54 protein-coding genes and 1 tRNA gene (2 of these 55 only partly in view) are annotated in these 55,807 nt (G+C 61.8%); 23 read left to right on the top strand and 32 right to left on the bottom strand.

From position 1 onward, the window contains the following. Positions 1–355 carry the 5' portion of a leucyl/phenylalanyl-tRNA--protein transferase gene (aat, locus tag ABFA30_RS12285; RefSeq protein ID WP_253080564.1) on the bottom strand. 326 nt of this gene lie to the left of the window's left edge, so only the first 355 of its 681 coding nucleotides appear in the window; its start codon is at positions 353–355; its stop codon lies beyond the left edge, outside the window. 392 nt (positions 356–747) lie between these two features. On the opposite strand from aat, the gene ftsK reads away from it, so the two are divergent. The 6 genes from ftsK to cysG all read left to right on the top strand — a co-directional run bounded on the left by ftsK (position 748) and on the right by cysG (position 8,259). Continuing rightward, positions 748–3,162, top strand: a complete 2,415-nt coding sequence (gene ftsK / locus ABFA30_RS12290; protein ID WP_253080565.1) for a DNA translocase FtsK — start codon at positions 748–750, stop codon at positions 3,160–3,162. A gap of 62 nt (positions 3,163–3,224) precedes the next feature. Continuing rightward, on the top strand, positions 3,225–3,848 hold the full coding sequence (gene lolA, locus ABFA30_RS12295) for an outer membrane lipoprotein chaperone LolA (protein WP_225789191.1): 624 nt from the start codon (positions 3,225–3,227) through the stop codon (positions 3,846–3,848). Between the two features lie 12 nt (positions 3,849–3,860). Further along, on the top strand, positions 3,861–5,186 hold the full coding sequence (locus ABFA30_RS12300) for a replication-associated recombination protein A (protein ID WP_225789192.1): 1,326 nt from the start codon (positions 3,861–3,863) through the stop codon (positions 5,184–5,186). Continuing rightward, complete coding sequence (gene crcB / locus ABFA30_RS12305; protein WP_225789193.1) at positions 5,183–5,557, top strand: fluoride efflux transporter CrcB; 375 nt, start codon at positions 5,183–5,185, stop codon at positions 5,555–5,557. Before ABFA30_RS12300 ends, crcB begins: the two co-directional genes overlap by 4 nt. A gap of 26 nt (positions 5,558–5,583) precedes the next feature. Then, positions 5,584–6,864: a serine--tRNA ligase gene (gene serS / locus ABFA30_RS12310; RefSeq protein ID WP_253101530.1), complete on the top strand. Its 1,281-nt coding sequence runs from the start codon at positions 5,584–5,586 to the stop codon at positions 6,862–6,864. Next, positions 6,865–8,259, top strand: coding sequence for a siroheme synthase CysG (gene cysG, locus ABFA30_RS12315; protein ID WP_225789195.1), 1,395 nt, complete (start codon positions 6,865–6,867; stop codon positions 8,257–8,259). 52 nt (positions 8,260–8,311) lie between these two features. Here the strand turns inward: cysG and ABFA30_RS12320 are convergent, their stop codons facing one another. The 5 genes from ABFA30_RS12320 to ABFA30_RS12340 form a co-directional block, all read right to left on the bottom strand. Continuing rightward, complete coding sequence (locus tag ABFA30_RS12320) at positions 8,312–9,622, bottom strand: OprD family porin (RefSeq protein WP_225789196.1); 1,311 nt, start codon at positions 9,620–9,622, stop codon at positions 8,312–8,314. Between the two features lie 107 nt (positions 9,623–9,729). Next, the gene (locus ABFA30_RS12325) at positions 9,730–10,128 is read right to left on the bottom strand and encodes a PPC domain-containing DNA-binding protein (protein ID WP_225789197.1); all 399 of its coding nucleotides are present in this window, start codon (positions 10,126–10,128) and stop codon (positions 9,730–9,732) included. After that, entirely contained in the window at positions 10,125–10,676 is a 552-nt protein-coding gene (locus ABFA30_RS12330) for a hypothetical protein (RefSeq protein ID WP_225789198.1), read from the bottom strand. The genes ABFA30_RS12325 and ABFA30_RS12330 overlap by 4 nt, the downstream gene beginning before the upstream one ends. Beyond that, positions 10,673–12,253: an acyl-CoA synthetase gene (locus tag ABFA30_RS12335; RefSeq protein ID WP_225789199.1), complete on the bottom strand. Its 1,581-nt coding sequence runs from the start codon at positions 12,251–12,253 to the stop codon at positions 10,673–10,675. The genes ABFA30_RS12330 and ABFA30_RS12335 overlap by 4 nt, the downstream gene beginning before the upstream one ends. Next, entirely contained in the window at positions 12,253–13,419 is a 1,167-nt protein-coding gene (locus ABFA30_RS12340; RefSeq protein ID WP_225789200.1) for an acetyl-CoA acetyltransferase, read from the bottom strand. Before ABFA30_RS12340 ends, ABFA30_RS12335 begins: the two co-directional genes overlap by 1 nt. 397 nt (positions 13,420–13,816) lie before the next feature. On the opposite strand from ABFA30_RS12340, the gene ABFA30_RS12345 reads away from it, so the two are divergent. Genes ABFA30_RS12345 through ABFA30_RS12355 form a run of 3 tightly spaced genes read left to right on the top strand, consistent with a single transcriptional unit; the run spans position 13,817 to position 17,532 of the window. Next, on the top strand, positions 13,817–14,848 hold the full coding sequence (locus ABFA30_RS12345; RefSeq protein ID WP_225789201.1) for a TRAP transporter substrate-binding protein: 1,032 nt from the start codon (positions 13,817–13,819) through the stop codon (positions 14,846–14,848). Further along, on the top strand, positions 14,845–16,728 hold the full coding sequence (locus ABFA30_RS12350) for a TRAP transporter large permease subunit (protein WP_410045494.1): 1,884 nt from the start codon (positions 14,845–14,847) through the stop codon (positions 16,726–16,728). The genes ABFA30_RS12345 and ABFA30_RS12350 overlap by 4 nt, the downstream gene beginning before the upstream one ends. 12 nt (positions 16,729–16,740) lie before the next feature. Next, complete coding sequence (locus ABFA30_RS12355; protein ID WP_410045495.1) at positions 16,741–17,532, top strand: SDR family NAD(P)-dependent oxidoreductase; 792 nt, start codon at positions 16,741–16,743, stop codon at positions 17,530–17,532. 140 nt (positions 17,533–17,672) lie between these two features. On the opposite strand, the gene ABFA30_RS12360 is transcribed toward ABFA30_RS12355, so the two are convergent. Beyond that, entirely contained in the window at positions 17,673–18,596 is a 924-nt protein-coding gene (locus ABFA30_RS12360) for a LysR family transcriptional regulator (RefSeq protein ID WP_225789204.1), read from the bottom strand. 158 nt (positions 18,597–18,754) lie between these two features. On the opposite strand from ABFA30_RS12360, the gene ABFA30_RS12365 reads away from it, so the two are divergent. Together ABFA30_RS12365 and ABFA30_RS12370 are read left to right on the top strand one after the other, a co-directional pair. Next, positions 18,755–19,801, top strand: a complete 1,047-nt coding sequence (locus ABFA30_RS12365; protein ID WP_410045496.1) for a sigma-54-dependent Fis family transcriptional regulator — start codon at positions 18,755–18,757, stop codon at positions 19,799–19,801. 84 nt (positions 19,802–19,885) lie between these two features. Beyond that, positions 19,886–20,668 (top strand): SDR family NAD(P)-dependent oxidoreductase, encoded by a 783-nt coding sequence (locus tag ABFA30_RS12370; protein ID WP_410045497.1) that lies wholly within the window; start codon positions 19,886–19,888, stop codon positions 20,666–20,668. A gap of 33 nt (positions 20,669–20,701) precedes the next feature. Here ABFA30_RS12370 and ABFA30_RS12375 read toward each other — a convergent pair whose 3' ends face one another. From ABFA30_RS12375 to ABFA30_RS12410, 8 genes are all read right to left on the bottom strand, one after another. After that, entirely contained in the window at positions 20,702–21,664 is a 963-nt protein-coding gene (locus tag ABFA30_RS12375) for a glutathione S-transferase family protein (protein ID WP_253080568.1), read from the bottom strand. Between the two features lie 96 nt (positions 21,665–21,760). Beyond that, positions 21,761–22,744 carry a glycosyl transferase family protein gene (locus ABFA30_RS12380; RefSeq protein WP_225789244.1) on the bottom strand — a complete coding sequence of 328 codons (984 nt, stop codon included), beginning with the start codon at positions 22,742–22,744 and terminating at the stop codon, positions 21,761–21,763. Positions 22,745–22,758: 14 nt separating this feature from the next. After that, positions 22,759–23,094, bottom strand: coding sequence for a TusE/DsrC/DsvC family sulfur relay protein (locus ABFA30_RS12385; RefSeq protein ID WP_225789208.1), 336 nt, complete (start codon positions 23,092–23,094; stop codon positions 22,759–22,761). Further along, positions 23,091–23,387 carry a sulfurtransferase complex subunit TusB gene (tusB, locus tag ABFA30_RS12390; protein ID WP_225789209.1) on the bottom strand — a complete coding sequence of 99 codons (297 nt, stop codon included), beginning with the start codon at positions 23,385–23,387 and terminating at the stop codon, positions 23,091–23,093. The genes ABFA30_RS12385 and tusB overlap by 4 nt, the downstream gene beginning before the upstream one ends. Further along, positions 23,387–23,746: a sulfurtransferase complex subunit TusC gene (tusC, locus tag ABFA30_RS12395; RefSeq protein WP_225789210.1), complete on the bottom strand. Its 360-nt coding sequence runs from the start codon at positions 23,744–23,746 to the stop codon at positions 23,387–23,389. Before tusC ends, tusB begins: the two co-directional genes overlap by 1 nt. A gap of 1 nt (position 23,747) precedes the next feature. Continuing rightward, a complete protein-coding gene (tusD, locus tag ABFA30_RS12400) occupies positions 23,748–24,140 on the bottom strand; it encodes a sulfurtransferase complex subunit TusD (protein ID WP_225789211.1) in 393 nt (130 codons plus the stop codon). Positions 24,141–24,231: 91 nt separating this feature from the next. Next, positions 24,232–25,611 carry a nucleobase:cation symporter-2 family protein gene (locus tag ABFA30_RS12405; protein WP_225789212.1) on the bottom strand — a complete coding sequence of 460 codons (1,380 nt, stop codon included), beginning with the start codon at positions 25,609–25,611 and terminating at the stop codon, positions 24,232–24,234. Positions 25,612–25,888: 277 nt separating this feature from the next. Continuing rightward, positions 25,889–26,560, bottom strand: coding sequence for a Bax inhibitor-1/YccA family protein (locus ABFA30_RS12410; protein ID WP_410045498.1), 672 nt, complete (start codon positions 26,558–26,560; stop codon positions 25,889–25,891). Between the two features lie 124 nt (positions 26,561–26,684). On the opposite strand from ABFA30_RS12410, the gene ABFA30_RS12415 reads away from it, so the two are divergent. Next, a tRNA-Ser gene (locus ABFA30_RS12415) sits at positions 26,685–26,772 on the top strand. A 123-nt stretch (positions 26,773–26,895) separates the two neighbouring features. Here ABFA30_RS12415 and ABFA30_RS12420 read toward each other — a convergent pair. The 3 genes from ABFA30_RS12420 to ABFA30_RS12430 all read right to left on the bottom strand — a co-directional run bounded on the left by ABFA30_RS12420 (position 26,896) and on the right by ABFA30_RS12430 (position 28,844). After that, positions 26,896–27,963, bottom strand: coding sequence for a tyrosine-type recombinase/integrase (locus tag ABFA30_RS12420; RefSeq protein WP_410045499.1), 1,068 nt, complete (start codon positions 27,961–27,963; stop codon positions 26,896–26,898). Between the two features lie 4 nt (positions 27,964–27,967). Further along, on the bottom strand, positions 27,968–28,204 hold the full coding sequence (locus ABFA30_RS12425; protein WP_410045500.1) for a DUF4224 domain-containing protein: 237 nt from the start codon (positions 28,202–28,204) through the stop codon (positions 27,968–27,970). A gap of 253 nt (positions 28,205–28,457) precedes the next feature. Beyond that, positions 28,458–28,844: a hypothetical protein gene (locus tag ABFA30_RS12430; protein WP_410045501.1), complete on the bottom strand. Its 387-nt coding sequence runs from the start codon at positions 28,842–28,844 to the stop codon at positions 28,458–28,460. Between the two features lie 283 nt (positions 28,845–29,127). Between ABFA30_RS12430 and ABFA30_RS12435 the strand changes: the two genes are divergently transcribed. Together ABFA30_RS12435 and ABFA30_RS12440 are read left to right on the top strand one after the other, a co-directional pair. Next, the gene (locus ABFA30_RS12435; RefSeq protein ID WP_410045502.1) at positions 29,128–29,820 is read left to right on the top strand and encodes a hypothetical protein; all 693 of its coding nucleotides are present in this window, start codon (positions 29,128–29,130) and stop codon (positions 29,818–29,820) included. Between the two features lie 166 nt (positions 29,821–29,986). Further along, positions 29,987–30,601, top strand: coding sequence for a recombinase family protein (locus ABFA30_RS12440; protein WP_410045503.1), 615 nt, complete (start codon positions 29,987–29,989; stop codon positions 30,599–30,601). Positions 30,602–30,604: 3 nt separating this feature from the next. Here the strand turns inward: ABFA30_RS12440 and ABFA30_RS12445 are convergent, their stop codons facing one another. Then, positions 30,605–31,582: a hypothetical protein gene (locus ABFA30_RS12445; protein WP_410045504.1), complete on the bottom strand. Its 978-nt coding sequence runs from the start codon at positions 31,580–31,582 to the stop codon at positions 30,605–30,607. Positions 31,583–31,753: 171 nt separating this feature from the next. Then, a complete protein-coding gene (locus ABFA30_RS12450) occupies positions 31,754–32,098 on the bottom strand; it encodes a hypothetical protein (protein WP_031761371.1) in 345 nt (114 codons plus the stop codon). 1,629 nt (positions 32,099–33,727) lie between these two features. Between ABFA30_RS12450 and ABFA30_RS12455 the strand changes: the two genes are divergently transcribed. Further along, positions 33,728–35,503, top strand: a complete 1,776-nt coding sequence (locus ABFA30_RS12455; protein ID WP_410045505.1) for a hypothetical protein — start codon at positions 33,728–33,730, stop codon at positions 35,501–35,503. A gap of 210 nt (positions 35,504–35,713) precedes the next feature. Here ABFA30_RS12455 and ABFA30_RS12460 read toward each other — a convergent pair whose 3' ends face one another. Continuing rightward, entirely contained in the window at positions 35,714–37,219 is a 1,506-nt protein-coding gene (locus tag ABFA30_RS12460; RefSeq protein WP_410045506.1) for a YfjI family protein, read from the bottom strand. Then, positions 37,216–37,464: a helix-turn-helix transcriptional regulator gene (locus tag ABFA30_RS12465; RefSeq protein ID WP_410045507.1), complete on the bottom strand. Its 249-nt coding sequence runs from the start codon at positions 37,462–37,464 to the stop codon at positions 37,216–37,218. Before ABFA30_RS12465 ends, ABFA30_RS12460 begins: the two co-directional genes overlap by 4 nt. A gap of 726 nt (positions 37,465–38,190) precedes the next feature. Between ABFA30_RS12465 and ABFA30_RS12470 the strand changes: the two genes are divergently transcribed. After that, entirely contained in the window at positions 38,191–39,129 is a 939-nt protein-coding gene (locus ABFA30_RS12470) for a hypothetical protein (protein ID WP_410045508.1), read from the top strand. A 682-nt stretch (positions 39,130–39,811) separates the two neighbouring features. On the opposite strand, the gene ABFA30_RS12475 is transcribed toward ABFA30_RS12470, so the two are convergent. Then, a complete protein-coding gene (locus ABFA30_RS12475; RefSeq protein WP_253091110.1) occupies positions 39,812–40,255 on the bottom strand; it encodes a GFA family protein in 444 nt (147 codons plus the stop codon). Positions 40,256–41,182: 927 nt separating this feature from the next. On the opposite strand from ABFA30_RS12475, the gene ABFA30_RS12480 reads away from it, so the two are divergent. After that, complete coding sequence (locus ABFA30_RS12480) at positions 41,183–41,701, top strand: DUF1993 family protein (RefSeq protein ID WP_253091558.1); 519 nt, start codon at positions 41,183–41,185, stop codon at positions 41,699–41,701. A 124-nt stretch (positions 41,702–41,825) separates the two neighbouring features. Here ABFA30_RS12480 and ABFA30_RS12485 read toward each other — a convergent pair whose 3' ends face one another. Continuing rightward, positions 41,826–42,128 carry a hypothetical protein gene (locus tag ABFA30_RS12485; RefSeq protein WP_225789216.1) on the bottom strand — a complete coding sequence of 101 codons (303 nt, stop codon included), beginning with the start codon at positions 42,126–42,128 and terminating at the stop codon, positions 41,826–41,828. 186 nt (positions 42,129–42,314) lie between these two features. Here ABFA30_RS12485 and ABFA30_RS12490 point away from each other — a divergent pair, with 186 nt between their 5' ends. After that, entirely contained in the window at positions 42,315–43,100 is a 786-nt protein-coding gene (locus tag ABFA30_RS12490; protein WP_253091557.1) for an SDR family oxidoreductase, read from the top strand. 28 nt (positions 43,101–43,128) lie between these two features. On the opposite strand, the gene ABFA30_RS12495 is transcribed toward ABFA30_RS12490, so the two are convergent. From ABFA30_RS12495 to ABFA30_RS12515, 5 genes are all read right to left on the bottom strand, one after another. Continuing rightward, the gene (locus tag ABFA30_RS12495) at positions 43,129–44,115 is read right to left on the bottom strand and encodes a zinc-binding dehydrogenase (protein WP_253091556.1); all 987 of its coding nucleotides are present in this window, start codon (positions 44,113–44,115) and stop codon (positions 43,129–43,131) included. Positions 44,116–44,251: 136 nt separating this feature from the next. Continuing rightward, positions 44,252–44,659 carry an SRPBCC family protein gene (locus tag ABFA30_RS12500; RefSeq protein ID WP_225789219.1) on the bottom strand — a complete coding sequence of 136 codons (408 nt, stop codon included), beginning with the start codon at positions 44,657–44,659 and terminating at the stop codon, positions 44,252–44,254. A gap of 20 nt (positions 44,660–44,679) precedes the next feature. Beyond that, positions 44,680–45,477: an SDR family NAD(P)-dependent oxidoreductase gene (locus tag ABFA30_RS12505; RefSeq protein WP_253091555.1), complete on the bottom strand. Its 798-nt coding sequence runs from the start codon at positions 45,475–45,477 to the stop codon at positions 44,680–44,682. 101 nt (positions 45,478–45,578) lie between these two features. Next, positions 45,579–46,475, bottom strand: coding sequence for a LysR family transcriptional regulator (locus ABFA30_RS12510; RefSeq protein ID WP_253091554.1), 897 nt, complete (start codon positions 46,473–46,475; stop codon positions 45,579–45,581). A gap of 302 nt (positions 46,476–46,777) precedes the next feature. Then, positions 46,778–47,713, bottom strand: coding sequence for a cyclase family protein (locus ABFA30_RS12515; RefSeq protein WP_225789220.1), 936 nt, complete (start codon positions 47,711–47,713; stop codon positions 46,778–46,780). Positions 47,714–47,862: 149 nt separating this feature from the next. Here ABFA30_RS12515 and ABFA30_RS12520 point away from each other — a divergent pair, with 149 nt between their 5' ends. Beyond that, complete coding sequence (locus ABFA30_RS12520; protein WP_410046072.1) at positions 47,863–48,042, top strand: hypothetical protein; 180 nt, start codon at positions 47,863–47,865, stop codon at positions 48,040–48,042. Between the two features lie 58 nt (positions 48,043–48,100). Here the strand turns inward: ABFA30_RS12520 and ABFA30_RS12525 are convergent, their stop codons facing one another. After that, positions 48,101–49,126 carry a substrate-binding domain-containing protein gene (locus tag ABFA30_RS12525; protein ID WP_225789221.1) on the bottom strand — a complete coding sequence of 342 codons (1,026 nt, stop codon included), beginning with the start codon at positions 49,124–49,126 and terminating at the stop codon, positions 48,101–48,103. A gap of 98 nt (positions 49,127–49,224) precedes the next feature. On the opposite strand from ABFA30_RS12525, the gene ABFA30_RS12530 reads away from it, so the two are divergent. Genes ABFA30_RS12530 through ABFA30_RS12545 form a run of 4 tightly spaced genes read left to right on the top strand, consistent with a single transcriptional unit; the run spans position 49,225 to position 54,185 of the window. Next, positions 49,225–50,730, top strand: coding sequence for a uracil-xanthine permease family protein (locus tag ABFA30_RS12530; RefSeq protein WP_410045509.1), 1,506 nt, complete (start codon positions 49,225–49,227; stop codon positions 50,728–50,730). Between the two features lie 21 nt (positions 50,731–50,751). Next, the gene (locus tag ABFA30_RS12535) at positions 50,752–52,149 is read left to right on the top strand and encodes an amidohydrolase family protein (RefSeq protein WP_253091551.1); all 1,398 of its coding nucleotides are present in this window, start codon (positions 50,752–50,754) and stop codon (positions 52,147–52,149) included. 20 nt (positions 52,150–52,169) lie between these two features. Further along, complete coding sequence (locus ABFA30_RS12540) at positions 52,170–52,883, top strand: sulfite exporter TauE/SafE family protein (protein WP_253080609.1); 714 nt, start codon at positions 52,170–52,172, stop codon at positions 52,881–52,883. 45 nt (positions 52,884–52,928) lie between these two features. Next, complete coding sequence (locus ABFA30_RS12545; protein WP_410045510.1) at positions 52,929–54,185, top strand: OprD family porin; 1,257 nt, start codon at positions 52,929–52,931, stop codon at positions 54,183–54,185. Between the two features lie 45 nt (positions 54,186–54,230). On the opposite strand, the gene ABFA30_RS12550 is transcribed toward ABFA30_RS12545, so the two are convergent. Both ABFA30_RS12550 and ABFA30_RS12555 read right to left on the bottom strand, forming a co-directional pair. Continuing rightward, positions 54,231–55,040 (bottom strand): LuxR C-terminal-related transcriptional regulator, encoded by an 810-nt coding sequence (locus ABFA30_RS12550; protein WP_410045511.1) that lies wholly within the window; start codon positions 55,038–55,040, stop codon positions 54,231–54,233. Between the two features lie 49 nt (positions 55,041–55,089). Further along, positions 55,090–55,807 carry the 3' portion of an MFS transporter gene (locus ABFA30_RS12555; RefSeq protein WP_368815849.1) on the bottom strand. The gene runs 608 nt beyond the window's last position, so the window shows 718 of its 1,326 coding nt (coding positions 609–1,326); its start codon lies beyond the right edge, outside the window; the stop codon is at positions 55,090–55,092.

The raw sequence follows: 55,807 nt of genomic DNA on the forward strand, positions 1-55,807 counted from the left end.
CGCGCATGTTGTCGGTGATCCAGGTGCCGTCGGCATAGTCGCGGGGGGCGGCGCAGGCGGCGATCACCGCCGGGAAGTCGGTGTCGAAGGTGACCTGGTAGCGGCCTTGGCGCATCAGTTTGGCCAGTGAGCGAGACACGTGCAGCTCGTCCGGGAACAGCACGGTGCGTGGGTCGGGTGACCACCAGAGGATCGGTTGGCCGTCTTGGTACCAGGGGAAGCAACCATGGCGATAGGCCTGCACCAATCGCTCCGGGCTCAGGTCGCCGCCGGCGGCGAGCAGGCCGTTGGGCTCGTGCAGGGCTTTTTCCAGGGGCGGGAAGGTGAGCGAGTCACGGGTCAACCAGGTGAGCATTGTCTTTCGGCGGTGGGGGAGGGGAGGGTGAAGAGCATGGCGCGGCGGTGGTTGCAGGTCAATGCATGGTCTTGTAAGAGCGTGTGGCAGGGGGGCGGCACCGATTGACGCTTGCTCATGCATGCAATGGAAGATTTCCTACACAATCGCCCGCCATCCGGCACCAACCCGGACATTTGCTGTCATACCTGTGCAAAAACACAGCATAAGCCTTTGTCACGAAAGAAAATGCGTGCTCAAATTGCAGGCATAGGAAATTGGCCCCCGTTCACGCCCCGTATGGCGTGCCGCCATGGCGGCTGGCGGGCAGTAATGTTAAAAGTAGTGGTTCGTCGACCGGTCACCGGGTCGATCACTACTGGACGCGCAGCAAGCGCAGGAATAGACGCGTTTTGAAGAAATCCACCGCAACCCCGACCCCCTTGCCCGTGCCCCTGTGGCGGCAGCAGCTGCATTACCGCCTCAAGGAAGGCGCACTGATCGCCGTCGGCGCCCTGTGCCTGTACCTGTGGATGGCACTGCTGACCTACGACACGGCGGATCCGGGCTTCAGCCACACCAGCAACGTCGAGCAGGTGCAGAACGCCGCCGGCCGTGCCGGTGCCTACTTCGCCGATATCCTGTTCATGGTGCTGGGGTATTTCGCCTACATCTTCCCGCTGCTGCTGGCGATCAAGACCTGGCAGATCTTCCGCGAACGCCACCAGCCCTGGCAGTGGAGCGGCTGGCTGTTCTCCTGGCGGCTGATCGGCCTGGTGTTCCTGGTGCTGTCGGGCGCGGCGCTGGCGCATATCCATTTCCATCCGCCGGCAAGCTTGCCGTTCTCCGCCGGTGGCGCGCTGGGCGAAAGCCTGGGCGACCTGGCGCGCAACCTGCTCAACGTGCAGGGCAGCACGCTGATGTTCATCGCCCTGTTCCTGTTCGGCCTGACCGTCTTCACCGACCTGTCCTGGTTCAAGGTGATGGACATCACCGGCAAGATCACCCTCGACCTGTTCGAACTGGTGCAGAGCGCGGCCAATCGCTGGTGGGCGGCGCGCAACGAGCGCAAGCGCCTGGTGGCGCAACTGCGCGAGGTGGACGAGCAGATCGACGAAGTAGTCGCCCCGGTGGTGGCCGACAAGCGCGAGCAGGTCAAGGCCCGCGAGCGCATCATCGAGCGTGACCAAGCCCTGAACAAGCACGTGACCCAGCGCGAGCAGCAGCCGGCGCCGGTGATCATGCCGGCCCCGGCCAAGGCGCCGGAGCCGAGCAAGCGGGTGATGAAGGAAAAACAGGCGCCGCTGTTCGTCGACAGCGCCGTGGAAGGGACCCTGCCGTCGATTTCCATCCTCGACCCGGCCGAGCAGAAGAAGATCGAGTACTCGCCCGAGTCGCTGGCCGGCGTCGGCCACCTGCTGGAAATCAAGCTCAAGGAATTCGGCGTCGAAGTCTCGGTGGACTCGATCCACCCGGGCCCGGTGATCACCCGCTACGAGATCCAGCCGGCGGCCGGGGTCAAGGTCAGCCGCATCGCCAACCTGGCCAAGGACCTGGCGCGCTCCCTGGCGGTGACCAGTGTGCGCGTGGTCGAGGTGATCCCCGGCAAGACCACCGTGGGTATCGAGATCCCCAACGAGAACCGCCAGATCGTGCGCTTCTCCGAGGTGCTGTCGTCGTCCCAGTACGACGAGGCCAAGTCGCCGGTCACCCTGGCCCTGGGCCATGACATCGGTGGCAAGCCGGTCATCACCGACCTGGCCAAGATGCCCCACCTGCTGGTGGCCGGTACCACCGGTTCCGGTAAGTCGGTGGGGGTCAACGCCATGATCCTGTCGATCCTGTTCAAGTCCAGCCCGGAAGACGCGCGCCTGATCATGATCGACCCGAAGATGCTCGAGCTGTCGATCTACGAGGGCATCCCGCACCTGCTCTGCCCGGTGGTCACCGACATGAAGGACGCCGCCAACGCCTTGCGTTGGAGCGTGGCCGAGATGGAGCGGCGCTACAAGCTGATGGCGGCGATGGGTGTGCGCAACCTGGCTGGTTTCAACCGCAAGATCAAGGACGCCCAGGAGGCCGGCGAGTCGATCCCCGACCCGCTGTACCGCCGCGAGAGCATGGACGACGAGCCGCCGGCACTGAAGACCCTGCCGACCATCGTCGTGGTGGTCGACGAATTCGCCGACATGATGATGATCGTCGGCAAGAAGGTCGAAGAGCTGATCGCCCGTATCGCCCAGAAGGCGCGGGCCGCCGGTATCCACCTGATCCTCGCCACCCAGCGTCCGTCGGTGGATGTGATCACCGGCCTGATCAAGGCCAACATCCCGACCCGCATGGCCTTCCAGGTGTCGAGCAAGATCGACTCGCGGACCATCATCGATCAAGGCGGCGCCGAGCAGTTGCTCGGCCACGGTGACATGCTCTACATGCCGCCGGGCACCAGCCTGCCGATCCGCGTGCATGGCGCCTTCGTCTCCGACGACGAGGTGCACCGCGTGGTGGAGGCCTGGAAACTGCGTGGCGCACCGGACTACAACGACGACATCCTCAACGGTGTCGAGGAGGCCGGCAGCGGCTTCGACGGTGGTGGTGGCGGTGGTGGCGATGGCGACGATCCGGAAGCCGATGCCCTGTACGACGAAGCGGTGCAGTTCGTCCTGGAAAGCCGTCGGGCATCCATTTCCGCGGTGCAGCGCAAGCTGAAGATCGGCTACAACCGCGCTGCGCGGATGATCGAGGCCATGGAGATGGCTGGCGTGGTCACCCCCATGAACAGCAACGGCTCGCGGGAAGTGATTGCCCCGGGCGGCCCACGCGATTGATGATCACCTTGCCGGGCGCCGAAGGCGGCGCCCGGCCCATTCACTGTTCGACGAGGATTCCCATGCGCGCGATTCGCATGCTGTTGGTTTCTGCCCTGGCCCTGGGCGCCGTGTCGGCCCATGCCGACGAGAAGGACGTGGCGCGCCTGACCCAATTGCTGGAAAAGTCGCAGACCATCACTGCCCGTTTCTCCCAGCTGACCCTGGATGCCAGTGGCACCAGCCTGCAGGAGACCAGCGGCGAGATGGCGGTCAAGCGCCCAGGCCTGTTCTACTGGCACACCGATGCGCCCCAGGAACAGGTGGTGGTGTCCGATGGCCAGAAGGTCACCCTGTGGGACCCGGACCTGGAGCAGGCCACCGTCAAGAAGCTCGACGAGCGCCTGAACCAGACCCCGGCGCTGCTGCTGTCCGGTGACGTGTCGAAGATCAGCCAGAGCTTCGACATCACCTCCAAGGAGCAGGGCGAGGTCCTGGACTTCACCCTCAAGCCCAAGACCCGGGACACCCTGTTCGACTCGCTGCGGGTGTCGTTCCGCCGTGGGCTGATCAACGACATGCAACTGATCGACAGCGTCGGGCAGCGCACCAATATCCTGTTCAACGGGGTCAAGGCCAACGAGGCGGTCCCGGCGAGCAAGTTCCAGTTCAAGATCCCGGAAGGCGCCGACGTCATCCAGGAGTAACGAGAGCGCATCATGGACCTGTTTCGAAGCGAACCTGTCGCCCAGCCCCTGGCCGCCCGCCTGCGTCCGTCCAACCTGGACGAGTACGTCGGCCAGGAGCACCTGCTGGCACGCGGCAAGCCGCTGCGCGAGGCGCTGGAGCAGGGCGCGCTGCATTCGATGATCTTCTGGGGGCCACCCGGGGTCGGCAAGACCACCCTGGCGCGGCTGCTGGCGCAGTTCTGCGATGCGCATTTCGAGACCGTCTCGGCGGTGCTGGCCGGGGTCAAGGAGATCCGCCAGGCGGTCGAGGTGGCCAAGCAGCAGGCTGGCCAGTACGGCCGTCGGACCATCCTGTTCGTCGACGAGGTGCACCGCTTCAACAAGTCCCAGCAGGATGCCTTCCTGCCCTATGTGGAAGACGGCACGCTGATCTTCATCGGCGCCACCACCGAGAACCCCTCGTTCGAGCTGAACAACGCGCTGCTGTCGCGGGCCCGGGTCTATGTGCTCAAGAGCCTGGACGAAGCCGCCCTGCGCAAGCTGGTCAACCGCGCCCTGACCGAGGAGCGCGGCCTGGGCGAGCGTCGGCTGCAGGTCGGCGACGAAGCCTTTCAGATGCTCATGGCCGCCGCCGACGGCGATGGTCGGCGCATGCTCAACCTGCTGGAGAACGCCTCGGACCTGGCCGAGGACGGTGGCGAGATCGGCGTCGACCTGCTGCAGAGCCTGCTCGGTGACAGCCGCCGCCGCTTCGACAAGGGCGGCGAGGCCTTCTACGATCAGATCTCGGCGCTGCACAAGTCGGTGCGCGGCTCCAACCCGGACGCCGCCCTGTACTGGTATGCGCGCATGCTCGATGGGGGCTGCGACCCGCTGTACATCGCCCGCCGCGTGGTACGCATGGCCAGCGAGGATATCGGCAACGCCGACCCCCGTGCCCTGAGCCTGTGCCTGGCGGCCTGGGACGTGCAGGAGCGCCTGGGCAGCCCGGAAGGCGAACTGGCGGTGGCCCAGGCCATCACCTACATCGCCTGTGCGCCGAAGAGCAACGCGGTGTACATGGGCTTCAAGGCGGCCATGCGCGAGGCGGCCGAGCACGGCTCGCTGGAGGTGCCGCTGCACCTGCGCAATGCCCCGACCAAGTTGATGAAGCAACTGGGCTACGGCGAGGAGTACCGCTACGCCCACGACGAGCCCGATGCCTACGCCGCCGGCGAGGACTACTTCCCCGAGCAGCTCGAGCCGCGCCAGTACTACCAACCGGTACCCCGGGGCCTGGAACTGAAGATCGGCGAAAAGCTGCGCCACCTGGCCGAGCTCGACCGCAACAGCCCCCGCCAACGGAGAAAACCGTGATCGTACTCATCGCCGCCGTCAGCGCGGGCGGCGTCGCCGGCACGCTGCTGCGCTTCGCCACCGCCAACTGGGTCGCTGCCCACTGGCCACGACACTTCTATGCCGGTACGCTGGCGGTCAATCTGGTCGGCTGCCTGCTGATCGGCCTGCTCTACGGCCTGTTCCTGCACAAGCCGCTGGCGCCGGTCGAGCTGCGCGCAGGGCTGATCGTGGGCTTCCTCGGTGGCCTGACGACCTTTTCCTCCTTTTCGCTGGATACCGTGCGCCTGATGGAAAGCGGGCAAGTACCGCTGGCCCTGGGCTATACCGGTATCAGCGTAGTGGGCGGGCTGCTGGCCACCTGGGCCGGCCTGTCCCTGACCAAATTCTGAACCAACACACACAACGAGAGAACGATATGCTCGATTCCAAACTGTTACGCGGCCAACTTCAGGAAGTGGCGGACCGCCTGGCCTCCCGTGGCTTCAGCCTGGATGTCGCGCGCATCGAATCCCTGGAAGAGCGCCGCAAGGCGGTGCAGACCCGCACCGAGCAACTGCAGGCCGAGCGTAACGCCCGTTCCAAGTCCATCGGCCAGGCCAAGGCCAAGGGCGAGGACATCGCCCCGCTGATGGCCGATGTCGAGCGCATGGCCAACGAGCTGGCCGCCGGCAAGGTCGAGCTGGACGGCATTCAGGCCGAGCTGGACGCCATCGTCCTGACCATCCCCAACCTGCCGGACGCCAGCGTACCGGTCGGCGCGGACGAGGATGCCAACGTCGAGGTGCGCCGCTGGGGCACGCCGCGCGCGTTCGATTTCGAGATCAAGGACCACGTGGCCCTGGGCGAGATCAGCGGCGGCCTGGACTTCGAGACCGCAGCCAAGCTTTCCGGCGCCCGCTTTGCCCTGCTGCGCGGCCCGATCGCCCGCCTGCACCGCGCCCTGGCCCAGTTCATGATCGACCTGCACACCCGCGAGCACGGCTACGAGGAAGCCTACACCCCGTACCTGGTGCAGGCGCCGGCCCTGCAGGGCACCGGCCAGTTGCCGAAGTTCGAGGAAGACCTGTTCAAGATCGCCCGTGAAGGCGAGGCCGATTTCTACCTGATCCCGACCGCCGAGGTGTCGCTGACCAACATCGTCGCCGGCGAGATCCTCGATGCCAAGCAACTGCCGGTCAAGTTCGTCGCCCATACCCCGTGCTTCCGCAGCGAGGCCGGTGCCTCGGGCCGCGATACCCGTGGCATGATCCGCCAGCACCAGTTCGACAAGGTCGAGATGGTGCAGATCGTCGAGCCGTCCAAGTCGATGGAAGCCCTGGAGGGCCTGACCGCCAACGCCGAGCGCGTGCTGCAGGCCCTGGAGCTGCCGTACCGCGTACTGGCCCTGTGCACCGGCGACATGGGCTTCAGTGCGGTGAAGACCTACGACCTGGAAGTCTGGGTGCCGAGCCAGGACAAGTACCGCGAGATCAGCTCCTGCTCCAACTGTGGTGACTTCCAGGCGCGGCGCATGCAGGCGCGCTGGCGCAACCCGGAAACCGGCAAGCCGGAACTGGTGCACACCCTCAACGGCTCCGGCCTGGCCGTGGGCCGCACCCTGGTGGCGGTGCTGGAGAACTACCAGCAGGCCGACGGTTCGATCCGTGTGCCGGAAGTGCTCAAGCCGTACATGGGTGGTATCGAGGTCATCGGCTAAATGGATTTCCTGCCGCTGTTCCACAAGCTGCAGGGCGGCCGCGTGCTGGTCGTCGGCGGCGGCGAGATCGCCTTGCGCAAGGCGCGTCTGCTGGCCGATGCCGGCGCCGCGCTGCGGGTGGTCGCGCCGCAGGTCGACAGCCAGCTGGCGGCGTTGGCCCAGGAGGGGGGCGGCGAGGTCCTGGTGCGTGGCTACCAGGTCGGCGACCTGGAAGGCTGCCGGCTGGTGATCGCGGCCACCGACGACCCGACGCTCAATGCCCAGGTGTCGGCGGACGCACAAGGCCGCTGCCTGCCGGTCAACGTGGTGGATGCCCCGGCGCTGTGCACGGTGATCTTCCCGGCCATCGTCGACCGTTCGCCCCTGGTGGTGGCGGTGTCCAGCGGTGGCGACGCACCGGTGCTGGCGCGGTTGATCCGTGCCAGGCTGGAGGCCTGGATCCCGGCCGCCTATGGCGAACTGGCCGGGCTGGCGGCGCGTTTTCGCGACAAGGTCAAGGCCCTGTACCCGGACGTCAACCAGCGTCGCGGTTTCTGGGAGGAGGTCTTTCAGGGGCCGATCGCCGAGCGCCAGCTGGCCGGGCAGGGCAGCGAGGCCGAGCGCCTGTTGCAGGCCAAGGTCGATGGCGCGGCGGTGCAGCAAGGCGGCGAGGTGTACTTGGTCGGTGCCGGGCCGGGCGATCCGGACCTCCTGACCTTCCGTGCCCTGCGCCTGATGCAGCAGGCCGACGTGGTGCTCTACGACCGCCTGGTGGCGCCGGCCATCATCGAGATGTGCCGGCGCGATGCCGAGCGGATCTATGTGGGCAAGCGCCGCGCCGACCATGCCGTGCCCCAGGAGCAGATCAACCGCCTGCTGGTCGACCTGGCCCGCCAGGGCAAGCGCGTGTTGCGGCTCAAGGGCGGCGATCCGTTCATCTTCGGTCGTGGTGGCGAGGAGATCGAGGAGTTGGCTGGGGAGGGCATCCCGTTCCAGGTGGTGCCGGGCATCACCGCGGCCAGCGGCTGCTCCGCCTATGGCGGGATCCCGCTGACCCACCGGGACTATGCCCAATCGGTGCGTTTCGTCACCGGGCACCTGAAGGACGGCACCAGCAACCTGCCGTGGCATGACCTGGTAGCGCCGGCCCAGACCCTGGTGTTCTACATGGGCCTGGTGGGGCTGCCGACCATCTGTGCCGAGTTGATCCGCCATGGCCGTGCGGCCAGTACCCCGGCAGCGTTGGTGCAACAAGGGACGACACGCAACCAGCGGGTGTTCACTGGCACCCTGGCCGACCTGCCGGAGCTGGTGGCACGGCATGAGGTGCATGCGCCGACCTTGGTGATCGTCGGGGAGGTGGTGCAGTTGCGTGACAAGCTGGCCTGGTTCGAGGGCGCGCAGCACACTTCCTGATTGGAGTAGATGACCTCGCAGGAGCGGGCAAGCCCGCTCCTGCGGTTCAGGCTCACAGCAACGGTAGTGAGTAGCTCACCATCACCCGGTTCTGGTCCTGGTTCCATTCGCTCGGCACGCCGCTGCGCAGCATGCCATTGCGCCAGCTGAACGCCAGCCCCTTGAGCGTTCCGTCTTGCACCACGTAATCCAGGGCGATGTCGCGTTCCCATTCCTGCTCGTCGCCACCCGATGCCATGCGGATGTGGCTGCCCTTCAGATAGGCCACCGAGGCAGTCAGCCCCGGCACCCCCAGCGCTGCGAAGTTGTAGGCATACTGGCCGAAGGTGGTGCGCTCGCCGGCCCGGGTGAAACTGGTCACCAGGCGATCGGTGAACAGATAGATACTGGCACCCGCCGCCCCTTCGCCGGTATTGCCCTGGTTGAGTTGCACGAAGTTGCCGCTGTTAGATACCCGCTGATGGCCCAGCAGCAACGCATGACCACCGAGTGCATAGGTGAACATCGCGCTCCAGGTGTCGTTGTCGATCTTGCCCGGCGTATCGGCCAAGCCGCTCACCTGATAACCCGCTGCACGTCCAGAGGCCGAATCGTTGCGCCCGTCGGCATCGGTCTTGAAGTAACGCAGGTCGGTGGTCAGCGACTGGTTGTCGGCCAGCGTCCAGACGTGTACCAGGCCGCCGAAGTGCTGCACGTAGTAGTCCTCGAGCTTGGCGGCGTAGTACTGCAGCTTGAGTGCTTCGCTCAATTGATAGTCGGCGCCGGCGAAGAGGAACGCGTTGCTCTCTTGGGTGCCCCCCGCGACAGCCAGGCCGGAGCGGTTGCTCGAGCCACGTCCGGTGGTGTGCTCCAGGCGCCCTCCGGTCAGCGTCAGGCCATCGAACTCCTGGGAGGTGATCATGCCGCCCTCGAAGGTCTGCGGTAGCACGCGACCGTCGTTGGTCACCAGGATCGGCAATTTCGGTTGCAAGGTGCCGTAGCGCGCCTCGGTCCTGGAGAAGCGCAGTTTGCCGGTCAGCCCCAGTCGACTCCACTGGTCGACGGCGCTGCCGTCGCTGTCGTCGGGAATCATCGAGCTGCCACGGTGGTTGCCGCCGCCGCCGTCCAGGCGCACCCCCAGCATGCCGAGGGCGTCGACGCCAACGCCGACGGTGCCGTCGGTGAAACCGGACTTGTAGTCGAGCAGAAAGCCCTGGGCCCATTCGGCGGTCTTGCTCTGCCCTGCGGCACCGGGGCGGTCGCGAAAGTCATTGTTGAAGTAGTAGTTGCGCAAGGTCAGGGCGGCTTTACCATCTTCGACGAAGGCTGCCTGGGCGGGGGGAGCGAGCAGGGCGCTGGTGGCGGTCAGCAGGGAAAGGTGCATGAAGGGCTTTCTTGTCATTGTTGTTTTCCTGATGCAAAAAAGCGCCCGTACGCCGGGCGCAAGGGGGCTGGACGCGCTGGCGCCCAGGGTGTGACGTTGGGTAGGGGTCAGTCAGGCAGCCATTCCTGAAGGGTCAGTTCGACGGTGATGAACGATAGGTTGCGGCCTCTTTGCAGCCGGCCGGCGAAGATATTGCCATCGGCATCGGCGACCACCGCCTGCAGGCGGCTTTCACCGGCTGCGATCTCGCCGCTGAGGCTGAGGATTTCCACCCCCGGCCCAGGCACATGGATAGCCTGCATGCCGTTGTGGCCCAGGTAGTGCAACTGGGCGTCGATCAGGCTGCCCAGGCCGCCGCGGACCACGGCCAGGCGGATGCCGTGGCTTGCGCACAGGGCTTCGGCACTGTCGATGATGTCTTCGTTGGGCTTGAGTCGGGCCACCACCAGGCGGCCCAGGCGGCCGCTCTGTACCTGGGACTCGGTTTGGCTCGCTGCAAGGTTCATGAGGCCTCCTGGAACACCGGGTGGAGCAGGTTGAAGTGGGTTTCCGCGTCGGGCTGTACCTGGTAGGCGACCTGCTCGAACAGGCACAGGCGCAGCACCAGGGGGTCGCTGCCGACCACCAGCCGGTCGAGTACCAAATGGCCGCCGTGTTGCTGGCCGTGGCGGTCGATGAAGCCGGCGTGGCAGTGCAATAAGGGGGCGCCGCGGGCATCTCGACCCACGGTCAATGCACCGCTGATGAAGGTGATGCAGCCGTCCAGCTCCACCGGGCGGCCATAATCGTACGGGCGTTGTGTGTCGCGGGTAGTGACCATGCGGTGATAGCTCAACCGCGCCGCGGTACCACACAGGATGCGCCCCACCGCGCTGCGGTAGCTGTGCCCGCTGAGGGCGTCGAGCAAGGCCGAGGCGACGTTGCAGGCCTGTGGCAGGACGATGCGCAGTTCCTCGCAATCGGCCACTTCGCAGTCCAGCAAGCGCGGCTGCTTGGGTTGGCCGCTGTGAATGAAATGGCGCACGCCGGCGTGCTGTTCGAAGTGCGGGGTCATAGGGCAGGCTCCTCGCAGGCATCGAGCAGGGCGCGGATCTGCTTCTTGACGATCTTGCCGTAGCCCGATTTGGGCATGGTTTTCCAGCGCACGAAGCGCTTGGGCCATTTGTAGCGGGCCAGGCGCGGCTCCAGGTGAGCCAGCAACTGTTCGTCACTGACCTGCTCGGTGGTGACGATCACCGCGCAACCGCACTCGCCCCATTTTTCGTCCGGCAGGCCGAGCACCGCCACTTCGTTGACCGCCGGATGGGTCAGCAGTGCTTCCTCGATCTCGCGTGGGTAGACGTTCGAGCCGCCGGAGATGTACATGTCCGAGGCGCGCCCGGTGATGAACAGGTAACCCTGCTCGTCGACATGGCCCAGGTCGCCGGTGTGGAACCAACCATGGCGAAAGCAGGCGGCGTTGGCCTGCGGGTTGTCGTAGTAGCCGGCGAACACCGCCGGGCCGCGCACGCAGATCTCGCCATCGCTGCCAGTGGGCAGTTCGTTGCCCTGCTCGTCGAGGATCGCCACCTGCATACCGGTGCGCGGGTAACCGCAGGAGCCGACCTTGGCCCATGGGCTGTCCTCGGCATCGTGGCAGTCGGCGGGCAGCACGGTGATATTGCCCGTCACCTCGCCCAGCCCGTAGTACTGCACCAGCACCTTGCCCAAGGTGCGCAGGGCGTGGCACTGGTCGGCGCGGTACATGGGCGCGCCAGCGTAGATGACATAGCGCAGGCTGCTGTGATCATGGCGAGCGACCGCTTCATCCTCGGTGAGCATCTTGACGATGGTCGGCACGGTGAACAGGTTGTCGACCTTGTGTCGTTCCACCAGCCGCCAGGCCTCGTCGCAGTCCAGCCGGTCGCTGGAAGGCAGGATGCAGGCAGCGCCGCGGGCGACGTTGACCAGCGCGTGGATACCGGCGCCATGCGACAGCGGTGCCAGCACCAGCGAGCGGGATCGCTGGGTGAGGCCCGGCATGAGGTCGGCGAGGTGGTTGTTGACCACGAATGCCATCTGCCCGTGGGTCAGCACGCCAGCTTTGGGGTGGCCCGTGGTGCCTGAGGTGTAGAAGAACCACAGTGGGTCGTGATAGAGCACCTCGGCCGGGCGGAAGCTGGGCTGCAGCGCTGCGCCCTGGTCGAGCAGTTGGTCGTAGCCCAGCTCACCCGTGCGCGGCGTGCCGATGGCGATCACCAGGCGCAACGCCGCCGAGGCTTCGCGAACGGCGTCCACGTAGTGGGCGAAGCCTTCGTCGTAGAGCATCGCCACCGCGCCGCTGGAACTGCCCAGGTAGGCCGCCTCGGGCGGTGTGATGCGCACATTGGTCGGTACCCAGACCATGCCCAGGCGGAAGGCGACCCAGGCGCTCTCGAACAATTGCAGGTTGTTGCGCGAATGCACCAGCAGGCGGTCGCCCTTGCCCAGCCCCTTGGCGCGCAGCGCAGCGGCCACGCTGTCGACACGGTTGAGCAATTGGCGCCAGCTGTAGCGTTGGTGGCCGCGAATGAACCCCGGTTCGTCGGGTAGCCGGCGGGCAGTTTGCGCCAGCAGTTCACCGAGGTTCATGACGTTGTCGATACCGGTCATCACACAGCCTCCAGAATGCTCACGTAGTTGGTGACAGCAGCGCCGCCCATGTTGAACACACCAGCACGGTCGGCACGGGACAGTTGCATATCGCCGGCTTGGCCGCTGAGCTGCATGGCGGCCATCACGTGCATCGACACGCCGGTGGCCCCGATCGGGTGGCCCTTGGACTTGAGCCCGCCCGACGGGTTGATCGGCAGGCGGCCGTCCTTGTGGCTGATACCTTCCTTGATCACCCGCGCACCCTGGCCAGGCTCGGCCAGGCCCATGGCCTCGTACTCGAGCAGCTCGGCGATGGTGAAGCAATCGTGGGTCTCCACCAGCGACAGGTCGGCCAGGGTCATCCCGGCCTGGGCCAGGGCTTGCCGCCAGGCGCGTGCGGCGCCCTCGAACACGGTAGGGTCGCGGCGCGACAGCGGCAGGTAGTCGTTGACTTGCACCGCGGCCCGGAAGCGCACGGTGTTGCGCTGGCTATCGCCCAGGTCGGCACGGCTGACCACCAGCGCCGCAGCGCCGTCGGTGATCAGCGAGCAGTCGCTGCGCTTGAGTGGGCCGGCGACGAAGGGGTTTTTCTCCGAGGGTGTGCGGCAAAAGTCGAAGCCCAAGTCGCGGCGCATGTGGGCGAAGGCATTGAGTGCGCCATTGGCGTGGTTTTTCGCCGCGATCATGGCCAGGGCGTCGGACTGGTCGCCATGGCGGGCGAAATAGGCGCTGGCGATGTTGCCGAACACGCCGGCGAAGCCGTTTTCGATCTGCGCTTCTTCGCGCGCATAGCAGCACTTGAGGAGGATGCGACCGACCTCCGCAGTCGGCAGGCCGTTCATCTTCTCGAAGCCCACCACCAGGGCATGCCGGGAGTGGCCGCTGAGCACCGCCTGCAGCGCCGAATGGATCGCCGCCGAACCTGTGGAACAGGCGTTCTCCAGGCGTACCGACGGGGTGAAACGCAGCGCTGGCAGGTGATTGGCCAGCAGTGCGGAGGGGAAGTCCTGGTAGAGCAGGCCGGCGTTGAAGTGGCCGACGTGGACCGAGTCGATCTGCTCGGCCTCGAGCCCCGCATGGCTGAGCGCGCCGATGGCGGCGTCGGCCATCATCTGCTCGGGGTCGATCTCGGGGAACTTGCCGAAGGGGGAGTGGTACCAGCCGCGGATGACGGGCGAATCCATGAGGTGCGTCCTCGCTTGATGTGGTTTGCGAGGTCGATAGCAAGGGCGGTGCCAAGGTCCGGGCAGGCCTCTGGCGTGCGGCTTTGCCGCCAACCCAGGGGTTCGCACGGTAGCCGTGGGCATCGAACAGGTGTCGCCTTTGCCGAGCAGGCGACAGTTCAGGGAGACACCTGTCACTTCCCGTCGGCACATCGGGTGTCAAGCCAGCGGTGCGCTCGCCAGCCGCAGATAAATAAATTCTTTCGTCAAAACATAGGCTTGAATGAATCCTGGCATATTCGGCGACAGGCATGGCCGCACCTTGCAAAGGGGTGGCACTCGTATTGCTAACAACAACGTCACCGTCGCCGTATTCCAGCAACTCGATCAATAAGAACAACTAGGTCAGGAGAGCTTCATGAGCGATTTCACCCGCCGTTCCTTCATCAAGACGGCCTCCATGGCATCGGCCGCCGTCGCTGCCGCCGGTCTGGGCCTGTACAGCGGCAGCAGCCGCGCCGCGGACTTCAAGTTGAAGTTCGCCAACAACCTGCCGATCAGCCACCCGATGAACATCCGCGCCCGGGAGATGGCCAAGGCCATCAAGGAAGAAACCAACGGCGCCCTCAGCGTGCAGGTGTTTCCCAGCAGCCAGTTGGGCAGCGACACCGACACCCTGGCCCAGGTGCGTTCCGGCGCGGTCGACCTGTTCTCGCTGTCGCCAGTGATTCTTGGCACGTTGGTGCCTTCGGTACAGATCAGCGCGGTGGGTTTTGCCTTCAAGGACTATTCACAGGTGTGGAGCGCCATGGACGGCGCGCTGGGCGCCCATGTGCGCAATGAAATCGCCAAGACCGGCACGCTGTTCGCCTACGAACGCATGTGGGACAACGGCTTCCGGGTCACCACTACCAGTACCCGGCCGGTGGCCACCCCCGACGACCTGCGTGCGATGAAGCTGCGCGTGCCGCCCAGCCCGATCATCATGTCGATTTTCCGTGCCCTGGACGCCGCTCCGACCAGCATCAACTTCGCTGAAGTCTACTCGGCCTTGCAGACGCGCATCGTCGAGGGGCAGGAAAATCCGTTGACCCTGGTGGCTTCGGCCAAGCTCTACGAAGTGCAGAAGTACTGTTCGTTGACCAACCATGTCTGGGACGGTTTCTGGATGCTTGGCAACAGCGCCTCCATCGGCCGCCTGCCGGCCGAGCTCCAGGCGGTGCTGCGCAAGCACATCGACGCGGCGGTGCTGGCCCAGCGCGAAGACCTCGCCAAGCTCGAAGGCAGTACCCGCGATACCCTCAAGGCACAAGGCCTGGAGCTGGTCGAAGCACCAGCCGAACCGTTCCGCGAGAAGTTACGCAACGGTAACTACTACGCGCACTGGCACGAAAAGTTCGGCGATGAAGCCTGGGCCATTCTCGAGCAGTTCTCCGGGAAGCTGGCATGATGAGCGCCCCAGCGGTCACGGCCTCCAACCTTCCACAGCGCCTGCCGGCCCGGGTGCTGATCCGCTTGAACACCTGGACCATGCGCGTGGTCGGGGTGATCGCCGTCGCCTTGATGGTGATAGAGACCTTGGTGCTGCTGGCGGGTGTTATCGCGCGCTATGTGCTGCACAGCCCGTTGATCTGGTCCGATGAGCTGGCGTCGTCGCTGTTCATCTGGTTGTCGATGTTCGGCGCGGTGCTGGCGCTGGACCGCGGCGAGCACATGCGTATGTCGGCGGTGGTCAACAAGCTGCCCGCTGCCTGGCGCGGCTTCAGTGAAACTTTGTCGGCGCTGATCGTCTGTCTGTTCGTGGCGCTGATCATCTCGCCCGCCATGCAGCATTCCCATGAACAGATGTGGATCACCACGCCGGCCTTGGGCATTCCCGATGGCGTGCGCGCGGCGGCGCTGCCGGTGGGCGCGGTGCTCATGCTGCTGGCGGCGGTGGCGCGCATGGCGCGTTACTCGACCGTGCGCCAGTTCATGGCCGGGTTGGGCGTGGTGGCGGTGGTGGCAGGCGTGCTGTGGTTGGCACAGCCGCTGCTGGAGCAGATGGGCAACTACAACCTGGTGGTGTTCTTCCTGGTGCTGCTGGGCGCTTGCGTGTTCGGCGGCATCCCCATCGCCTTCGCCTTTGGCACCGCGACCATGGCCTACTTGGCCTTGGCGACCCATGCGCCATTGTCGATCGTGGTCGGACGCATGGATGAAGGCATGTCGCACATGGTGCTGTTGGCGGTACCGCTGTTTGTGCTGCTGGGCGTGGTGCTGCAGCTCTCCGGCATGGCGCGTACCCTGATCGACTTCATGGCCTCGCTGCTCGGGCATGTGCGCGGTGGCCTGCAGTATGTGTTGCTGGGTGCGATGTTCCTGGTCTCCGGTATTTCTGGTTCCAAGGTGGCCGACATGGCGGCTGTGGCGCCAGCGTTGTTCCCGGAGATGAAACGCCGCGGGTCCAAGCCCGAGGAACTGGCGGCGCTACTGTCGGCTACCGGGGCGATGACCGAGACCATTCCGCCGAGCCTGGTGCTGATCACCATTGGTGCGGTCTGCAGTGTGTCGATCACCGCGCTGTTCATCGGTGGGTTGATGCCGGCGGTGGTCGCCACCGTGGCTATCGCGGTGGTGTGTTGGTGGCGCTCGCGCAAGGAGCAGGGGCCCAGGATCGAACGCGCGCCGCTGTCGCGTGTGGGCAAGACTTTCCTGATCGCCTTGCCGGCGCTGGCCCTGCCATTGCTGATTCGCTTCGCTGTGCTGGAGGGCGCGGCCACCGCCACCGAGGTATCGACCATCGGCGTGGCCTACGTGGTACTGGTCGGCCTGGCGATGCACCTGTTCATGCGCCATATCGAGTGGCGCAGGCTGTACCCGATGCTGCTCGAGGCTGCGGCGTTGTCCGGGGCCATCCTGCTGATCATCGGCATGGCCTCGGCCATGGCCTGGGCGCTGACCCAGTCGGGCTTCTCCAATTCGCTGGTCGAGCTGATCGAGGAGATCCCTGGCGGCACCTTGGGCTTCATGTTCGTCACCATCATTGTGTTCCTGGTGCTGGGCAGTGTGCTCGAAGGCATCCCGGCCATCGTGCTGTTCGGCCCGTTGATGTTCCCGCTGGCCGAAATGCTCGGCATCCACCCGGTGCACTACGCCATGGTGGTGATCCTGGCCATGGGCGTGGGGCTGTTCGCACCACCGCTGGGGGTGGGCTTCTATGCCGCTTGCGCCATCAGCAAGACATCGTCCGATCATGTCATTCGCAGGGTCTGGGGCTATCTGGGGGCCTTGCTGGTGGCCCTGGTGATCGTCGCCTGTTTCCCGTGGATTTCCATTGGTTTCCTCTAAGAGAGTCCTATCATGAGCCAAGCTGCGACAACCACAATCAACTGGCCGGCCGAGGGCCGGGTAGCCCTGGTGACCGGGGCGGCGATGGGCATCGGCGCGGCCATCGCCGAGCGCCTGGGGCACGATGGCCACACCGTGGTAGTGGCCGATATCAACCTGGCGGCAGCCGAAGAAACGGCGGCGGGGCTGCAGGCCCAGGGCATCGATGCCCTGGCCATGGTCATCGACATCGGTGACCCGCAATCCATCGCTGTGTTGTTCGACACCCTGCGTACGCGCTGCGGGCGTTGCGATGTACTGGTCAACAATGCCGGTGTCGCCCGCACCCAGGCGTTTCTGGAGACCGACCTGGAGGGCTGGCAGCGGGTGATGAACATCAACCTGACCGGCACCTTGTTGTGCAGCCAGCAGGCGGCCCTGCTGATGCGCGAGCAAGGCTGGGGGAGGGTGATCAATGTCGCCTCGATCAGTGGCATGCGCGCGAGCATGGGGCGTACCGCCTACGGCACGTCCAAGGCGGCGGTGATCGGCCTGACCCGGCAGATGGCCATCGAATTGGCCGAGCATGGCATCACCGTCAATGGCATTGCTCCAGGGCCGGTGGATACGCCGCTGACCCGAACCCTGCATTCGGCGGCCACGCGCGAGTCTTACGCCCGGACGGTGCCGCTGCGCCGTTACGGAACGCCGGCGGAGATGGCGGGGGCGGTGGCCTTCCTGGCGTCGGAAGATGCCTCGTATATCAGCGGGCACGTGATCCCGGTGGATGGCGGGTTCATGGCTTCGGGGATCCTGGAGATCTGAGCTGAGCCACTGTAGGAGATTGCCCAGCCCTTTCGGTCCCTGTCCTCTGCGCGACAGCGTAGCCCGAAGGGCTGGGTGATCTCCCACAGGAACCGTTGCGACGATAGTTTTTTCTAAGAATCCCTATTGCCCACTCACGGTCAATGTTCGAGCGCCCGCCGTGCGTCGTCCTCCTGTGTCGCCTGCTCCCCAGCCTGCCGCGCCGTTTCCACGAATGTGGCAATGCACGGGTTGTGGTTATCCGCCTTCCACACCGCCACCACTTCGATCACCGGCGCATCACGCAGTGGCCGGAAGGTCGTGCTGGCCAGGCGCATGTTGCGCATCGAGCGCGGCACTATCGCCACCCCCAGGCCTTCGCCCACCAGGTTGACGATGGTCTGCTGCATGTTGATCTCCATGCCGATGTTCGGCGTCACGCCGTGCTGCAGGCAGTAACCGCAGATCATGTCGTGCAGGGCCGGGGCGATGCGCCGAGGAACGATGATGAAGCTCTCGCCCGCCAGGTCACGGGGCTCGACCATCGCCCGCTGGGCCAGGCGATGGGCCGGTGGCAAGACCAGGGTCATTTCCTCGCGGTACAGGGTCATGGTCTCCAGCCCCGAACAGTCCTGGGGGCGGTACATGATCGCGACGTCCTTGTTGCCACTGCTGATGTCCTGGGCCAGGTCCAGCGGCAGGGTTTCGGTCAGTTTCAGGTCGACCTGCGGATACAGCGCCGCGTAGCGCCGGGTGATGGCCGGGGTGATGCTGTAGGCGGTGGACATCATGAAACCGACCGACAGAGCCCCGGCCGCACCGCGGGCTGCGGCGAGGGCGTTGCGTTTGGCCTGCTCGAAGGCGGCGAACACCGTGCCGGTGTCCAGGTAGAAGCGCTGCCCGGCTTCGGTCAGTTCCACGCGCCGGCGCGAACGATCGAACAGCTTGACCCCAAGCTCCTCTTCCAGCAGGGCGATCTGCCGCGACAGCGGTGGCTGGGAAATGTGCAGGCGTTCTGCGGCACGGCCGAAGTGCAGGGTCTCGGCCAGGGTACGGAAGTACTGCAGGTGGCGGAGTTCGATCATGATGCTCGCAAAGGTATCAATGGATGCTTGATTATGTATTGGAAAATATAAGTGAGCCTCCCTAATGTGCAAGTGCAACACCCCATCGGCTTCGGCAACGCCATAAGCGTTGCCCGTCGACATAGTCACGAGCTATAGAACAACAAAAGGTGACGCTGATGCCCTCGCTGACCGAACCTGCTGTGCTTGCTCCCACCCCCGTAGTGCCCGAAACCGATATTGCCCATGACAGCGACCCTCAGGTACGCCAGGCCTTTCGCCGTGCGCTGCGCCTGATGGAGCGCGGCATCGCCGTGTTGATCCGCGGCGAAACTGGCACCGGCAAGGAAATTCTTGCCCGCGCCCTGCATGCCCATAGCCAGCGCCGTGCCGCGCAACTGGTGGCGCTCAACTGTGCGTCGATCCCGCAAACCCTGATCGAGAGCGAGCTGTTCGGCTATACCCGCGGCGCTTTCTCCGGGGCGCTGCCTGGCGGCAAGAAGGGCAAGGTGCAACAGGCCGACGGCGGTACGCTGTTTCTCGATGAGATCGGCGATATGCCCTACGAGCAGCAGACCCGCCTGCTGCGGGTGATCGCCGAGCGCGAGGTCACCCCGTTGGGCGGCGAGCGCAGCCTGCCGGTGAACTTCGCGCTGGTCTGTGCGACTCACCAGGACCTTGCGGCCCGGGTCGCCGATGGCAGCTTCCGCGAGGACCTGTTCTATCGTATCGCCACCGGCGTCGTGCACTTGCCGCCGTTGCGCGAGCGCAGCGACCGTGGCGAGTTGTTGTACAACATGGTCGCCCACGAGTTGCCCGGCCGCGATCCACGCCAGGTGATCAGCGCTGAAGCATGGTCGTTGCTGTTGAGCCATGCCTGGCCCGGCAACCTGCGGCAGATGCGCGCCGTGGTGCGCTACGCCTGCGCGGTGATGGAAGGCACGCGAATCCAGCGTGGCGACCTGCCGGTAGATTTCCTGGCGCAACTGGGCGGCACTGCCATCGTGCCCCGGCCAGCGCTGCCGAACGTCACGCCAATCCGCCCGCAGCGCTCGGGCGACGAGCGTGCCAGCGTGCTCGAGGTGCTGCAGGCCTGTCGTTGGAACATGTCTGCCGCGGCCCGTGAGCTGGGTATCTGCCGGCCGTCGTTATATCGGGTATTGCGACGCCTGGATATCCCGCCGCTCAAGGAGCAATTGGCACTCGGTGCCTGCCGCAGCGCCTGATCCATCGTTATCGCTGTTTTTACATCATGCCCCCTGGGATGCAGGGGGTGGGCCTGGCTTCGTCCACATCAAGGGAAAACAACTATGAATGCCCCTGTTGTCTATGCACCTCTGAACTTCACCTTGGCCAACCGCACCGCGCTGGTCACTGGTGCTGCGCGCGGCATCGGCTACGCCATCGCCGTGGCGCTTGGCCACTGCGGTGCGCGGGTGGCCCTGGCCGACCTCGAACCGGAAGCCGTCGAGCGTGCCGCCGGCCTATTGCGTGAACAAGGTATCCAGGCGCTTGGATTGGGTGTGGATGTGGCCGACGAGGAGCAGGTGCGGGCCATGGTCGATCAGGTCGAGCGGCGCTTGGGCGGGGTCGATATCCTGGTCAACAACGCCGGCATCGTTTCCACTGCACCGCTGCTGGAGTTGACGACCGAGGAGTGGAACCGGGTCATGGCGATTGATCTCAATAGCGTGTTCTTCTGCGTCAAGGCGGTGCTGCCGGGGATGATGGCACGACGCGGCGGGCGCATCATCAACATTGCCTCGGTTGCCGGCAAGCGTGGCGGCGGGTTGTTGGGCAACAGCTGCTACGCGGCGGCCAAGGGCGCGGTGATTGCGCTGACCAAGGGCCTGGCGCGTGAGGCCGGGCCCTTCGATGTGACCGTCAATGCGGTTTCGCCAGCATTGACGGACACCGAGATGACCAGCGTGCTGGCGCCCCAGGCCCGGGCCCAGGTGCTGGCCCAGATGCCGCTGGGGCGCGCCGGTACGCCGCGAGACATTGCGGCGGCGGTGTGTTTCCTGTCATCGGCGGAGGCGGGATTCGTCACCGGCGAGATCATGGATGTGGATGGCGGCTTCATGCGCGATTGACGCGCGACAAGTCCTTCGGCCAGAACAGAAATTTCAATGAGCCTGCCAGATACCACGGCCTGGCAGGCGCTCGCGGTCATGCGCCAGGTTGAAATCCTGCAGCGGCCCCTTGGGCACGATGCCGTTCGGGTTGATGGTCTTGTGGCTCATGTAGTAGTGCTTCTGGATATGCGCCATGTTCACCGTTGCCGCCACCCCTGGCCACTGATACAGCTCGCGCAACCAGTTGGACAGGTTCGGGTGGTCGGCGAGCCGGCGCAGGTTGCACTTGAAGTGGCCGTGGTACACCGCGTCGAAGCGCACCAGGGTGGTGAACAGGCGTACATCGGCCTCGGTCAGGTACTCGCCAGCCAGGTAACGCTGGCGGCTTAGCAGCTGTTCCAGATGATCCAACTCGTTGAACACGTCTTCGAACGCGGCCTCGTAGGCCTCCTGTGTCGTGGCGAAGCCCGCACGGTAGACGCCGTTGTTCACCGCCGGGTAGATACGTTCGTTGAGCGTATCGATGGTCGCACGCAGCGGCTCGGGGTAGAGGTCCAGGCGGTTGCCGGTCAGTTCGTCGAAGGCACTGTTGAAGATGCGGATGATCTCGGCCGACTCGTTGTTGACGATACGTCGTTCCTGCTTGTCCCACAGCACCGGTACGGTCACGCGCCCGGTATAGTGCGGGTCGTCCTGGGTATAGCGCTGGTGCAGGTACTGGAGGTCGTCCAGCTGATCGCCCGTGGAGCCCTGTTGCTGGTCGAAGGTCCAGCCTTGCTCGCCCATCAACCAACTGACCACCGACACGTCGATCAGCGGCTCCAGGCCCTTGAGGGCGCGAAAGATCAGGGTGCGGTGCGCCCAGGGGCAGGCCAGCGACACATACAGGTGGTAGCGCCCGGCTTCGGCGGCGGGCAGCGGGTTGCGGCGCTGGGCATTCTCGCGCTGGAAGGCGCCGTCCTTGCTGTTCTGGTACCACTGGTCATGCCAGCGGCCGTCGATCAAAAGGCCCATGGTGAGCTCCTCGGAACACAATCGTTGGTCGTTGGAGCCCAGTCTAGGCAAAAGCGTTCGAATGAATAGCGCAAAGACTGCACTGATCGGATCGAATTATTCGATGTTCTTGCGACCCGCCCAGTAGCCGCGAGCCGTCTCGAAGGCCGTTTCACGCTCCTGGCCAAGCCCGCGCAGGGCCAGGGCCATGGTCGCCACCACGGCCAACTCGCCGTAGCTGTCCCCGGCCTCGCCGCGCCATACCGTCAGCAGGTGCTCCGGCTGCAGGCTGGCCGGCTTGACATGCCGCTGGGCGCTCAGCGCTGGCCATTCCTCATCCCAGGCTTCGCCGCCCGTGGTGCCATAGAGATGACTGGCCACGTCCGGGTTGATCTCGATTTCGCCACCATCGCCCTTGATGACTACGCTATGGTCGCCGAGCAGGCGGCTGGCTTCGCGGTGCACCGCCTGGTAGCCAGGGTGGAAGATACTCTGCAGGCCGCAGCGCGCATTCAGCGGGTTGAGCACCCGGGCCAGGGAGTGGATCGGCGAGCGCAGGCCGAGGGTGTTGCGCAGGTCGATCATCCGTTGCAGCGGCGGGGCCCAGTCCTGCAATGGGGCGAACGCCAGGCGGCGCTCGTCCAGGGCATTGGCCACCGACGGCCAGTCGCGGCACAGGGGGATCTCCAGCAGGGCCAGCAACTGCTCGGTGTACAGCCGCCCGGCGGTATGCGCGCCACCGCCGTGAAGGAGGATACGCACGCCGTTGCCGGCCAGGCACTTGGCCGCCAGCAGGTACCAGGGCAGGTGGCGCTTCTTGCCGGCGTAGCTGGGCCAGTCCAGGTCCACGGCGATATTCGGGGCTTGCAGCTGGGCACGCAGGGCCTCGGTGAAGCCGGCCAGCTCTTCGGCGCTTTCTTCCTTGTGCCGCAGGAGCATGAGGAAGGCGCCGAGCTGGGTATCCTCGACCTTGCCCTCCAGCAGCAGGGTCATGGCTGCGCGGGCTTCTTCACGGGTCAGGCCGCGGGCACCACGCTTGCCTTTGCCGAGGATGCGCACGAATTCGGCGAAGGGGTGCTCGGCCGGGGTTTCCAGGGTCAGCGGTCGGGGTTCGGTCATATGCAATTGGTCGGCTTGGGCAGGCCCGCCAGCTTGGCGGCGAGTTTGGCGGGCGTGCCGTTGAACAGGCGGTTCAGGTGTGGGCTGTTACCTTTCTCCGGGCCCAGCTTGAGCGCGGTGTACTTGATCAGCGGGCGGGTGGCCGGCGACAGCTGGTATTCCTCGTAGAACTGGCGCAGCAGCTCGAGGATTTCCCAGTGGGCCTCGGTCAGCGGGATATCTTCGCGCGCGGCCAGGGCCTCGGCGACATCGCGGGACCAGTCTTGCAGGTCGACCAGGAAGCCGTCCTTGTCCAGGGCGATCTGCCGATCGCCGACAGTCAGGGTGCTCATAGCCAGGTATTGACCTTGTCGTAGTGCAGTGACAACGCGACGAAGGCCGGGTAGTCCACGGCCTTGGCAAGTTCGCCGGTGAGGGCGCGAGCCTGCAGGTCCTCGTCGAGGGCGAACAGACGCTGGCCCAGGCCGGCCGCTTGCAGCCGACGATACGGCTCGCTGCCGGCACGCAGGGCGTACACGGCATCACCGCATAGCAACAGGGCGTCATCGACGCCAAGCAGGCGCAGGCAACTGGCCAGGCGATCATCGCCGAAGGGCGAGTGGCTGATTACATGAAGGGTCGTCATCAGAGCGTCACCACCTGGTCGAAACGGGCAATCAAGGCCGACAGGGCCGCATCGTCCAGCACCTGCACCGGCAGCTCCAGGGCGCCGGCGTCCAGGCCGCGCTCGGACAGGCTGTGGCCACAGGCGAACAGCTCCTCGACGCCGAACATCGGCAGCGCCTGGAGGTTGGCGGCGAGGTTCTTCTGTTGCAGCGCGGCGGGTTGCTGGCCGGCGGCGAGCTGGAACACGCCATCATCGAGGAACAGCATGCCCAGGGGCAGGTCGAAGGCGCCGCCGGCCAGGGCGATATCCAGCGCCTCGCGGGCGCACGGGCCATTCCAAGGCGCCTGGCGGCTGATGATCAGCAGGGACTTGGCCATCTCAATCGCCTCCGAAGCAGACCAGGCGGTCGGCGACCTGCGCCGCCTCGTGCAGTTGACCCAGGCCGGACAGCTCCCACGGTGCCGGCAGGTTCACCGCCGGACGCTGGTAGCGGTTGGCCTCGGCTTCGTCGAGCACGCCCCGGCGCAGGGCCGCGGCGATGCACACCACGGCGTCGAGCTGGTGGGCACTGATGAAGGTGCGCCATTGGGCCGCCACGTCCAGTTCGTCCTGGGGGGCGACGATGTTGGCCGAGGCGCTGTGCACCCCGTCCTGGTAGAAGAACAGGCGGGCAATCTCGTGCCCGCCGGCCAGCGCCGCCTCGGCGAAGCGCAGGGCGCGCCGCGAAGAGGGCGCATGGGCCGGGGAAAAGACCGCGATGGCGAATTTCATGGGAAGCTCGTGCAAAGGAATGCGGCCATGATAAAGCAAAAAAGCCCGCACCTGTGTGGGCGCGGGCTTTGCAGGCCAGGCGAGGGGACGATCAGGCCGCTTCCTTGCCCTCGGGCAGGAACCAGTTCAGCACCAGCGCGCAGATGCCGCCAGTGGCCACGCCCGACTCCAGCACATTGCGCAGGGCGGCCGGCATGTGTGCGAGGAATTCCGGCACCTGCGCGACACCCAGGCCCAGGGCCAGGGAAACGGCGATGATCAATAGCGCCCGGCGATCGAGGCGGGTGCTGGCCAGGATATTGATGCCCGAGGCCGCCACCGCGCCGAACATCACCATGGCCGCGCCGCCGAGCACCGGCTCGGGCACCGCCTGGATCACCCCGGCGACACTGGGGAACAGGCCCAGCAGCACCAGCATGACAGCGATCCAGATACCGATGTGGCGGCTGGCGATGCCGGTCAGCTGGATGACGCCGTTGTTCTGGGCGAAGATCGAACTGGGGAAGGTATTGAACAACCCGGCCAGCAGCGAGTTGGCACCGTTGACCAGCACGCCGCCCTTGATCCGCTGCATCCACAGCGGGCCTTCGACTGGCTGGCGCGAGACCTTGCTGGTGGCCGTGACGTCGCCGATGGCCTCCAGCGACGTCACCAGGTAGATCACCAGCATCGGGATGAACAGCGCCCAAGAGAAGCCCAGGCCGAAGTGCAGCGGCACCGGCACCTGGAACAGCGCGGCCTCGTGCATGCCAGTGAAGTCCAGACGGCCCAGGTAGCCCGCCAGCGCGTAGCCCACGGCCAGGGCGATGACGATGGCACAGCTGCGCATCCACACCACCGGGATACGGTTGAGCACTACGATGATCGCCAGTACCACGCCCGACAGCAGCAGGTTCTCGCCGTTGGCGAAGGTGCCGTTGCCCATGGCGGCGAAGCCACCGCCCATGCTGATCAGGCCGACCTTGATCAGGGTCAGGCCGATCATCAGCACGACGATGCCGGTGACCAGCGGGGTGATCAGCCGCTTGATGAACGGCAGGATGCGCGAGACGCCCATTTCCACGAAGGAGCCCGCGATCACCACGCCGAAGATCGCCGCCATCACGCTTTCCACCGGCGTACCCTGCTTGACCATCAGCGCGCCACCGGCGATCAGCGGCCCGACGAAGTTGAAGCTGGTGCCCTGGACGATCAGCAGCCCCGCCCCGAACGGCCCGAAGCGCTTGCACTGGACGAAGGTGGCGATACCGGAGATCACCAGCGACATGGACACGATCAGGTTGGTGTCCCGTGGCGACACGCCCAGGGCCTGGCAGATCAGCAGGCCCGGCGTGACGATCGGCACGATGATCGCCAGCAGGTGCTGCAGCGCCGCCAGCAGCCCGATCAGCGGCCGCGGCTTGTCCTCCAGGCCGAGGACCAGTTCATTGGCAGGCGCCGCCGCGCCCGGCACGTGTTCGATGGAACTCATGGGAAAGCTGCCCCGGATGAAAAAAGGAGCGCATTCTACGGGGCTTGGAAGGTTAGGGGTAGAGGTACCCCGCTGGTGCGGGCAAGGACGCGATGGTTGGGGCCACCGCCAAGCAGACGGCCCCCCGCTTAACTGTCCGCCCCGTGATGTGGTTTGCGGGAACCCTGTGGGAGCGGGCTTGCCCGCGATGGGCTGCAAAGCTGCCCCAGTGGGTTACAGCGCTTGGCCACTGACGAAAAAGCCCGCCGAAGCGGGCTTTTCTCGACAAGAACCGCGATCAGTCGTCGCGCCCCATGATGCCGAACAGCTGCAGCAGGCTGACGAACAGGTTGTAGATCGACACGTACAGGCTGATGGTCGCCATGATGTAGTTGCGTTCCCCGCCATGGATGATGGCGCTGGTCTGGAACAGGATGCACACCGACGAGAACAGCACGAAGCCGGCGCTGATCGCCAGTTGCAGGCCGCTGATCTGGAAGAAGAAGCTGGCCAGCACGGCACCCAGCAAAACGAAGAAGCCCGCGGTGATGAAGCCGCTGAGGAAGCTCATGTCCTTGCGGGTGATCAGCACGTAGGCCGACAGGCCGCCGAACACCAGGGCGGTCATGGCGAACGCCGAGCTGACCACTTCGGCACCGCCGCTCATGCCCAGGTAGCGGTTGAGGATAGGCCCGAGGATGAAGCCCATGAAGCCGGTGAGGGCGAAGGTGGAGAGCAGGCCCCAGGCCGAATCACGCAGCTTGGCGGTGAGGAAGAACAGCCCGTAGAAACCGATCAGCACGACGAAGATGTTCGGGTAGCCGACCCGCATCTGCTGGGCGATGAAGGCCATGACACCGCTGAAGGCGAGGGTGAGCGCCAGCAGGCTGTATGTGTTGCGCAGGACGCGGCTGACCTCCTGCTGCTCGGCCTGCTGGCCGTGTTGTACGGCATAATCCTGTTCGCGCATGGCGACACTCCTGTGGTTTGAAACGTATGGTTGCAAGGAGCATATCAGAGCCGTCGTGGCCCGCGACACAGAGAGTTTGACAGCTTGTTTCATTACGGTATGATTGCGGCCGCAAAATCGTTCTGGAAGCGTGGCCGAGTGGTTTAAGGCAACGGTCTTGAAAACCGTCGATGGGCAACTATCCTAGAGTTCGAATCTCTACGCTTCCGCCATATTCAAAGCCCTGATTATTCAGGGCTTTTTGCGTTTCTGAGGGGCGGAAAACTCGACGCTGAAAAGACCAAGTGTTCCGCAACTTTTCGATGGTGTTCCGCAACTCTTCCGCAAAAAAGGTTTCATCGGGTTGGTTTCACGATCTCTCCGACGCGGCGGTAAACGGTCTGCGTGATCCGCTTATCGGTGTGCCCTAGTAGCCTACTCGCGTGCGCTAGGTCTTCAATTTCGCTCGCTGCTTTGGGGCGGATATCGCGAAACTGGAATTGACGAATGCTATCGGCCAGGACGCTATCAAGGTCTTCCATCGCTTTGGTGACGGCCTTGGATCTCGCATCGTCAAAACGAAGGCGCAGCATCGCTGGCGTCACGTTGCGGCCGTCCTCTGTCACGATTAGGTAAGGGTTGCGAACCCCTCGCGCCTTGCGTTGGCTCAGAAGGCGCTCAACCAGTATCCCCAACTGGCTGGTCTCTGTTTCCGTCCCAAGACGTATCCTCAGCTTTTTCGTCGTTTTGCCTTGGGCGAATTGTAGGAAACCATCAACCACGTCCGAGGCTCGAGTGGCCAGCACGTCCGCTGGGCGTTGCCCGGTCAAATAGCCCAGGTCCATGGCATCGCGCAATTCAGGAGCGGCGTATTCGTAGACAGCATCCCAGATCGCCGGCCCAGCATAGAAGTCCCTAGGAGTCTCCTTGTTCTTGCGGATACCGGTCGCTGGGTTTGGGCGGTCAGTAATGCCCCACTCCCTTGCCATGTTGAAAATGTGAGAGAGAAGGGCAATCTCTCGATTCGCCCTAACCTTGCCTGTCCGACGATCTCGATACTGAGCAAGTATTTGAGGTGTAATCAGCTCCATCGGGGCATCATCGAAGGCTTTGCGCAACTGTTTGAGCTCAGCCAGGTTGTCCTTCTGGGTTCGCGGCTTTTTACCCGGGATGACATCCCTTTCATAGCGATCAAATAGCTGACCCATCAAGCGCGTTATCTTTGGAATGGCCTTCCTGTCGAGCTTCGCCCATTCTACTTTGGCGATGTCCAGGTCGTTACCTAAAGGTATCTCTCGACGCCTGCCATCTTCGTCCCTCCCGTCGTAGTAGTAAGCAACCCAGATGTTGCCGTTTTTGCGTTTTCGCGTACGCCGAATCATTCGCGGCGGAAGATCTCTATTAGCGGTTTGTTTCGGACGCATCTTGCTAACCCACCCGAGACAAATCGAAAGTCCAAGTCTCTGCGACGGCGTTCATTGTTGTTGGCTTAACGCCAGCCAACTTGAGGCGAGCGTACACTCGGCCAACGACCGGACGTCTGGCGCCAGATAGGGCGTATTGCCATCCATTACTGGCTAGCCATTGAATTTGTTTCGATGGCAGTTGATAGCCAGTGATAGCTGCAATTTCCTCTTCACCCAGAGTTTCAGTCTGAATTTCCATGATTTTCTCCGCGCCGCGCATGGCGGCAGAGGTGATGAGGAATTAGTTCAGGCGCATGCTTGATAAGAACCGAGCGCGGTGTGCTCATTGGGATGTTCGCTCCCTGCCAGGGAATATGTTTTGGATCATTTTCAGCGCTCCGTATTCAGTCCGTTTTAGAACAAGGTACTGGGGTTCAGGAGGAATAGGTTTTGCTTTCAAGCGCATTTGTCGTCGGAAATTAAAATTGCCGTAAAAGGTAGATTTCTTTTATCTATGTTCGCTTTAGCGTGGGTTTCTGGCAGAAATCATTGATTTTCTCAAAAGATATGCGATTCATTATGCATATGGGGATTGAGTACCCCTTAATGGTCGTCAGTATCGTTTCGTCTCCCTCCGCAACCATGAAGCAGGGATGGCCACGGCGGAAACGCATTCCCCTCCCGGTGTAAGTGCGCAGGATGATTTCCCAAGAGTCATCGTCGTAGTAGACGCCCGTGATTTCAGCCCAGTTGGCCGAAACGCCGCTTCCAACGATGCCTTCAGGCGTCAGGCAAAAAATTTCTACTTGGTTTTCCTGTGTGGCAGGTACGGCGTAAATCCGGCCATTCGGCGCTATGGGTGGGAAAGTCTGTCCATTGCCTAGGTGACGAAATTCCATGGTGGCGCTCCGCATGCATGAGGTTGCATGACACGCTATGCCAGGCTCTGGAAACCCCAAGCTGGCACACTCACAGGCTTATGCCGTTGGGTTTCCTGAAGGTCTCCGTAAGCTGTGGCAATCAAAGCAGGGAGTGGCGCCATGGGTAACAAATCAACAACGATCCGAATCGGCTTGCTGGCCGCGACAGTAGTTCTTCTGGTTGGGTGCTCTGGCACCCAGGGGGCTAGGACTGTGCAGCTTCCTGAGCCGAAAGATGTACCGAAGGAAATGGTCGGATGCTATGCATGTTCTGACCGCCATGGGGATTTCCGGGCAGCGTGACGTTCCAATCGAGCTGGCAGTGGCAGTTGATAGGGCGAGCCCGGCCAACGGCTCCGGAACAGTATTCGGGGATGCTGGATTAAGCGCGCTTAGCTTCGCTTCGCCACCTACAGGTTTGAGTGGCGGCGCAGCAGCGGGAATTGGCTTGGGCTTGATGCTGTTGGGTGGCTCTAGCGATCCGGCGCATGCAACTCAGGTTGTCGCGTGGGTACCTGCTGACCAGGCAAGCTCGCCGGAGGCGGCGTCTGCTCTCGCATTGCGTAAGGTTGAAGATGCTCGCAAGAGAGTTTTTGCCAATGGCCTATCGAACTTGCCAATGCAGGCTGGTAAGTATCCTGATGGCCATGCCCGCGGCTATGCATCTCTGGTAGATAGCTATGCCGAGCGGCCGATTCCATACAGTGAGGAGGTTGCTAAATCGCCGAGCTTTCTGAGATCGCCACTCAGCTACGGGCCGATCTTCATACGTGACAACCAGTTCACGCTTGATGCCTACAAGAACGACATGACTACGTCGGAAGCCATGCTGCTTGTATCGCAATACCTGCCTGAGTGGATCTACATCTACCACCCTGGTCAGCGGCTGAGAAAAGATTCGATCCCAGCAGCAATCTTCAATCAGGGCCGGGCGCTCTACTTCGTAGGGAAATAATTCTGCTGGGTTGTATCGCCGTGGTTTTTCGCAACCTGCGGCGATTTTTGGGTATGCCTAACCAGATACAGAGCTTGTTTTGCTTCTTTCGAAATTTCCGCTTGATAAGTAACACCCAAAGTGAAACGTTTTTAGTGGAACGCCCTAACTGATACAGGCACACATCATGTTCACCCGCGCATATCTCCGAGCCTCCACCGAAGAACAAGACGCCGGCCGCGCTCGGGACGCGCTCGAGCAGTTCGCCAGCGGCCATAACAAGATGATCGCGAGCGTGTACCTGGAGAACGCCAGCGGCGCCACCTCAGATCGGCCTGAGCTGCTGCGACTGCTCAAGGATGCCCGCAAGGGTGACGTGCTGCTGGTGGAATCTATAGACCGCCTTTCGCGCCTCCCAGTTGAGGACTGGCAAAAACTCAAAGCCGCCATCGACTCCAAGGGCCTGCGCATCGTCGCGCTTGACCTGCCTACCAGCTACCAAGGAATGCAGGATACCAAGGGCGACGAGTTCACCGGCCGTATGCTGGGGGCTATCAACTCAATGCTTGTGGAAATGATGGCAGCTATTGCCCGGAAGGATTACGAACAGCGGCGAGAGCGACAGGCCCAAGGCATTGAAAAGGCCAGAGCGGCCGGGAAATACCAAGGACGTCCGGTTGATGCCGATTTACACAAGCGAGTGAAAGAGCTATTAGAGGCCGGCCTGGGCATACGCGCGACGGCCAGACACGCCAATTGCTCTACTACGACAGTCCTCCGAATCAAAGCGATAGACGAATAGTAACTATTTGGCCTTAGGGATCTCTTTCAATACTTTCCTCAAGTCAAATCCCCGTATCCGACCTTCCTCAAGCAGCTCAGTAAATTGCTTTATGTAGAGATGAGCTTCGGCTTCTGAAGGCTTTTCCGCGTCTATGAGAAATATTGGGAGCATCTTCTGAATCACATCCTTGCCATGAGCTATCAGTCTATCTTCGCTCCATTCGCTCATATACCTGCGTGCCCGGTACTGTGCTTCTACCAATTCCTGTAAAGACTGAGGGCCAGGCCGAGGGGCGTGGTTGTGCTCAAATTGGAGGCCAGAGGTTTCGCTCGTACTTTCAAAGTTGTGACCTTGCGAATGTGCCCAAGCTTGCAAAAAAAACTGAATTTCTTGCTCAATTTTATGATGGCGATGAGCATTGAAGGGATTGCTTATAATAAAGGTGGGCAGGCGCGTCGATATACCATTACTTTGCTGTAGCCGGTAGGTAGTTTGGATCAAAATTATAAAATCAATCTCCGAGAACCGGCCTGGCTCTTTGCCGTCACCGGTGAGCCGGGAGCTGAACTTGTCAGCGAGCCGAGAGGCAGGAATACTTTCAACGGTGTCATTCAATATAAGCGCGATCCCTGGAGTGTCGGGATCAAGGCCCAATAGCCTTTTCGATGAGGCAATCTGTTGTTTGGCATTTCTAAGCACCCCCTCAACCATCCTAGTTGCGTTAGAGAAAATTTTGTCCAGATGCTCTTGTCCACCTGGCGTGTTCTTTATCGCGGTTTCGAGGTCATACTCGCCAAAGATCAGCGGAAAATCGTCAGACTCCATTAGCGCTTTGGCACCGTCCAAAATCTTATTTTTTGGATCAATTTTCAGCGTTTTGAGTTCGACAACCGCTTGCCTGTTGAAAAACAGATAATCGGCAATCTTGACTCTATCAGGCTGAGCGACATGACCGTCGAGAAGCGTCACGTGGTCTTGGCTTCGGAGGAAGCTAATCATGCGATCCTCGATTTCCCGCACACTGTCCATTCGATACCTATCCACTGATATACGAGTAAGCCAGACATTCTAGACGTAGCTAGCGAAGCAGTTCTACGTGCAGCCAGCAGCTGTGGCCTCGGTACGAACTACCCAGGCGGTATTTAGGTCGCCCGGATTGCACTGGCTCGATTAACGTCCCTGACGACGGCGGAGGGCTCGAATCATCCTGGCGCGCATGAAAACGGTTGCGACTGACACCGCAAGCGCTATACCGCCCGCCAGTTCGCCGAAACGGACGAAGGCAACGATGTTTACTAGGGCGAGAACCATGATGCCGTAGAACTCTGCGTTGGCCCTGCCCGCGGCCAAAGCTTGGCACTCGGTGAGCATCCACTTCGGCGACAGACAGAAGGGGCATACAGATGATTCAGGATCACCACCCCCTAGGGGAACTCCGCTCACGTAAAGCGGAGCGCTGGTGATCACCTTCGGAACCATCATCCTCTTACAGCACTGGCATTCAACTTTGCTCACGATGTCATCCTCCTTGACTGGGCACGTGCTTGAAAGTGACCTGATTGCTCACTTGATCCAATTAATCGGCAGTCGAGTTCGGGCGTGTTCCGCTGTGTTTGCTGTTGCCGTGCTGCTTGTCCAGGTAAGCGGCGATCCTGTAACCAATCGCAGCTGTTACCCCCAAGGCGCAGAGCACGCCGAACACTGAATAGATTAGTAGCTCAAACCGGTCCATGTTCTTCTCCCGTGCTGATGGGCATCAGAGTCTAAGAGACTCGTTCACTGTACAGAAACGCACAGCAATTTTGCATGCTGGTTCAACGTTCTGGCGCCGGCAACTGGCGGGCGCTGATTCAGTCTGCGAACGTGCTGCCGTGATCGAACTACAGACTGTCGCTCATCGAGCCCATGCCGTAAGCATTGCCCATGACATCGAGGCAGCCATCCATCATCGGCTGTCCGTTGACCGGGTTTACCCAACCGTCTTCCATCAGCTTCATGAAGCTGCTCTGCAGGCTGCTATTGTCAGTCTGAGCCTGCATGGCGGGCTAGACCCAGACCGCGTTATCGTCGATATGAAGATCGAACGGGTAGGTCGACCTCTCTTCTTCACCGGTCAGCGAGTCGGGATACTGGTGCCACGTGCGCTCACTGCGGATGTTGAGACCGTCATGCAGCACGACTGCTTTCCCCAGGGTGGGATATACCACTGTGTGTACAGCGGTTTTGTCGGCTGGACGATTGAGGCCATTAGGTTGGCAATGGTGGCGAGCAGATCCATGGTAGTGCTCCTCGATGTAGGTAAGCACAGTCTCCCCTCGATCTCGGAAAACCCAAATCTCTGATCAGGCGCTTTTGGGTGGCCCTGACATCCGCTTCGCGACACATCGTAAAAAACAGGGCTCACCTCCCATCTATTGCTTATGGGAGTCTGACGCTTCACCTCCCATAGAGAAACTTATCGATTTGCTGGAAGGGGTGTCGTCAAGAGGTGTCGTGAAGGGGTGTTGTGGCCGCAAGCCGCATGAATACTGGGTCTCAGCGTTTTCATGGGCTTTTCCAGGCAATTAGCGTTGAGAAGGGGTGTCGTTAAGAGGTGTCGTGAAGGGGTGTTGTGGCTGCAAGCCGCATGAATACTGGGCTTCAGCGTTTTCACGGGCTTTTCCAGGCAATTAGCGTTGTGAAGGAATGATGTCAGTATGATGTCGCTCCTGAGGGGGTAATCTGTTCACGGGGGAGCCCCAGTGGTAGCAACAAACCAGCGTCAGATGACGATCCGGCATCAAAGGTGTAAGTACAAGGCTCCGGCTGCGACGAGAAAGGGACGGCAGATGACGGTGCGTCTTCCTGAGCGCAGGGCCAGTACGGTGAATGGGCAACGAATGACGACGGTGAAGTGCGTTCATAATAGTCAGATAGTGATCGGTAGACCGAGCCGGTCAAGAATGGCCGCCGAAGGTGGCTGCGTGCGGCCAGAAGCGGTCGTCGAGTGACTACGAAATTAGGGGGCGAATCATTATTGATATCTGTGACATCCCGGGATGGCCCTGTTGATCTGCCAGCTCGCGCAAACCATCCTGTTGAGGGCCTCAAGCGAAGGCCATTGCTTAATCCCAGCATGCTGTAATGAATAACGGAAATTCGACCATGAGTGAAGAGTGGATTCTCCAGACCAAGGAAACCCGCAGGGTATTTTCTAACGCGGCGTGGGTTCCTTTGAGAGCGTCATTTGAGAGCAAGAAAGGGGATCTAAAAGAAGTAGGCTATGTCAGTGAGTATTTCGGCTGTGGCTCCGTTGCATTCCCGCCAGAGCATCGCCAGCTGGTTGAGGAACGTCTTGGATGGAGCGACATCGGCATTGGGCACACGGTCGCGCCTTATGCATACGAAGATGGATATTATGCGTCCATTGACCAATATCAATACAACGATAAAGAGCCAATAGGTGTCAATCTAGTTTATGAACACCCGCAACCTGTTGTTGGTGGCAGAAAATGGATACTGAGCCCTGATTTGGTAGTCGCGCTGCACTTGGTCAAAGAGGGGGACAGCTGGGTCAGGCCGGAAGAGAATTTCGTTGTGGTAGCTCGCGAGACAGTGAGTGAAGATGGCGAGCATCGTCAGATAGAAATAAAAAGAGAATTTTTACTCGACTACCTAGCGGCCAGAAATCTGTCGCTCCGCCTTGCGTACTACCGACAGAGGGTAGAAAACGTCCCCGTATTCGAGGACAGCGCATATTCAAATTTGCAGCCTCACAATGAGGAAAGAGATAACGGTAAGTTCACCCTAATCGTTCGTAAGCTTGATGATGTTTTTGGGGGAAGCTGGGCGATGTTTCGAGCCTGGCGAACGGACGTAGATGAGGATGAAGACGCCCCTGTGATGGGCCCTGAGAATGACTCGAACACTGACCATGAGAGTTCAAAGGGGCATCGTGGAGGCTATAAGGGTGTACGGGTAGAGGGGGAGTTTTGGCGTGAGGAATGGATAGACCACCAATCAAAAAGCCTACGCGTTCGTGGAGATGCAGATCCGAACCTCCCGCAATTCATCGTGGAAACCGACGGAACGCGAATGAGATCAGCAGAACTTGATAACGAGGATATAGGCCGTTGGCTATGGTTTCGGGCCAGCGTCGTGAATGAGCTTCTGAATAGCCGAGGATTTAAGTTAGCATGGTACACGGCTGAAACTGGAGCTATTAATTCCACGTCAGGATATAAAACTCATTTCGGGATAAATAGCTCGGATCTTATCACCGTATATGCTTATGACATCGCACGACTCGCCCCATGGGAGCAGCATGTTTGGGCTGGGCATAATGTAGCTCCTGAAGGAAAGGTTTCAAGTGAGCTGCTGGACGCGCAGATGAGGGCGAAACCGGCATCCACATATGCGGTTGAAGAAATGTTTTTTGGAAGTATGAGGCTTTTGGAAGACGGCTTCAGGCATAAATATGGAATATCTCTGTTCACCCATGATATTGAAGACTCCGAAGCAGGGCAGCAAATATCAAGATTTGCAAGCAAAGACAGAGCGTCCCTACTCAGGTTAGCCAAGGACATCATTCGCGTATTCTCGGATAGGCTCAACATAACTGAGCTACGCAAGATTTCTACACACCAAGAGAAATCCAAGCTCGGATCAAACAAGTTACTCCAAAGTATTTTGGCTGAGAAAATTGGAGACGACAAAGCCAGGCGAGTATTTGCTGAGATTGCCGGTGCTTATGATATGCGAGTGGGAGATGCACACCCTACTGGCTCAAAGGTAACAGATGCGATCAAGCTCGCGGGCGTCGATGAGGAAAAATCGTCATTGCGGCAAGGAGAGCAACTCATTCACAACGTTGGGCGATCGATTTGGCATACTTGGAAATTCTTGTTCGGCGAGACTGATGAGTCGGACGAGTTGCAATGATGGCTTTTGGCCGATCCCGGCCTGATTCGACAGATTCAGAGCGGCCGGTTCGCAAGCACTGGCAACTGCCCCAAGCGCTCAGGTGCGTCCATTTGGGCGCTGATTACTTATCCCAATCAGGAAAAGGGTGCCTACAAAACCTACAGAACTTAGTTTCGTAGGTTCTGTAGGTTGCCCTACCTGCCTTTTGGTAAACAGGATGGGTCGAGGCTACGTTTTTCGCCAGATGTAGCGTGTTGATGGGCGGCCACCTTTTTCTCCGGCCACCTCGTAGCCAATGATTAAGTCGTGTTCAGCCAGAACTGCGAGTGCATTGTTCACCGCGTCCTGCGAGCCCAATCCCATCCAGTCCTTCTGACGCACCTCGCGTGGGGTAAACGGTTCGGGTAATTTCTGCTGACGCTCCAGGATCAGCCTGGCACCGAGTAGTGGAGCGTTGATAGCTGCGCCGTAGAGTCGCAAGGCATGGCTCATCAGGTAGCTCGCCCAGTTAATGGCGCGGGACGTGGACTCTGTGCCCACGGCTCTCTGTCCACCTTCGACCAGTTCGAACAGTAGGGCCAACCCCGCAATGGTCTGCGGCATTTTTAGATAATGGGATTGCAATGCTGGGTGAAGTTCTTCGTTCCGGCTTTGTTGCATATGATGCGTATACCAGGCGTTAAATATTCCCTGTGCTTCCGGGCTGAACCTGAGCGCAGTACGAGGCTCGGGTGGGAGCTGGTCGAGGTGGTCAATAATCTGTTCCACGTGCTCAGCGGCAGCTTGGTTCGGCCAGCGATCGACCAGACGCCATTCATGGATATCGTCGGGATAGACGGCGAGTTGTAGACGCTGAATCAGGCCGTCATCCAGTTCGCCGCTGATCGCGGCGCTCACTAGGGAGGCGATTCGTGAGGGTTGGATGCCGCCTATCAGCGATAAACAACATGACTCGATGAACAGGGTGCCTCGGCCAATACGATCGTAGGTAAATGAGCCGTTGCCATCGAAGCACTCCAGGTAGAAAGCGCGTGCCACTGAGCCGTCCTCGCTCTGTATTGTTGCGAGCCAGCCCCCGAGCTCGTCACGTACTAGCAGCAGGCCGTTCGGGTTTTCGTTGAGCAGCTCGCCGAGCTTCTCGACCGTTGAGTCGTTGACGGTGTAACGGCGCTGCACTGGAGGCAGCACGTCACTAGAAACCTTGGTGAGTTCCTCCCGCGCTCCAAGTTTGTCGCCGCTGCCGACAAGTTTTGTAGCCTTGCTCTTAGCAGCCTTGCGCTCGATATCGAGCAGCTCGCTGTTGGTCCTGTATTCCTCCAACGCCCTGTAGTGCTGATTTCGCTCTCTTGTCTCCAATGCGTTCAAGGGACGAAGCGCTTGCTTGAGCGCTGGTGTTTTCATCGCAGACGGCCGTCCGATGATGACCCCCCACTGGTTGGGAACGACAGTCCAATCATCATGCTGTTTCGGGTGGATGGTGAATTTGCGCCCGACCACGGCGCTGACAGCAACTACAAGCGCGACCCCAACAAAATCCGGCGGGCACTGGGTGCGATCAGCGACATCCCGCACGTATTCTTGAAGAACAGCAGGCAGTAGCTCTCCACGCCAGGGCATAACCCTGACCAACCCGTTCGGCAGTGGCTTTGGCACAATGCTTGGGTTCAGATATGAGGCGCGTGCCGCCTTGGGCATTTCTGCCAAAAACGACGGTATCTGCTCGTGTGCGGTCATTGCTCATCTCTCTCAGAGAAAGCCCGAATGACTCCGTCACGCTCGCTGATCTTGCTCTCTAGCCAGGCTTCCACTTCCGCGACGACGAAATAAACCCCATCCTGTTTGCTCGGACCGAATTTGATAGGGCGAGGAAAGCTGGGATCGGTTTCGCGCAGCTTTTCGAGGCCAGAGCGGCTCTTGTCAAAGCAATGCTGCAGCGAGGCGTGACTGATCAGGTACTTCTTGGGGGCATGTGTCGGCATGTGTGGGTCTCTGTGTGTAAGCCGACACAGATTTAATACCCTCAGCAGATCGCTGTGGTGCGATTTCAAACCGGAAAATCGTCGGAAAATACAATGCCGCTTGAGGCGAAGGGGGCACAGCCGCAGATGTGGAATGGGTTGGGAGGGCTGTCATAAAGTTGGCATTATCCAGCCAAATCAGCCCATCCAGGCACAAAAAAGCCACTTGCTAAAATCGCTAAGCGCCTGATTTGTAAGGATTATTTTTTGGAGTCCGGGGCGGTCATTCTCAGTGATTGGCGTATAGGATTCCATCATTGATCGCGGGGCGGAGCCAGAGCTTTACGATGAGAGTGGATTGGTTGTGAACGGTTTACAGCAAGTGAACCGAAACTCGACATTGCAACCGCATTAGATTCAATCAGTCTATTCGGGCTGGATGCGCTGCTTCGTGTGAGTGGGATTTCTGACGAGTTGAAATACCTGAACTGGGTACACACGATTCCCCGCGAGATCACGAGTTATCGCGCTACTGTTTGCACCATTGTGGAAGCGGCTTAGCTCTGGATGGTGGGCTCGAGTCATTACGGAGGGCGTGGATGTTCAGGGGGGGCTCGCCAAAGTACCCGAAGGCATCCAATGCGGTGCCCTTGCTGCGATCAGCTAACAAGTCCATCACAAGCGAGACTAGCGGGCAGGACGAAACTCTGGCTAGATAAGTCGATTTTCCTTGGCATGGAGCTGGTCATGACCTTGATTGTTGCTGGTTACACAGGAGTCGCTTCGTGGAACACGAAGCTTTACGACCGAATTTTTTTCGTGGGTGATACCCTCCTGTCTCAGGACGGTCGATTCGATAAACGTGATCGACTCATCGAGATTTTCAAAAAAATCCGTAGCATTCCAGTGAAGGTTTGGAGCCCAAGTTTCGATCTGGAGGGCTCCTTCAGGCGATATTTCGAATCGTTTACAAGTACATGTGTCATTGCTTTTTCAGGCAGTGCATTGACATTCGGTCACATGATAAACGGTATCCAGGAGCATCTCGGTCAGCTCCGTTACACCTTTGTGGATGGCCAGTTCAAAATCGTCAAACACTGCTCCGATCAAGCAATCCAAGTAAATCATGCTGAATTTTGGGACGATGACATTGTTTTTGACTCCCGAAATCTTCCAGCTTTGACTGCAGATTTTCAAATGGAGGTGATCTCACACGTAATTCGGCGTGCTCTGAAAGATGTCTCTGCACATCGTTTGTTGGATCAGAGCACCTTCAATGCCATTAGATGTCAACTGGCAGTTGCACTTTACTGCTGGGAAGCACGGAAACCGGCTCTTTACCAAGTGGAAGTGGTACTGACAGATGAGTTTCCTAAGTACGCGACTCTCAAATATCGCAGGCTGGAGGAAAACGAGATTGTTGTGTTAGGTAGATCGCTTCAGGAAGAAGCAGAGCAGTTGATGAAAACTCTGCGAGAGGCTCCAGAGCCGCCGGCACGGAAGTCCAAACCCGGAGCCTACCATGATCGGGGGACTGAAGATCTCAGAGTTGCTAAAGGCCTGGTGCGAAAAGAGATTCTGGCTGACGAAGAAGGCGAGTTAAATTACGTCGGAGGCCTAATTGATTGCTGGGAGTTTGCCTATAACGGAAGCACTGAGCAATGGTACGAGCGGCCTACCCCTTAAAGACAGCTGATAGTGAGGTCGAGGGGCGCTACACTCCCTGCACTCACAGGGGCAGCCGATGTTCCATCTCGACTGATGGCTCAAACCTCTGAGCCTTTGCGCCGATATGGAGCAGCGAAAGGTGTGCTAGCTGCAGATGACGTTGAACATCTCCGCATACAAGCAGTGTCATTCTCCGGAGCTATTCAGGCCTATCAGCTACGCGCCCTCGCTGGCGCAGCTCCGTTTCTCCACTGAGAAAGTCTGTAGTCAGCGACTCAAAATCAGTTCCGCAACTGAAAATGCAACCCTTGTTACGGAAGGGTTTCAGCCCGTTCAGATTAGGTGAAATGCGGAACATAAAATTGGCTATACCATTGATTTTGAAAGAAAAAATTATGGACTTGAAAACCGTCGATGGGCAACTATCCTAGAGTTCGAATCTCTACGCTTCCGCCATATTTCTCATCAAAGCCCCTGAAAATGGGGCTTTTTTGTGGGTGATGGTTTTTCTACCCAGCGGCAGCTTTTGGTTGAAAGCGGACGCTCGCGGACAGCCAGAAGCTTCTCAGTCTCAACCTCGAGCTTGCTTCCTCTAGGCTTCATGGCTTATGCCGCTGAACCAGCGGGAGGCGCATAATAGACGTGCTCTTTGCAGCGAGAGCCACAGCCTCGCAGTGCTGTCTCCAAGCAAGCTGTGCAGTCACTCTGCATTGCTTTCGTATCGCACCCATCCTGCAACCCCGGAGCCCCTGCCTACACGGTCTTTAGGATGAGTCCGACCCTCATTGACAGGCACCTCTGGGAAATCAAATGGGCTCATTCCCTCAATACAGGCCACATTAACGCCGTACTGATCGGGCGCAGAACGGCGCCGGTGGAAGGTGTAGATGCCACACTTAGAGCAGAAGTAGTGCTTCGCTTCGCGTGTGTTGAACTGATAAAGAGTGAGCGCCTCTTCCCCTTGGGTAATAGTGATGTCGCCCAGGTTAGCTGATACCGCCACGGCACCACGCATACGGCAGAGGGAGCAGTTACATCTACGTGCTGTACGCGTGCCATCGGTCAAGCGCAATGAGAACTGTACCGCCCCGCAATGGCAGGCTGCCCGGTAAACAGGACGATCATCGTCTATTTCATCAGCCATAACGTTCCTCTACTTGAGTTTGAGAAGTCAAAGTAGGTGTTCACGGGTCAGGGTCCAGTGTTACCTCTGGGATTTTGAAAATGCCAATAACCAGAGAGACATCTTATAAGGGCATTACTCACGTCGACCAGCAGAAACCCTTGGCATTCGGCAGTAAGTGACGTTTCGGGTTGTTCGTGATAAGTCCCCTTTGAGGCCATCACGCCATCAGCAAGGGGGCATATGGCCAAGCTGAGCGGGTCCGAAAAGGTGATCCGGGCAATTGCACGGGAGACAGCGTGGGCCGAGGCTGGCTCGTTCGCAGGCGTGGTCAATGGGGGCAGGGAGACAAGTCGATTCGGTCCTTGCCCACCCTGATGGCCGTCAGTTTCGTCAGCACCGCGCTCATCGCACTGCATATCTGTGCCGTGGACGCTGCCAATGGCAAGCGCTCAGCAGCACGAAGAATCACATGGTGGTGATGTCCGACGCAGATCTCGACAAAACGGCCGCGCACTGATGAGCGTTGCGGGCTCGCGATGCATGGCGATCACCATTGCAATGTCGGGGGGATGGATCGGGTCAGTCTTTCCTGACCGTCAAGGGAAGGGGGGTGAGGCCGGAGCTAACCCGGCTTTGCCGCACAGCCTGCGGCGCCGCCTTTCGGCCTCGCGGTGCACTAAGCTCGCGCATCCATCAACACCGCACTGTCTCCCCCTGAACTGTCTATGGGGCAGGGCGCTCTGCGCTGGCGATGAAGTCCAGCGCCCCGTAAAACACCTGGCGTCGGTCTCCGGCTCAAATCTCTCTATGTCAAAGAACTTGGGGGCAGTAAAAAATGCTGTTGGCGGGTAAGCTGCAGTTATCTGCTAGGATTCAGCACACTGGGTGACAGTGAAAAAGGTTGATTGCCTGTGCCCATGTCGAATGATTACTCAGGGAAAATATATGTCGATCTACGCAATCACCATCCCCTGTTTTGCCCAGATGTTACGATCCTTATCGGCTCTTCTATCTAAGGGAGAGACCTGCGCCCGTGATCGTGGCTATGATCCGGTAATCTTGCTTGAGTCTCGGCTAGCACCAGACATGCACAATCTCGCTAGGCAAGTTCAGTATGCGTGTGTCCAGGCGCAGGAGGCGGTTCAGCGGCTTACACGGCAGCCGCTGGAGTCGCTCTCGCCGCCAGAGGATATGGCATCGGCGAAGGCGCTGATCGAGCGAACTTTACGAATTCTCGACACTGCTGATGCAGCGACGGTAGATGCAGCAGCAGAGCTCCAAATCGCGATTGAGCTACCAAATAGCATCACTTTTGATATGACTGGCAGTGAGTACGCAGTCAATTGGGTTACACCGCAGTTCTACTTTCATCTAGTCACGGCATACAACATTCTGCGTCACAACGGTGTGCCGCTCGGGAAGGCCGATTACGTACAACACATGTTCGCCTATCTGCGACAGTGAGTTGGTGATTTTCTGCCCACCCACACCGCAGAACCTTCTATGACTGCGCCTGTAAATCGACATGGGCAACGTGGGCTCTGCGCCATGCTTTCCTGTATGGGCGGGCACAGATGGGCAGTTAACGTCAGGCTGATGTGGCTCTGGTTGTCTCTTCATCGTCTGCCGTGCACTTTTTGCCGCAGAACGGGCAGTAGTTGGCGACCACCGAGACCGTTTTGTTCACGCGCTTCATGCCGCCGGCTTTCTTCGGCGCCATGTAGTGGCCGGTTACCTCTACGCAGTAGCGCCGGACGGCTTTTCCTGTCTCGATGTTCAGGGAAAGGTGGTGGCCCTCGGCGCGCATGACGAAAGGGCCAGAGCCAGGCGTCTCCTCAGCGCGCTGGCCGGTAACCAGATTTACAGCATCGTTGATGCAGATGCAGCGCATCGTCTTCGCGGGTAAACCCGCTCCAGAGGTAACGGTGCTATTGAAAGCACCAAACAACCCGTGGGGGTTTACCCGCCAATGGCCCGTGCAGGCATCCTGTGGGGGCAACCGAACCGCTGCTTTCACAGGGGCCAGTGCGCTTCCACGCGTGATAATGTCCAACGCATCAATCGACGAGGAGCCAACATGGATCTAGGTATCAAGGGCCGCTGGGCCATCGTCTGCGCCGCCAGCCAAGGGTTGGGCAAAGGCTGCGCCGAGGCCCTGGGCGGCGAGGGCGTCAACCTGGTGATCAACGCCCGCACCGCCACCACCCTGGAGCAGACGGCCGTCGAACTGCGCAGCCGCTTCTCGGGCATCGAGGTACGCACGGTCGCAGGCGACGTGGCCGAGCCTGCGGTACGCGAGGCCCTGCTCAGCGCCTGCCCGCAGGTCGATATCCTGGTCAACAACGCCGGTGGTCCACCGCCAGGTGATTTCCGTAACTGGAGTCGGGAAGACTGGCTCAAGGCCCTGGACGCCAACATGCTCACGCCCATCGAGCTGATCAAGGCCGTGGTCGATGGCATGGCCGAGCGCGGCTTTGGCCGGGTGGTGAACATCACCTCGGGCGCGGTGAAAGCGCCGATCGATATCCTGGGCCTGTCCAATGGCGCGCGCAGCGGCCTGACCGGTTTCATCGCAGGTCTCGCCCGTCAGCAGCGTCTGGCCGGGCGCAACGTGACCCTGAACAACTTGCTGCCAGGCGCCTTCGACACTGCCCGTCTGCAAAAGACTCTGCAGGCAGCGAGCCAGGCCAGTGGCGACCTGCAGGCGATCACCCAGGCACGCCGCCAGGCGATTCCGGCGGCGCGGTTCGGCGATGCCAAGGAGTTCGGGGCGTACTGCGCCTTCCTGTGCGGCGTCCACGGAGGCTACATCACCGGGCAGAACCTGCTGATCGACGGCGGTGCCTACCCGGGTACTTTCTGACCTTGCACGCCTGGGCGAGGCGGCTGGATCACCCCAGCCGCGTCACCCACTTGCCCGATGCGTGGCCTTCCTTGAGTTGGCGCAATGCCTTCGGCAGCGCATCGAAGGCAAAGTCCAGGCGCTGCGGCATTACCAGCCGGCCCTCGGCGACCATTTGCAGCAAACGCTCCCCTTCGACCTTCAACGCCTGGCGATCGAGCCGCAGACCATGGGCATGGATGCTGTTGAGCGCTACTTCATGCAACGAGATCGCTGTGCTGAAGGCGGGCAGGGGGGCGGCTTCCTGGCGGTCCTGGATGCACACCAGGTGGCCGTTGTAGCCGAGCAGGCAAGCCAGGCTCGCCGCATGCTCTCCACTGACGGTGTCGAACAATGCATGCAGCGGGCGCTCACCCAGGGCGGCTTGCAGGCGTGCTTGCCAGTCACTGGCGCGGTAGTCGAACACCCCGACCACCCCCAGTTGCCTGAGGCGGTCGTGGTGTTTCTCGCCAGCGGTGGCCCATACGCGCAAACCGCGCTGCACGGCGAGCTGAACAAGGTAGAAGCCCACCGCGCCACCGGCGCCCACTACCAGCACGTCACGGGAGGCGCCGTCGGCTACCTTGGCCAGGGCCTGCCAGGCGGTGAGGGCTGGGCACGGGACCGCTGCGGCGGCGGCGTCATCGAGGTTGGCGGGGATGTGCATCACCAGGCTTGCATCGAGCAGGCAGTACTCGGCAAAGCTGCCATCGCGGGACAGGGACTGGTGATAGGCGACACGGGTGCCCAGGGGCAGGTCGACCCCTTCACCGACGGCGGCAACGGTGCCGGCACCATCGACGCCGGGCACGGTGCCCTGGCGCCAATCGGCATGGCCCCATTCGCAGATCTTCCAGTCCACCGGGTTCAGGGCGATGGCGCGGTTAGCCACCAGCACATGGCCGGGGCCGGGTGGGGGGAGGGGGTTGTCGATGAGCTCAAGGCCGTCCAGGCCGGCGCCCGGGGTCCAACCCCAGGCGCGATGCGTGGTGGACATGGGGAATCCTCTTGAGAGAAGAAGGGGAAGGGTAGCGAGGTGTAGCGGAGGGAAACAGCTGCACTGGCGCAAAGGCGTGTTGATCGAGGGGCAACAATGACGAGGGGCCGCTGTGCGGCGGCCCCTTGTGTTCATTTCAGCCCAGGGTCTTGGCCAGGGCTTGCAGACCACCGTCGTAGATGCCGGTGAACAGTGCGATGGCTTCATCGTCGCTCACGCCAACCGGGGTGAACTCGCCGAGCCATTCCACCAGGCTGCCCTGGCCGTCGGCTTTGACCCGCAGGGTCGACAGATAGCCGGTCACCGGGAACGGGCTGGTGAGGATCGAGTAACTGTAGCTGCGCTGTTGTTCATCGAAGGCCATCAGGCGCTCGATGATGGTGTTGCCATCCGGGTCTTTCAGCGAGCGCACGCGGCCGCCTTCGCTGGAGATACTTTCAGGGATGAACGGCAGCCAGTCGGGCAGGCTGTCGAAGCCGCCGATCAGGGCCCAGACGTGATCAGGGCTGTGGTGGGTTTTCAGGGATGCGTAGGCGTTGGCCATGATGGGTTCTCCAGTTGAATTCAGATAGCGAGGCTGTCGACCACACCACCGTCGACCCGCAGGGCCGCACCGGTGGTGGCGGAGGAGTAAGGGGAAGCGAGGTACACCACCAGGTGGGCGACTTCATCGACCTCGGCGGCGCGTTGGATGATCGAGCTCGGGCGAGCGGTGCGCACGAAGTTGTCCGCTTCTTCGCGAAGACTGCGGCCGGACACCTTGGCTGCTTCAGCCACCAGGGTGGCAACGCCGTCGGTGAGCGTCGGGCCGGGCAGTACCGCGTTGACGGTGACGCCAGTGCCTGCCAGGCGCTTGGCCAGGCCGTGGGATACGGCGAGGTTGGCGGCCTTGGTCACTCCGTAGTTGATCATGTCGGCCGGGATGGCAATGCCGGACTCGGAGGAGATGAACAGGATCCGCCCCCAGCCTTTGTCGACCATGCCCGGTGCGTAGTGGCGAGCCAGGCGCACGCCGGACAGCACGTTGGTGTCGTAGAAGCGGCTCCACTCGCTGTCGGGGACATCGAAGAAATCGACGTCATCATAGATGCCCAGGTTGTTGACCAAAATGTCGGCGCTCGGGTGGGCGTCGAACAGGGCTTGGGCGCCTTCGGCGGTGCCCAGGTCGGCAACCACGCCGTGGACCTGGCCACGGCCACCTTGGGCGTGCAGTTCGGCCAGGGCGGCGTCGACCGACTTCTGGCTACGGCCGGCGATGACCACGTCGGCATGGGCGCGGGCCAGGCCGCGGGCGATGGCCAGACCAATACCGCCGGTCGAGCCGCTGATGATGGCGGTGCGTGCGCCGAGGTCGATGTTCATGGGATGGCTCCTGTGGATGAGTTGCATCGATGGGAGCCATGCTAGTGCTGCCTGGTAAGACTGTAAAAGACATAATTCGACTGAGTTAAGACCTTGTATGTCTACTCTGCCTGCGCCAGCACCCGCTTGCGGAACACGCTCACGATCGGCCGCAGATCCACCCGGTGCCAGGCTGCCCACAGCTGCACGCAGGGGCTGAACCACGACAGCTTGCGCAGCACAACGGTGGGCCCTGCGCTGGTGGACAGGCTGCTCTGGACCATCGCCAGGCCCAGCCCGGCGGACACCAGTCCGAGCACGCTCAGCGGGTCGTTGGCCTCCAGCGACAGGCGCGGGGTGAAGCCTGCGTCGGCGCAGCGGGCGATGAAATCGTCGCGTTTGTTGATCTGGTCAGGCTGGCCACCGGTGATGATCCATTCCTGCTCATGCAGGTCGGCGGGCGTGAGTTCGGCCTTGACGGCCAAGGGGTGCTCGGCGGGAATGGCCAATAGCTGAGGGTCGTCCAGCACGGGTTGGCCACGCAGGTCGGGGTCGTCGCTGGGCGGGGGCTCGCAGACCAGGGCGATGTCCAGGCTGCGCTGGCGCAGGCCTTCGAACTGCTCGCGCGGGGTCATGTTGTAAAGGGCGATATGGATGTTCTGGCGTTCGCTGCGGATGGCCCGCACCGCGCCGGGCAGGACGCCGGCATGGATAGCGTGGTTGACGTAGCCGATGCACAGGCCGCCTTCCTCGCCACGGCCCAGGCGCTTGCCCAGCGACTCCAGGCGCTCGGCATGCTTCAGCAGGCCGCGGGCTTCGGACAAGAAGGTGCGGCCGTCAGCGGTGAGGTACAGGCGTTGGTTGCGCCGCTCGAACAGGGCAAGGCCCAGATTGCCCTCGAGCTGGGCGATCTGCCGGCTCAGGGGGGATTGGGAGATGTGAAGCTGCTCGGCCGCGCGTCCAACGTTCTCGCATTCGGCGACGGCGACGAAGTAGCGCAACTGACGTAGATCTTGCATGAGACCTCCAAGGGAACTGTCCGGAGTTTTACTCGGACAGCTCTGCCTTGGCTAGCCTCCCTGGCGGGCGAACTACTGTCTCGCCCACGGCGCTGGTAGCGACCTTGCCGCGTCCGCCCAGCCATACCAGCAGCATGCACCGGCAGCAGACCCATAGGGGTAATTCGGTGGTGCCGATACCAAAGGCCCCGATGGCCGGGGCGAGCAGGGGGTGTCCGGTTTCAAACCTTTGACTGGGAGTCATTAATAGAGATGCACTTGCCTATCGCGGCGCACAGGCAAGAGGCATCAATGATGTACGATCAGTGGATGGCCACCGGGTTGATGTTGACTTGGGTCGAGCCCTTGTACAGCGGCTGGCCCAACACGAACAGGAACTCGAAGGCTTTGTCGCGCACCAGGGCGCGGGTGTCGATCAGTTCCAGGTTGTAGATGCCGCGCTTGGCCAGCATGAACTGGTTGACCGGGAACTCTTCGCCCGTCGGGTTGGGGTAGACCTCCGAGGCCCAGGTGTCGCCGCCGAAGGCGACGATGCCCTGGTCGGCCAGCCATCGAGCCGCTGGCAGGTCGATGCCGGGCTCGGTGGCGAGGAACTGCTGGTTGTCCTTGCCGATCAGCTCCAGCCAACCGGTGTTGAACAGCACCACATCGCCCTTGCGCAAGGTGATGCCTTGTTTCTTCAGCACGGCCTTGATGTCGTTCACGGTGAACGACGTGCCGCCCGGCACGATGGCCTTGCCGTAGTAGGTGGTCATGTCCAGCACCACGCCACGGGTGACCATCGGCGGTACCTTCTCGACCCCAAGCTTGGTCACGCCTTCGACGGTGACGAAGTCGGCAGCCTTGTTGCCGTTGTAGTAGATGTTGTCGATACCGATGTGGCCGATGCCGTTGAGCTGGGTGCCGACGCCGGTCCAGCCGTTGACCAGCTCGTCGTTGAAGCTGAACTTGTTCTTGCCCAGGGTCCGGCCGGCCTGTTCGCCGGGCTGGATGTTGTAGAGGTGGAAGCTGCGGTGGCGGAAGGCCGGCAGGTCCTTGCTCACCGGCACGGCGAGGGGGTAGGTTTTGCCGGTCTTGACCAGGCCGACGGCCTGCTTGACCACCTCGGGGGTGAGCAGGTTGGCGGCGCCGATTTCGTCCTGCTTGCCGTAGGGTGAATCCTGCCAGTCGGTGGCCAGGGTGGCTTGGGCGCTGGTGGCCAGGGCAGCGGCGAGCAGCAGGGGCTTGAAGTGGTTCATCCGGAATCTCCTGATCGGGAAGTGATGTCAGGCCCGGATTCTGGGCGGGGGCAAGGGCGAGAAAAAGCGGCGGGCAGGACAATGACTTTTGCGTGTAGGTCAAAGGATGACGGCCCCTCTGCGCGGTGAGGCCTGAAAGCGGCTACCGGTTGAGCGGCATCATTAGCCAACAGCAGGTCCGCGAAGGTCAGCAGCAGATTGACGCAGCGGTGCAGAGCGTAGACCGCCTGAGCCAGGAGATCGAGCAGTCGGCCAAGTCGATCCAGCAACTGGAGCGTGACAGCAATGCCATCCCTATCGGCTTGCAGCATCGTTTACTAGGCACTTGAGCACCCATGTCCTGCCATGCTGCGCCTGAGCAAACGAAAAATCAGACCTCCAAAGGTTTCATACAGAGCCTAGGCTCGACTCACGCGCAACCAGCGTAGCCATCGGAGCATCAATACGCTGACGCTCGCCAGTATCATTGATTTGCTCGAAGAGCAGCTCGATGGCCAGGGCAGCCACGTCTTCAAGATGCATGTCCAACGCCGTCAGTGGCGGTGTACTTTCGCGTGCCCGCAAGCCGTCGTAGCGCGTCACCACCTTCACGTCCTGGGGGATCTTGAGCCCTTTGTCCCGCAACGCCCGCACGGCGCCGGTGGCAAAGGCATCGACCGGCACGCACAGGCCGTCGATGTCTGGATGCGCTTGCAACAGGTCAAGGCACGCGGCCGCACCGGCTGCTTCGCCCCCCCCTTCATCTGCCCGAACGATCGCCGGTACCTGGTCGTTGGCGGTGCAGTACGCCCGGTAGGCCTGCTCCATGTCCAGGTAGGAGTGCCGGGATTGCGCCCCGATCACCAGGCCGATGTGCCGGGCGCCCTGTTGGTGCAGGTGGTCGAGCAGCAGTGTCCCGGTGGCTTCGCCATGCATGTCGATGTACGGCAAGGCCTGTGCCTCGGGTTGGCGCCCGATGGACACCAGCTTCACGCCGCGTTTGCGCAAGCGCGCAACGTTCGGGTCGTTGGCGACCGGTTCGATGATCACCGCACCGTCGATATCCAGGCTATCAAGCAGGTCCTGGGCCTCATCCATGGGCGGCACCAGCACCAGCGCCACGCCTCGACGCAGCGCCGCCTCTGTAGCGGTGGCGGCGATTTCCATCAAGAAGCCCAAGCGCGACGACCCACCGGCCACGGCAAAGGGCATGGAGGAGAGCAGGGCAATGGCGTTGGCACGGCCGGTGCGCAGGCGCTGGGCACGCAGGTTGGGGCTGTAACCCAGGCGTTCAGCGACTTCCTTCACCAGTGCCCGGGTCGCCGGATCGACTTGCCCGCGATCATTCAGCGCGTGGGACACGGTGGTGCGCGACACCCCGGCGGCGTTGGCGACATCGGCAATGGTGAGGCGGCGAGACGTGCTGTTGGGCATAGACAGGTGGGCTCTTTGAAGCGATGGCGGCAGTTATACGCTGCCTGAAGGCTATCAGCTACTGAGGCGCGCCGGGGTGATGGATGCGTTGACAGTCGATGTGGACAGGGATACATTTCACCCAAATCGATTTGGGTAAACAAACAAATCGATTTGGTAGGGGAGATAACAGCATTTTTCCTGCCAAGGCTCGTCCAGATCCAAATAACAATAATTCAATGGGCCGTCGCTGGCGGCTCAGGTCGAGGTGGGATATGCCGGATATCGAGAAGAACCCTGTTAGCCCTGTTGATGAGCGCCTGCCCTGGCGCCAGTTGCTGATGTTTGGTGCCCAGCATGTGCTGGTGATGGCGGCATCGCCGATCGCGTCGGTGTTTCTGATGGCCACGGCCCTCGGCTTTTCCAGTGAGCTGACGCTACAGCTGCTCAGCGCCACCTTTCTGGTCTGTGGCCTGGGCACGTTGTTGCAGTCGCTGGGCTTGCGGGGCTGTGGCGCACGCCTGCCGTTCATCATGCTGCCCGGCGGCGCACCGATCATGTTGTTCATCCTGATCGCCCAGCAGAACGGTGTGGCGACGGCATCGGGCGCGGTGATCCTGACGGGCATTTTCTACTTTCTGGTGTTGCCGGTGTTTCGGCGCCTGCTACGGTTTTTCCCTTCGGTGGTCGTGGGCACCATGTTGCTGCTGGTCGCGGTCAACCTGGTCAAGCTGTCGGGCCAGTTGATTGTCGGCCAGCCCGGCAGCGCGCATTTCGCCGCGCCCCAGCAACTGCTGCTGGCCTTTGCCACCATCGCCATCACCGTGCTCTGCGCGCGGCTGTTGCGCGGCACGCTGGGCCAGTTGTCGATCTTGCTGGGCTTGCTGGGCGGCAGTTTGCTGGCAGTGGCCATCGGCGCATTCGACCGCGCAGGCCTTGGTGCCTACCCCTTGTTGAGCCTGCCGACCTTCATGCCGTTCGGCGTGCCGCACTTCGATGTGTTCGCCTCGATCCCTCTGATGCTCTTTTGCCTGGTTTCGATGGTAGAGGCCACCGGCCAGACCGTGGCCATCAGTGAAGCGGTAGACAAACCCCTGGACGTACATAAAGACGTGGTGCGGACGATCCGTGGCGATGCGCTGACCTCGATCTTCGGTGGTTTCATGGGCACTTCGCTGATCATCACCAGCGGCGAAAACATCGGCGTCATCCGTGCCACCCATGTGCGTTCACGCTATGTGACTGCAGTTTCCGGCGTGTTGTTGCTGGTCTTCGCCTTGCTTGCCCCGCTGGCACGGTTGATCGAAGGCGTACCTGAAGCCGTGGTCGGCGGTACCAGCCTGATTGTGTTTGCCATCGTCGGCACCATGGGCATCGACATGCTGCGCAAAGTGGACCTGCGCAACCACGGCAACATGTATGTGGTGTCCATCGCCCTGGCCGTCGGGCTACTACCGATTCTTGTGCCTGGCGTCTACAGCCAGTTCCCCAACGGCATCGCGGGGCTGCTCGGCAATGGCGTTGCCATGGGCGCGCTGACCGCGGCCGTCATGAACTTTCTTTTCCATTGCATTGGCCGCCCGCACACCGCCGCGGACGCCAAGGCAAAGCTGATCAACTCCTGACCTGCACACTAAGGTTTTTATATGAACTGCTCCTTTACCCATCACCTGGCGGTTTCGCCAGAGCACCTTGTCGCGCCCGGCCAACTGCTGGCCCCCGACTGGCTGTTGCTGCCGGAAGGGCCGCGCCGAGATCACGCCGTGCGCGTGGTCGATGGCCACTTCGCCGATGTCGGCCCGCTGGCGCTGCTGCAAGGCCGCTATCCCGACCATGCCGTCCTGCGTCTTGAAAGCCAGCTGTTGATGCCGGGCTTCATCGATACCCATCACCACCTCAGCCAGAGCTTCGGCAAAGGCCTGGTGTTTGGCGAGCCGTCGGAGATCTTTCGTCGCGTGTGGATTCCCCTTGAGGGCTCGCTGGATACCGACCTGCTGTACCTGACCAGCAAACTGGCCGCCTTCGAGTCGTTGCGTGGCGGTTTCACCACGGTGTGCGATGCCGGTACCCGCTCCAAGGAGGGGGTGGAGGCAATTGCCCAGGCGGTCCATGAAGTGGGCATACGCTGCGTACTGGCCAAAACCTGCAACGACCTGGAAGGCGAGCGTGTACTCGATGCCCACCAGGTGCTCTCGGTGGCTGAGCAGCACCTGGCCGCGTGGGACAACGACTCGCTGATCACTCCGTCGCTGGCAATCCCCATCCCCGAGATTGCCACCGACCCCACCCTGGGCGCTGCGTACCGCCTGTGCCATGAGGCGGGCAGGGTGTTCCAGAGCCATGTCAACGAACACCTGGTTGCAGTCGAGCGTTCCCTTGAGCGTTACGGGGTAAGGCCCCTCGAGCAACTGCACCGGGCGGGCGCGTTGGGGCCGGGGGCATTGCTGGCCCACGCGACACTGCTGACCTCGAACGAGCTCTGCCTGCTGCGCGATAGCGGCGCAGCCGTGAGCTACAACCCGGTGGCCAGCGCCTGGAAAGGCAACGCCGTTGCCCAGGCGCACCTGATGCACTGCCTGGGAATTCCCGTTGGCCTGGGCACCGACGGCACCCGTGGTGACGGTTTCCGCCTGCTCGATTACGCCGAAGCTGCGCAGCGCTTTGCCCATGGGTTGCCGGTTGGCGACTCGGTGTGTGGCAGCGGCCAGTTGTGGCTGGACATGGGCACCGGTAACGCCGCTGACGTGCTGGGGCTGGGCAAGGTGACCGGGCGCATCGCGTCGGGTAAGGCGGCGGATTTCCTGCTGGTGGACCTGGCGGTCCCCGAGTTGCTGCCGTCCTGGAACCTGCCCTGGGACCTGGTCAGGCTCGCCAACCGCGACCAGATCCAGGCCGTGGTGGTGCAGGGCAAGGTACGCCTGTGGCAAGGCTGGCCCACTGACTGGGATGCACGCGACCTGATGCGCCGGGTCGATGCGCTGGCCAGAAGCGTCGTCGACCAGGCCCCCATCCATAAAGTGCACCCCTTGCCGAGCGTGGCTTGACTGACAGGAACGAAAGAACGATGAATCTACCCTTCGACCCCCTGTACATCATTGCTGTCGCCGTCGCGTGCGGTGCGCTTATCCAGGGTACGACGGGCATGGGCTTCGCACTGATCGTGGCACCGGTAATGGGATTGCTGGCGCCGGAGTCCTTGCCCATCAGCCTGCTGATATTGATGTTGCCGCTCAATGCCGCCGTTGCCTGGCGCGAGCGTAGCGCCATCGATTTCAGAGGCAGCTCATGGATTACCCTGGGGCGTTTTGCCGGCACGTTTGGCGGCCTTTGGATCCTGCTCTTGCTGCCGCTTTCGCAGCTCAACCTGCTGATCGGGCTGTCGACGATCGCCGCGTGCCTGGCCACTTGGTTGGCGCCGTCTTTTGTGCCCGGGCGCCGGGCGCTGATCTCAACCGGCGTGATCACCGGCATCACCGAAACCGCCACCGGTGTGGGCGGCCCGCCGCTCGCCCTGGTGTACCAGCACTCGCCGGTGGCCACCTTGCGGGGCTCTGTGGCCCTGTGCTTTCTGGTGGGAGAGGTGATTTCGCTGGTGGCGCTGGCTGTGGGCGGGCATTTGCACACCGAGCAGGTCTCTCCGGTGCTGGCCCTGTGCGTGCCTTTGGCGCTGGGTGTGGTCGCCAGCCACTGGGCCCGCCACCTGATCAACGAGACGCGCCTGCGCCGCTTCGTACTCATCTTCGCCTTCGTCTCCGGGGCGCTTCTGCTGGTGCAATAAGCCCCCCCATCGCATTCCACAACAAGTACAAAAAAGGAATTCGTCATGTTTGCCTTGAACAACCCGATTACCCGGGCGGCTCTGTTGTGCACGTCTGCCTGGTCCGCCATGGCGGATGCAGGCTTGATCGATGACAGCAAGGCCACGGTATTGCTGCGCAATTACTACTTCGACCGCGACTACAGTGACACCGGTGCGGTGCAAAGCCAGCGCCAGGAGTGGGCCCAGGGCTTCATCATCAAAGGCACTTCCGGCTACACCCCGAGCGCTGTGGGCGTGGGCCTGGATGTCCTGGGCCTGGTGGGCGTCAAACTGGACAGCAGCCCGGACCGCACTGGCACCGAACTGCTGCCCTATGACCATGACGATGGCCGTGCGCCGGCCAGCTATGGCCGTTTGGGGCTGACCGCCAAGGTGCGCTTGTCGCGCACCGAACTGCGCTTGGGGGAACTGATGCCAGACGTGCCCATCCTGCGCTTCAATGACGGTCGGTTGCTGCCGCAGACCTTTCAAGGCGCCATGCTGACCTCCAGGGAGATCGATCGCCTTGTCCTGCATGTCGGCCAGATCCACGCCTTCAGCCCGCGCAGTGCCGCAGACAGCGAAGACCTTTACCCCTCGGTCGGCGGCCGTACCGTTGCAACCGCGACCTCTGACCGATTCACCTACGCCGGCGGCGAGTACCGCCTGGGCAAGGATTCGGCGCTAGGGTTGTGGACGGCGGAGCTGGACAACGTCTACCGGCAGAACTACTACAGCCTCACGCACTATCAACCGGTTGGCGGTTGGACGGTCGGCGGTGTGCTGGGAGCGTTCGACACCCGCGACACAGGCCGTTCGCTGGCAGGCGCGCTGGACAACCAGGCGGCTTCACTGCTGCTGTCTGCCGCCCATGGTGGTCACCGGTTCTACATGGGGTGGCAGCGAATGTACGGGGAGGACGGTTGGGTCACGATCGACCGCTCGCTGGGCAGCACCTTGGCCAACGACATGTTCGCCAACACCTTCGTGTACGCCAACGAGCGGTCCTGGCAACTGCGTTACGACTACAACTTCGCCGCGCTGGGCATACCGGGGTTGACGCTGTTGGTGCGCTACGCCCACGGCGACCATATCCATAGCGCCGAGACCTCCAACGGGCGGGAGTGGGCGCGTGATGTGGGGCTGACGTATACCTTTCAGTTTCGCAGCCTTCAGGGGCTCAGCGTTCGTTGGGTCAACGCTGAGGTGGGGCGGGATTTTGGGGTAAGCGATTTTACTGAGAACCGGTTGATTGTGAGTTTGCCGGTCGAACTCTTTTAAACTCAAAACCGCTCCCACTACCTTACCCTTTGGACCCGCAAAGCATCACCGCCAACGCCCTGCCTGAGTCGCCAACCCAATCAGCTCCCGCAACCCACTGGTGCCCAGCTTGCGATAAAGACGCTTGATATAGGTGGCCGCACTGGAAGGGCGTACCCCCAGGCTCACAGCGATTTCATCGTTGTCGATACCGCTCAGCAGCAAGCGCAGCAGCTCCCGGTCACGCAACGTCAACTCCGGATACAGGCCAGCCAGCCGCTCGGTCAGCAACAGCGGCAGTTCATTGGCTTGCAGGTAAGCCAGGTAATGCATCCGCACGATCTGCATCAACAGCGGCGCCGAGGCCTCCATGAAGTCCAGCTCCTGGGCAGAAAAGCTGCCGTGTTCACGCCCTCGGTAGAAGTTCACCGACAGCCAGCGCCCCTTGTCACAGCTGGCCAGCAGTGCGAGCCGCTCGGCGATCTTCGGTTGCTCGTAGCAGATGCGCCGGTATTCAGCATGGCCGATGTCGTCGATACGTTGGCGCTGCACCACGATTCGCTCGCCGCCATTGCTGCAGGCCATGGCGTGCTGGTTGCCGTCCTGGCTGTAGAAGCGCTCGGCATAACGGCTGGAAATCTGCAACAGCGACACTTCGCGGGCCCGGTCGGCGAAGGTGAACACCCGGGGGTTGCGGCGTGGCGCGTAGGCGAACACCGTGCACTGCGCCAGGGGAATGCCGCTGCCAATCAACTGCAGCAGGTCGCCGGCCAGTTGCCGCCGATGGTTCTCTCCAACCCGGCCCAGCAAGGCGGCTGCCTGCCCGATGTTCAGGCAGCGCTCCGGCTCGATCGTGCGCAGCGGCCAGAATTGCATATCCGTTTCCTCACTAGGGCGTCGACTTCGAGCACTGTACGCCAGTCTATCAGGCGGCGGTTCGGTTAGCCGACAGCGGCAGACACAAGGCCAACAGCGCCCCGACCAGCATGAGCACGCCTGCGTAGATGAACCCGGCCGTGAAGCCTTGGGTCAGGTCCTTGAGCCAGCCCACCAGCAGTGGGTTCAGGGCCGAGCCCAGGTTGCCGAGGGCATTGATCAGGGCAATGCCCAGCGCCCGGGCTTCGATGCTCAAGCACTGGTCGGGCGTGGTCCAGAAAATCGACATCGCCGTGTAGGAGCCGGCCGCGGCCAGGCATACACCGGTCAACTGCAGCGTCGCGCCACCGCCGGGCAGCGCCAGCAACCAGCCGATCGCCGCCAGCAACATGGGCAGCACCAAATGCCAGCGGCGTTCGGCGGTGCGATCCGAATGCAGTCCCCAGACGACCATCGAGACGATGGTCACGACCTGGGGGACGGCGGCAAGCAGGCCGATCGCCTGGTGGCTCCCGGTACTGTTGAAGCTCTTGACGATCAAGGGTGTCCATACCGCAATCATCGCCAGCGTGTTGACCAGGCAGAAATACACCATGCCGAACAACAGGATGCGCGGCGAGGCCAGCTCCATCAGCACGCTGCGTGGCGCTGCTGCCGGCTTGCCGGGGCCCTTGCGCTCGGCGTCCAGCGCAGCGAGCAGCAATGCTTGCTCCTTGGCATCGAGCCAGTTGGCCTGGCGCGGGCTGTCATCCAGGTAACGGAACACC

The sequence above is a fragment of the Pseudomonas sp. HLMP genome (assembly GCF_046365545.1).
GTDB lineage: Bacteria > Pseudomonadota > Gammaproteobacteria > Pseudomonadales > Pseudomonadaceae > Aquipseudomonas > Aquipseudomonas guariconensis_B.

Excerpts from the sequence above, each read along its gene's own strand:
- ABFA30_RS12360 (WP_225789204.1), bottom strand. The coding sequence starts at position 18,596 with ATGATCGAACTCCGCCACCTGCAGTACTTCCGTACCCTGGCCGAGACC.
- ABFA30_RS12375 (WP_253080568.1), bottom strand. The coding sequence starts at position 21,664 with ATGGGCCTTTTGATCGACGGCCGCTGGCATGACCAGTGGTACCAGAAC.
- ABFA30_RS12455 (WP_410045505.1), top strand. The coding sequence starts at position 33,728 with ATGAGTGAAGAGTGGATTCTCCAGACCAAGGAAACCCGCAGGGTATTT.
- ABFA30_RS12530 (WP_410045509.1), top strand. The coding sequence starts at position 49,225 with ATGTGGACAGGGATACATTTCACCCAAATCGATTTGGGTAAACAAACA.
- ABFA30_RS12345 (WP_225789201.1), top strand. The coding sequence starts at position 13,817 with ATGAGCGATTTCACCCGCCGTTCCTTCATCAAGACGGCCTCCATGGCA.
- tusB (WP_225789209.1), bottom strand. The coding sequence starts at position 23,387 with ATGACGACCCTTCATGTAATCAGCCACTCGCCCTTCGGCGATGATCGC.
- ABFA30_RS12330 (WP_225789198.1), bottom strand. The coding sequence starts at position 10,676 with ATGACCCCGCACTTCGAACAGCACGCCGGCGTGCGCCATTTCATTCAC.
- ABFA30_RS12325 (WP_225789197.1), bottom strand. The coding sequence starts at position 10,128 with ATGAACCTTGCAGCGAGCCAAACCGAGTCCCAGGTACAGAGCGGCCGC.
- ABFA30_RS12445 (WP_410045504.1), bottom strand. The coding sequence starts at position 31,582 with ATGATTAGCTTCCTCCGAAGCCAAGACCACGTGACGCTTCTCGACGGT.
- ABFA30_RS12425 (WP_410045500.1), bottom strand. The coding sequence starts at position 28,204 with ATGGAAATTCAGACTGAAACTCTGGGTGAAGAGGAAATTGCAGCTATC.
- ABFA30_RS12490 (WP_253091557.1), top strand. The coding sequence starts at position 42,315 with ATGGATCTAGGTATCAAGGGCCGCTGGGCCATCGTCTGCGCCGCCAGC.
- ABFA30_RS12475 (WP_253091110.1), bottom strand. The coding sequence starts at position 40,255 with ATGGCTGATGAAATAGACGATGATCGTCCTGTTTACCGGGCAGCCTGC.
- ABFA30_RS12505 (WP_253091555.1), bottom strand. The coding sequence starts at position 45,477 with ATGAACATCGACCTCGGCGCACGCACCGCCATCATCAGCGGCTCGACC.
- ABFA30_RS12510 (WP_253091554.1), bottom strand. The coding sequence starts at position 46,475 with ATGCAAGATCTACGTCAGTTGCGCTACTTCGTCGCCGTCGCCGAATGC.
- ABFA30_RS12370 (WP_410045497.1), top strand. The coding sequence starts at position 19,886 with ATGAATGCCCCTGTTGTCTATGCACCTCTGAACTTCACCTTGGCCAAC.
- ABFA30_RS12300 (WP_225789192.1), top strand. The coding sequence starts at position 3,861 with ATGGACCTGTTTCGAAGCGAACCTGTCGCCCAGCCCCTGGCCGCCCGC.
- ABFA30_RS12430 (WP_410045501.1), bottom strand. The coding sequence starts at position 28,844 with ATGGAATTTCGTCACCTAGGCAATGGACAGACTTTCCCACCCATAGCG.
- ABFA30_RS12495 (WP_253091556.1), bottom strand. The coding sequence starts at position 44,115 with ATGTCCACCACGCATCGCGCCTGGGGTTGGACCCCGGGCGCCGGCCTG.
- ABFA30_RS12460 (WP_410045506.1), bottom strand. The coding sequence starts at position 37,219 with ATGACCGCACACGAGCAGATACCGTCGTTTTTGGCAGAAATGCCCAAG.
- ABFA30_RS12420 (WP_410045499.1), bottom strand. The coding sequence starts at position 27,963 with ATGCGTCCGAAACAAACCGCTAATAGAGATCTTCCGCCGCGAATGATT.
- ABFA30_RS12355 (WP_410045495.1), top strand. The coding sequence starts at position 16,741 with ATGAGCCAAGCTGCGACAACCACAATCAACTGGCCGGCCGAGGGCCGG.
- ABFA30_RS12480 (WP_253091558.1), top strand. The coding sequence starts at position 41,183 with ATGTCGATCTACGCAATCACCATCCCCTGTTTTGCCCAGATGTTACGA.
- ABFA30_RS12485 (WP_225789216.1), bottom strand. The coding sequence starts at position 42,128 with ATGCGCTGCATCTGCATCAACGATGCTGTAAATCTGGTTACCGGCCAG.
- serS (WP_253101530.1), top strand. The coding sequence starts at position 5,584 with ATGCTCGATTCCAAACTGTTACGCGGCCAACTTCAGGAAGTGGCGGAC.
- ABFA30_RS12470 (WP_410045508.1), top strand. The coding sequence starts at position 38,191 with ATGACCTTGATTGTTGCTGGTTACACAGGAGTCGCTTCGTGGAACACG.
- ABFA30_RS12320 (WP_225789196.1), bottom strand. The coding sequence starts at position 9,622 with ATGCACCTTTCCCTGCTGACCGCCACCAGCGCCCTGCTCGCTCCCCCC.
- ABFA30_RS12465 (WP_410045507.1), bottom strand. The coding sequence starts at position 37,464 with ATGCCGACACATGCCCCCAAGAAGTACCTGATCAGTCACGCCTCGCTG.
- tusD (WP_225789211.1), bottom strand. The coding sequence starts at position 24,140 with ATGAAATTCGCCATCGCGGTCTTTTCCCCGGCCCATGCGCCCTCTTCG.
- ABFA30_RS12340 (WP_225789200.1), bottom strand. The coding sequence starts at position 13,419 with ATGGATTCGCCCGTCATCCGCGGCTGGTACCACTCCCCCTTCGGCAAG.
- ABFA30_RS12525 (WP_225789221.1), bottom strand. The coding sequence starts at position 49,126 with ATGCCCAACAGCACGTCTCGCCGCCTCACCATTGCCGATGTCGCCAAC.
- ABFA30_RS12410 (WP_410045498.1), bottom strand. The coding sequence starts at position 26,560 with ATGCGCGAACAGGATTATGCCGTACAACACGGCCAGCAGGCCGAGCAG.
- ABFA30_RS12550 (WP_410045511.1), bottom strand. The coding sequence starts at position 55,040 with ATGCAATTCTGGCCGCTGCGCACGATCGAGCCGGAGCGCTGCCTGAAC.
- ABFA30_RS12515 (WP_225789220.1), bottom strand. The coding sequence starts at position 47,713 with ATGAACCACTTCAAGCCCCTGCTGCTCGCCGCTGCCCTGGCCACCAGC.
- ABFA30_RS12365 (WP_410045496.1), top strand. The coding sequence starts at position 18,755 with ATGCCCTCGCTGACCGAACCTGCTGTGCTTGCTCCCACCCCCGTAGTG.
- ABFA30_RS12350 (WP_410045494.1), top strand. The coding sequence starts at position 14,845 with ATGATGAGCGCCCCAGCGGTCACGGCCTCCAACCTTCCACAGCGCCTG.
- lolA (WP_225789191.1), top strand. The coding sequence starts at position 3,225 with ATGCGCGCGATTCGCATGCTGTTGGTTTCTGCCCTGGCCCTGGGCGCC.
- ABFA30_RS12540 (WP_253080609.1), top strand. The coding sequence starts at position 52,170 with ATGAATCTACCCTTCGACCCCCTGTACATCATTGCTGTCGCCGTCGCG.
- ABFA30_RS12535 (WP_253091551.1), top strand. The coding sequence starts at position 50,752 with ATGAACTGCTCCTTTACCCATCACCTGGCGGTTTCGCCAGAGCACCTT.
- ABFA30_RS12435 (WP_410045502.1), top strand. The coding sequence starts at position 29,128 with ATGCATGTTCTGACCGCCATGGGGATTTCCGGGCAGCGTGACGTTCCA.
- tusC (WP_225789210.1), bottom strand. The coding sequence starts at position 23,746 with ATGGCCAAGTCCCTGCTGATCATCAGCCGCCAGGCGCCTTGGAATGGC.
- ABFA30_RS12440 (WP_410045503.1), top strand. The coding sequence starts at position 29,987 with ATGTTCACCCGCGCATATCTCCGAGCCTCCACCGAAGAACAAGACGCC.
- ABFA30_RS12405 (WP_225789212.1), bottom strand. The coding sequence starts at position 25,611 with ATGAGTTCCATCGAACACGTGCCGGGCGCGGCGGCGCCTGCCAATGAA.
- ABFA30_RS12335 (WP_225789199.1), bottom strand. The coding sequence starts at position 12,253 with ATGACCGGTATCGACAACGTCATGAACCTCGGTGAACTGCTGGCGCAA.
- ABFA30_RS12385 (WP_225789208.1), bottom strand. The coding sequence starts at position 23,094 with ATGAGCACCCTGACTGTCGGCGATCGGCAGATCGCCCTGGACAAGGAC.
- cysG (WP_225789195.1), top strand. The coding sequence starts at position 6,865 with ATGGATTTCCTGCCGCTGTTCCACAAGCTGCAGGGCGGCCGCGTGCTG.
- ABFA30_RS12545 (WP_410045510.1), top strand. The coding sequence starts at position 52,929 with ATGTTTGCCTTGAACAACCCGATTACCCGGGCGGCTCTGTTGTGCACG.
- ABFA30_RS12500 (WP_225789219.1), bottom strand. The coding sequence starts at position 44,659 with ATGGCCAACGCCTACGCATCCCTGAAAACCCACCACAGCCCTGATCAC.